The sequence below is a fragment of the Streptomyces sp. V4I2 genome (genome assembly GCF_030817655.1).
Taxonomy (GTDB): domain Bacteria; phylum Actinomycetota; class Actinomycetes; order Streptomycetales; family Streptomycetaceae; genus Streptomyces; species Streptomyces plumbiresistens.
This window is the reverse complement of the sequence record NZ_JAUSZM010000003.1, coordinates 5,143,838-5,198,653: the sequence shown is the minus strand read 5'-3', so window position 1 is coordinate 5,198,653 and position 54,816 is coordinate 5,143,838. Positions and strand designations below refer to the sequence as shown.

Below are 54,816 nucleotides of genomic sequence, written 5' to 3'. Positions count from 1 at the left end.
GTACCAACAGGGGTACGAGGGGCACGAGGGGCACGACCCGTACTGGCAGCAGGCCTACGAGGAGCCGCAGGCCGCCCAGCAGTACACGCAGCAGTGGCAGGGGCAGACCTGGGAGACGCAGGTCCAGCAGCCGGCGCAGGCCGTGCAGCCTGTCCAGTCGTCGGCGCCGGCCGAGACGGCGTACATGCCGCAGCAGGCGCCCGCGCAGCCGGCGTACGCGTCCTACGGAGGACCGCAGCCCCAGGCGCAGGCACCCCAAGCACCCCAAGCCTCCCTGACGCCCGTATCCGGGGAGACGACCTCCGGCTACGGCCCCGCCACCGTCGCCGGCAACGCCCGGATCACCGACGCGCAGCGGGCCCGCCTCGAGGGGCGTTCCCCCATCATCGAGCCCGGCATGCAGCCCGCCGCGCTCACCGCGCTGCTCGGCCTGCTCCTGTCCGGTACGGCGGCCATCGGGTCGTACGCCCTCCTCGTACCGCTCGTCGTCCTCCAGGCCGTCACGGCGGCCGGCTGGTTCCGGCTCAACGGCATGTGGCCCGCCCGGCAGGGCATCGCACTGGCGTTCCTGGGCGCGCTGGCGGCGGACGCCGTACTCCTCGCGGCCGGCCGCGAGCACGGGCCCGCCGCGATCCTCGGCACGCTGGGCGTCTGGGTCCTGCTCTCCCTCGTCCTCCAACTGCGCTCGCACGCCGAACCGGACGAGCGGATGTACGGCCTGATGGCGACGGTCGCCTCGGCGGCCCTGGCGATCATCGCGGCCGGCCACCTCGCGGCCGACCCGGACGCGGTCACGGTCGGCGCGGCCGCGGTGGCGGTCGCCGTCCTGGCCCGCGCGCTGCCCCTGCCGACCCCGGCCTCCGTGGCCGTCTCCCTGCTCGCCGCGGCGGGCGCGGGGATCGCGGTCGGCCAGCTGACGGGGCTCGGCGCGAAGGGCGCGCTGCTCGGCGGTGGCGCGGCGGTGTGCGCGCTGATCGGCCACCGGGTGGCGAGCTACGACTACCCGTCGAAGTTCGTGCACTTGACGGCGGGTGTGGCACTGCCGCTGGCGGCGGCCGCACCGGCGGTCTACGTGCTGGGGCGGGCGCTGGCCTGACGCGGCCGGGCGGTCCGTCGCTCATGTCACAGCTGTCACAGCTGATCGACAATTTCCCGGTCCCCGCCCGGCGCAGGGTTACCCTCACGCTCGACGGCCACCCGTCCGTCAACCGACCGTCGTCTGACCGCCGTCGTGGGGGACACACCGCATGCGCGCACTGCGAATACTTCTGATCCTCGTCGTGATCATCGGCGGCCTCTTCGTCCTCGCCGACCGTCTCGCGGTCAACTTCGCGGAGGACGAGGCGGCGGACAAGCTGAAGACCACCGAGGGCCTGGCCGCCACCCCCGACGTCTCCATCAAGGGCTTCCCCTTCCTCACCCAGGTCGTCGGCGGCGTGCTCGACGACGTCGAGGTCGACATCCAGGACTACGAGGCGGACACCGGCACCACCGGCGGAACCATCCGTATCGACGACCTCAAGGCGAACATGAGGGGCGTCGAGTTCTCCGGCGACTACAGCTCCGCCACCGCCAACAGCGCCATCGGCACCGCGTCCATCACGTACGACGAGCTGCTCAAGACCGCCAAGGCCCAGCCCACCCAGGTCGCCCCCGGCGTCACCGCCGAGATCGTCGGCCTCTCCGACGGCGGCAACGGCAAGATCAAGGTCGAGATCGACGCGACGGTGCTCGGCACGAAGCTGCCCGAGCCGGTCTACGTGCTCAGCTCGGTCACCGCCGAGGGCGACACCGTGAAGGTGCACGCCGACACGCTGCCCTCGTTCGCCGGCGTCGACCTCGCCGAGAACCGGGCCCGTACGGTCACCGACTTCGAGCAGAAGATCGACGGGCTGCCCGGCGGCATCCAGCTGGACAAGGTGCAGGCGGCGCAGAACGGTGTGGAGATCACGGTGAAGGGTTCGAACGTCCGGCTGGCCGGGTAGGACGAGGGGCGGCGCGCGCATGGACGGCGGGTGTCCGAAAGGCGAGACGTTGCCGTCCGTGGAGTAGGTGTGATGACGGATACATCCGCCCGGGAGCCATGTCTCCACGGCCGCGGCGCTCGGTGTGTCCCACATCCCGGACGATCGCGTCTCAAAATACGACACGCCGGTGACACGCGCGCCTGTCCGTCCCTACGATCGAGGCCATGAAGCGACAGGCGGATCTCACGAAGCGGCGGGCAGTAGACCTGTGCCGCGTCTCCGCCATGCTCTGTCGCACTTTCTGAGCGGAAGCGCAGCCTTCCGTATCCCCCGCCCTGCCCAGGGCATTCGTGCGCACGCGCCTTCTGGCGGCCTGCACGCGCACACCTCTGACTTGCACGCCCCGCCGTAACTGCCCCGGAGGAGAAAGAGCATGAGCCGCAGCGACGTCCTGGTCGACGCCGACTGGGTCGAGGCCAACCTCGACAACCCCAGCATCGCCGTCGTCGAGGTGGACGAGGACACGTCCGCCTACGAGAAGAACCACATCCGCAACGCGATCCGCATCGACTGGACCAAGGACCTCCAGGACCCGGTCCGCCGTGACTTCGTCGACCAGGAGGGCTTCGAGAAGCTCCTGTCGGCCAAGGGCATCGCCAACGACACGCTGGTGATCCTCTACGGCGGCAACAACAACTGGTTCGCGTCGTACGCCTACTGGTACTTCAAGCTGTACGGCCACGAGAACGTCAAGCTTCTCGACGGCGGCCGCAAGAAGTGGGAACTGGACGCCCGCGAGCTGGTCGAGGACGTACCCGAGCGCCCCACGACCGAGTACCAGGCCAAGCCGCAGAACACCGCGATCCGCGCCTTCCGTGACGACGTCGTCGCCGCGATCGGTGCGCAGAACCTGGTCGACGTGCGTTCGCCCGACGAGTTCTCCGGCAAGCTGCTGGCCCCCGCCCACCTGCCGCAGGAGCAGTCGCAGCGCCCGGGTCACGTCCCGTCCGCCCGCAACATCCCGTGGTCGAAGAACGCCAACGACGACGGCACCTTCAAGTCGGACGAGGAGCTCAAGGAGCTCTACGCCGACGAGCAGGTCGACCTCGCCAAGGACACCATCGCCTACTGCCGCATCGGTGAGCGCTCCGCGCTGACCTGGTTCGTCCTGCACGAGCTGCTCGGTGTGGAGAACGTCAAGAACTACGACGGCTCCTGGACCGAGTACGGCTCCCTCGTGGGCGTGCCGATCGAGCTCGGCGCCAACAAGTAACCCCGACCTGAACGACCTCTGGAGACAGACATGTGTGGAGCGAAGGCCGGCGGCCCGGACGCCTCGACGATCAAGCCCGGTGAGACCACGATCCAGGGTCAGGTGACCCGCGACGGCGAGCCCGTGACCGGTTACGTCCGTCTCCTGGACTCGACCGGCGAGTTCACCGCGGAGGTCCCGACGTCCGCGACGGGTCAGTTCCGCTTCTACGCGGCCGAGGGCACCTGGACCGTACGCGCCCTCGTGCCCGGCGGCACGGCCGACCGCACGGTCGTCGCGGAGCAGGGCGGTCTCGCCGAGGTCGCGATCGCGGTCTGAGGCAGAACCTGACGACTGAAGGGCCGCACCCCGGGGTTGGACCCCGGGGTGCGGCCCTTCGGCACACCCGGCCACGGACCTACCCTGGAGCCATGTACGCACGGCGCCGGCACGTCTACTTCGCCATGATGGGGACCTGCATCGGGCTCTTCGTCCTGGCCTGGGGAGTCGTACGCCTCTGGTCGGTTCCCGTGGCGGTGGGAATGTGTGTGGTCGCCATGGTGATCCCCCCGGTCGCCGCCATGATCGCCAATCGTCGCGGCCCGGACGACCGCTGGTGGGACGACCCCTCCGGCGACCCGAAGTCCGACGACTGGTGGGACGAGCTGGACGGGAAGAGGCGTCCGCAGTAGGAAGAGGCGCATGTCGCCTGCGAGGCTGTCCACCGTGGTGCTCGACGCGCGTGACGCGCACGAGCCGGCCGGGTTCTACATGCGTCTGCTCGGGTACGAGGTGCGCGCCGAGGAGCCCGACTGGGTGCTCGTCGGCCCGCCGCCCGGCGCCGGGGGCACGGCGCTCTCCTTCCAGACCGAACCCGCGTACGTCCCGCCCGTCTGGCCCTCCCGCGACCCCGGAGACCAGCAGATGATGCTGCACCTGGACATCGAGGTCGACGACCTGGAGGCCGAGACCGCGCGGGCCGTCGCCGAGGGGGCGCGGCTCGCCGCGTACCAGCCCCAGGACGACGTACGAGTGCTGTACGACCCGGCCGGGCACCCCTTCTGCCTCTGGGTCCAGGCGTCTCAGTAGACGAGCGCCTGCGTCTCGTCCGCCAGGGACTCCTGGACGAACACCTGGGCTCCCGCGATGCGTACGCCCTTGATGACGTCCTTCTCCGTGATGTCCCGGCGGGCCGCGCACTGGGTGCACAGGGTGACGCGGCCGGCGGCCAGTACCGAGTCCAGGAGGTCGGGGAGCGGGGCCGCGTGCGGGAGCTCGAACTCGGCTGCCCGGCCCGGGAGGGCGAACCACGCGGACTCGCCGGTCAGCCACAGGGAGACGTCGACGCCGCTGGCCACGGCCACCGCCGCCACCGTGAACGCCTGCGAGCACCGCTCGGGGGAATCCGCCCCCGCCGTCACCTTGATCACGAGCTTCTTCGCCATGGCCGAATCGTAATCAACTCCCTTACAACTCGGTGCTTTGACCACGAGTCTCCTGTGAGCGCGCATAGGGAATGCGCACTTCACGTTCTGTGGGGGGACGTCTTGGAAGTACCCGAAGAAGTAGCCGACGCCCCAGTCGCCCCGGTTGCTCCGGTTGATTCACAGGCCGCACCCCGGCCCAGGCGCCGCGGGCGCACCGCACTGCTGATCGCCGGCGCCGCCGTCCTCGGCCTGGTCGCCGGTACCTGCGCCGGCTACCTCGTCCAGGCCGACCGCGAGCCGACCAGGCTGCCGCCGCTCTCGCAGCCGACGCTGCCGCAGGCGAAGGGCAAGGGGCCCGAGCCGCTGTCCGCCGCCCAGGACCGCCGGGTCAGGACCGACGGCGACCTGCGCAAGCTGCTGCTGAAGAAGCCGCGCGGCACGAAGGAGGCCGACTGGCTGGCCGGCGCCGACGGCTGGATGGACCTGGCCGCCTACGCCGACATGTACGAGTCGCCGGACGAGATCTTCGGCGACCTCGTCGGCGACGAGTTCCGCCGGGCGGCCGTCACCGGCTGGGAGTCCGGCACCACCACCCTGGAGATCCGGCTGATCCAGTTCCGCCAGGAGGAGTCGCCCGCGGCCCCCGAGGTGGTGGAGAGCAACCAGTACTGGGCGGACGCCGAGGACGCCACCGACAGCTGGATCATCCCCGGCACCGGGAGCGGCATGGCGTACGTCCACACCGAGCCGGAGACCGAGGACGGTTATCTGCCGCTCTACAGCGCGGAGGCCCACGCCTGGCGCGGGGACGTCGTCATGGAGATCTGGATCTACGACACCAGGCCGATCAGCAAGAAGAAGATCATGGACGTGGCAAAGCGCCAGATGGAGCGGCTGTGACCGAGAACCAGAACGAGCCGGTTCCGAGCACGCAGACTCCTGGTAAGAAGCCCTTCCTCCGCGGCCGTGTCGCCGCCGTGGCCGGAGCCCTCGTGGTCGTCGGAGCCGTCGTCGCCGGTGTCGGCCACACCGTGGTGACCGTGAACGACGCCGACCGCGACGCCGGCGCCCCCGTCTGGAAGTTCCCGAAGACCACGGTCGAGGACAAGAAGGCGGCCACCGCCAAGGGCCTCGCCGGCGTGCTCGTGCCGTACGGCACCGACGGCTGGACGCGTGGCCCCGACCTCGGCGAGTTCGGCTCCGACGCGCAGCTCAGCGGCGCCCAGGCAACCGCCCTGCGCAAGGAGTCGCTGAGCGACCTGCCCCGCACCCAGCGCAAGCAGCTGGAGAAGGAGATCGACCGGCAGCACATCACAGGCATGGCGATGCGCAGCTACCTCAGCTCGGACCCGAGCGCGCTCAGTGAGAACGAGGGCACTTACGCGGTGAGCATCGTGCTGGCGCAGATGGAGAGCCGGGCGGCCGTGCGGGACATGGCCACGTTCCAGAGCGAGTTCCTCGACGCCCTGGACGTCTTCCGCAAGGGCCCCGAGATCAAGGGCCACAAGAACGCCGAGTGCTTCCTGCCGCCCAAGACCGACGCGGACGACGACCTCGACAGCATGTACTGCTCCGCCTACCAGGGCGACGTCCTGCTCACCGCCACCGCCGAAGGCGTCAAGCCACTCGACACCAAGGGAGTCGCGATGCTCCTCGCCGAGCAGCTCGACCGCATAGCCGAACCGGGGGAGGCGGTATGACCGAGCAGCCCCGGACCACGGAACCGACGGCGACGGAACCGACGGCAGCGGAGCCGACGGCAGCGGAGCCGACAGCACCGGAGCCGCAGCCCGTCCTGCCCCCGCCCCCCATGGCACCGCCCCTCCAGGCACCTCCCGCACCTCCCGCACCCCCCACCCCCAAAGACCGCCGAGTCCTGCGCGCCGTCCTGCGCTGGACCGCCGCCGTCGTGGTGTGCGCGGCGGTCGGGGCGTCGGCGGCGTACGGGATCACGCGGATGGAGCGGACGGACGTACCGGGACTGGCGACGGAGTCGGACGGGCGCTGGGACTACCCGGCGCTGACGAAGCCGCCGCTGCCCTCGGGCAGCCCGGAGCCCTTCGCCGAGGCGAACAAGGCCGGCGCACACTACGCCGACCTGCGGGCCCTCGTCCTGCCCGCCCCCGTGGGCGCCGCGGAGGACAAGGCGCTGCGCGGCTCGGACGGCTGGCTGGCGACGAAGGACTTCCTGGCGGCGTACGAGGCGGAGGAGCGCGAGGAGTTCCGGCAGCAGCTCACCGACGACGGCCTGCGGCACATCGCGGCCCGCGGCTGGACCACCGAGGACGGCACGCACACCCGGATCTACCTCCTGCACTTCGACACCGCGGCAGTCGTGGACGAGGCGTTCTCCACGGACATCGCCCCGTACGGCAGCCCCGGCCTCCTGCTGCGCGGTGCGGGCTCCTCCGTCTCCGACGAGGACTTCCCGGAGCCGGCCCGCGTCGACGACGTCCAGCGCACGGTCTACACCGAGTCGAAGCCGTACGGCGCCGAGCACGTCCGGCAGGCGTACCTGGCCGCCGGTGACGTCCTCGCCGTGATCATCCAGTCCCGGAAGGGCACGGCCGAGGCCGTTCCGTTCCAGCAGACGGTGACCCTGCAGAGCCAGCTGCTGGGGTGACGCCCGCCAGGGCGGACCTCACGGAGAGAGCCGGGCCCCGGCCGCGTAAGCTGGGGCCCGGCTTTTGTGTACCGCCATCCCACTGTGTACTGCCATCCACGATCGTCCGAGGAGCACTCCGTGCTTGAGGTTGTCTTCGAAGCCCTGTTGGTCCTGGTCTGCGTCGGCGTGCTCGCGTTCGCCGGACTGACGGTGAAGAAGCTGTACCAGGGCCAGCGCTGACCCACGTCTAGGAACTGCTGCTCATGATCGAGATCCCGTCCGACCTCCACAAGGACCTGGTCCCCCTCGTCTTCCTGCTCGGCAACTGGGCGGGCGCGGGCGTGCACGACTTCCCCGGTTCCGAGAAGTGCAACTTCGGACAGGAGGTCTCCTTCACGCACGACGGCCGGGACTTCCTGGAGTACCACTCCCACACCTGGGTGCTCGACAAGGACGGCAACAAGGTCCGCCCGCTGGAGTCCGAGTCCGGCTTCTGGCGGGTCGACGCCGACCGCAAGGTCGAGATCACCATGGTCCGCGACGACGGTGTCGTCGAGGTCTGGTACGGCGAGCTGGCCAAGCAGAAGCCGCAGATCGACCTGGTCACGGACGCGGTGGCCCGTACGGCCGCCTCCGGCCCGTATACCGGTGGCAAGCGGCTGTACGGCTACGTCAACAGCGACCTCATGTGGGTCGGCGAGAAGCAGACCCCCGAGGTCGAGCTGCGCCCCTACATGTCGGCCCACCTGAAGAAGGTCGTCACCCCCGAGGACGTCGAGCGCTGGGCCAGGGCCCTGCCCGACGACATGCCGGACGACGGCATCGCGTTCTTCAAGTAGTCCTAGACTCTCTGGTGTGGTGAGCACCGATTGGAAGAGCGACCTCAGGCAGCGCGGCTATCGGCTGACGCCGCAGCGTCAGCTTGTGCTCGAAGCCGTGGACACCCTGGAGCACGCGACCCCCGACGACATCCTCATCGAGGTGAGGAAGACCGCGTCGGGGGTCAACATTTCCACCGTGTACCGGACGCTGGAGCTCCTGGAGGAGCTCGGGCTGGTCAGCCATGCCCATCTGGGGCACGGTGCGCCGACGTACCACCTGGCCGACCGGCACCACCACATCCATCTGGTCTGCCGCGACTGCACGAACGTCATCGAGGCCGACATCTCGGTGGCGGCCGAGTTCACCGCCAAGCTCCGCAAGGAGTTCGGCTTCGAGACCGACATGAAGCACTTCGCGATCTTCGGCCGGTGCAAGGACTGTTCGCTGAAGGGTTCAACTACCGAGTCGTAGGCTTAGTCATATGAAGAGCCCCCTGCTGTCCCTGTCCGGCGCCGTCCCCGCCGAGGGTGTGGACGAAGGCGTCGCCGCCCACTACGGCGACCTGTTCCGTGAGCAGCGCGCCCTCGCCGACGGCACCGGTTTCGTCGATCTCTCGCACCGCGGGGTCGTCGCCGTCACCGGTGACGACCGGCTGAGCTGGCTGCACCTGCTCCTCACCCAGCACGTCAGCGACCTGCCCACGGGACAGGCCACCGAGGCCCTGATCCTGTCCGCGCACGGCCACATCGAGCACGCCCTGTACCTGGTGGACGACGGCGCGACGGTCTGGATGCACGTCGAGCCCGGCACCCAGGACGCGCTGATCGCCTACCTGGAGTCGATGAAGTTCTTCTACCGGGTGGAAGTCGCCGACCGTACCGCCGACATCGCGATCGTCCACCTGCCGGCCGGTTCCATCACCGAGGTGCCCGAGGGCGTCGTCGTCCGCGAGACGGCGTACGGCCGTGATCTCTTCCTGCCGCGCGCGGACCTGGAGTCGTACGCCGAGAAGTCCGGCCCCGCGGCCGGGATCCTGGCGTATGAGGCGCTGCGCGTCGAGCACCACCGCCCCCGCCTCGGCTTCGAGACCGACCACCGCACCATCCCGCACGAGCTGGGCTGGATCGACACGGCCGTGCACCTGCAGAAGGGCTGCTACCGGGGGCAGGAGACGGTCGCCCGGGTGCAGAACCTCGGCAAGCCGCCGCGCCGGCTCGTCTTCCTCCACCTCGACGGCAGCGAGGTCCACCTCCCGACCGCCGGCACGGACATCCGCCTCGCGGACGAGGGCGCCGACGGCCGCAAGATCGGCTTCATCACGACGTCCGTACGCCACCACGAGCTGGGGCCGGTCGCGCTGGCACTGGTGAAGCGGAACGTGCCGTTGGACGCGCGGCTGCTGGCCGACACGACGGCCGCCGCCCAGGAAGTCGTCGTAGAGCCCTAGGTGTTCGGGGTTCAGATCTCGATCAGCACGGTGAACGGGCCGTCGTTCGTCAGCGACACCCGCATCTTCGCGCCGAAGCGGCCCGTTCGAACCGTCGCGCCCAGCGAGCGCAGCTGCGCGACCACCTCGTCGACGAGGGGCTCGGCGACATCGCCGGGGGCGGCCGCGTTCCAGGTGGGGCGGCGGCCCTTGCGGGCGTCGCCGTAGAGCGTGAACTGGCTGATGACGAGGAGCGGGGCGTCGATGTCGCTGCACGACCGCTCGTCGGCCAGCATGCGGATCGACCAGAGTTTGCGGGCGAGCTGGGCCGCCTTCTCCTTGGTGTCCTCGTGGGTCACGCCGACCAGGACGCACAGTCCCTCGCCGCTGATCTCCCCGACTGTTTCCGGACCGTGTTCCCCGTCCACGACGACGCTCGCGCCGTCCACCCTCTGCACCACTGCACGCATACGACCATCATGCCGGGCCGCCGGCAGTGCTCCGCACGTGCCTTTTTTCTCATCCTTAACCGCCCATCTGGGGCCGATCAGGGGCACTCGGTCACATAGCGGCCACTTGGGGTGGCACGATGCTTCCACATCCGGTCGAGGGGACGGTAGAGACACATGAGCACACCGAGTACCGAGGGGCGGTTGGGCATCCAGCGGCCCCCCGTGCAGCGCACGGGCAGCCCGCTGCTGCCCGCCGACCCGACCGGGCCCGACCTGGCCGTCCTGAGCCTGCCCGAACTGCGCACCCTGCGCCGGGACGCCCAGCGGGACGAGGCCGACCTCAGCTACGTACGGCGGCTGCTCCAGGGCCGTATCGACATCCTGCGGGCGGAGCTGGTCCGGCGGTCCCCCGCGGGGGCGGCGGCCGTGGTCGACCGGCTGTCGGAGATCCTCACCGACGCCCCGGCCCGCATCCGCTCCTCCGCCCGCCATGTGACCTTGGGCACCCCGCACCGCGAGGAGTACCGGCTGCTGGCCGCGGAGATGCTCGCCGAGGTCGAGCTGTCGGACCTGGGGGCGCGAACCGACCTGGAGCTGAACACCGCGATGGGCCGGCTGGTGCGGTACGAGCAGCAGGTGTCCCGGCGCCGGCAGCGGCTGCAGCGCACGGCCGACGACTGCAGCGCGGAGATGGCCCGCAGGTACCGTGAAGGGGAAGCGCAGGTCGACGACCTGCTCACCTGAGGCGGCGGCCGTACCGGCGATCCCGGGCCCGCCGCGAGGGCGGGTCACCCGATCTCGTGATCTGCCGATTGTTGATCTGCCGATCTCCGGAAGGCCACCGCCGATGCCCGAGTCACGTTCCGCCGCCCTGCCTGCCATACCGCCCGTCCTCGCCGAGGTCGTGCGCTCCGGGTTCGTCGAGGGGCGGCACCGGGGCAGTCTGGTCCTGCTGGACGCGGACGGGGCGGTGGAGCTCGCGCTCGGCGATGTGACGTCCCCGGTCTTCCCGCGGTCCTCCAACAAGCCGATGCAGGCGGCGGGCGTGCTGCGGGCGGGCCTGGACCTGGCGGGGGAGCGGCTGGCGCTGGCCGCGGCCAGCCACTCCGGGGAGTCCTTCCACCGCGACCTGGTCCAGAAGATGCTGGACGAGCACGGGCTGGACGCCTCCCTGCTCCAGTGCCCGCCGGACCTGCCGCTGGACGCGGAGGAGCGGGAGACGTATCTGGCGTCGGGCGCGGTCCGCTCCCGCGTGACCATGAACTGCTCCGGCAAGCACACGGCGATGCTGGCGGTGAGCGCGCTGCGGGACTGGCCGCTGGAGACGTATCTCGCGGCCGACCATCCCCTGCAGCAGCTCATCCACAGGGGTGTGGAGGAAGCGGCCGGCGAGAAGGTGGCCGCGGTGGGCACGGACGGCTGCGGGGCGCCCCTGATGGCGATCAGCCTGACCGGCCTGGCCCGCGCCTACCGCACCTTCGTCCGCGCCGACCCCGGCACGGCCGAACGCCGGGTCGCGGACGCCATGCGAGCCCACCCCGAGTACGTGGCCGGCACCCGCCGCCCCGACACCTGGCTGATGCGCGAGGTCCCGGGCGCCCTGTCGAAGATGGGCGCGGAGGCGGTCCAGGCGGTCGCCCTGCCGGACGGGCGCGCGCTGGCCTTCAAGGTGGAGGACGGCGGCGGGCGTGCGCTGGGGCCGGTGCTGGGGCGTGCGCTGGAGCTGATGGGGGTGGATGCGCCGGTGGTGGAGCGGATCGGGCGGGCACCGCTGGAGGGCGGGGGACGGGTGGTGGGGGAGATTCGGGCGACGTTCTGAGGGGCGGAGCTGTTCTCGAGGTCCTTCCGGCGGGGGCGGGGAAACCCCCGCGACACCACCCCGCCGCCCGCCTACCGTGATCCCATGACCCACCCGAGCCGCCGCCCCGACATCGACGTCCGCCCCATCACCGAGTCCGAGTTCCCCGACTGGCTCCGCGCGGTGAACACCGGCTTCCTGCGCGAGCCCTTCCCCTCCGAGACGGAACTCGAAGCCCGCCGCGCCCAGTTCGAGACCGGCGAACCCGGCCGCTACCTCGGCGCCTTCCACAACAGCCGATGCGTCGCCACCTTCAAGTCCTTCACCCAGGAACTCACGGCCGTCGGCGGCGCACCCGTCCCCGCCAGCGCGGTCACCGGCGTCACCGTCACGGCCACCCACCGCCGCCGCGGCCTGCTCACCCGCATGATGGCCCAGGACCTGGCGGCCGCGAAGGACCGCGGCGACGTCGTCGCCACGCTGATCGCCGCCGAGTACCGGATCTACGGCCGCTACGGCTTCGGTCCCGCCACCTGGATGACCGAGTGGACGGTCGACGTCCCGCGCACCGGCCTCGACCCCCGCCGCTCCGGCAGTCCCGAGGACGGCGGCCGTATCGACCTCGTGGACGGCGAGGACGTCCGCAAGCTCGGCCCCGAACTCCACGAGCGGGTGCGCCGCGCCCAGCCCGGCGCGGTCAGCCGCGACGAGCAGTGGTGGCGGATCAACACCGGTGCCGTACGGTTCGACCCGTCGTGGACCGAGCCGCACTACGCGGTGTACCGCTCGGCGGACGGCGAGGTCGACGGCCTGGTCTCGTACGCGGCCGACGACAACTGGCACGGCAAGCAGCCGCACGACACGGTGTCCGTGAGGTGGCTGCTCGCGGCGACCCCGACCGCCGAGCGCGCCCTGTGGCACTACCTCTGCTCGATCGACTGGGTCACGAAGGTGAAGAGCGGCTGGCGGGCCCCCGACGACCTGCTCCCGTTCCTCCTGCCGAACCCGAGGGCGGCCACGGCCACCACCCAGGGCGACTGGCTGTGGGTGCGGATCCTGGACGTCGTACGGGCGCTGGAGGCGCGGACGTACGCCGGTGAGGGCTCGCTGGTCCTCGAGGTGACCGACCGGGACGGCCTGGCCGGCGGACGCTACCGGCTGGAGGCGTCGGCGGAGGGCGGATCCTGTACGCCGACGCAGCAGAACGCCGACCTCACGCTGGAGGCCGGCGAGCTGGCGACCCTGTGGCTGGGCGACGAGTCCGCGGTGCGGCTGGCGGCGCTGGGCCGGGTCCGGGAAGAACGAGCGGGCGCCGCCCGGTTGGCCGACGCCCTGCTGCGTACGTCCAGGCGACCGTGGTGCCCGGACATGTTCTGAGACCTCCTTTCTGCCGACGACGGTGCTGCTTGCTGCTTGCCTGTGTGTTGCTTACTGCTCTGTATCCGTAGCGAGCTGTGAAGTTGTGGCTGTGCTGACCATGTTCAGTTGTGGCTGTGCTCGATGCCGACGATCTTCAGTTGTGACTGTGCAGACCGACCAGGCTCCCGGCTCCCCTCCGGAAGGGAGCCCGATCAGCCGGACTGGGCGAGCAGCATCACGAGGATGACCGCTCCGATGCCGCCGATCGCGACGCTCTTGGCCTTGACGCCGACGGTCAGGGCGACGAAGGCGATGATGCCCATCGCCCCCCACTTCCACTGGACAAGCTGTTCGAAGCCGACGGCGAGGGCGGCGACGACGAGGGCGATGAGCGGCATGGCGGTCCCCCTTGTTCGGGCGGTGGCCAACCTTGTGAAAGTTTGACCATGTTGCTCAAGTTGGCGACCAACTTCACTGTACTTCTCTCCACTTGGAAGCGACTCATAACCACCTTCACTTGAACTGCCCAAAGATGGCGGGAAGTTGTAGTGTTTGGTCGTGGACCCGAAACACGCCGCCGTCAATGGGCGGAAGAGGGCACAACGGCCACAGAGGACACATCGCGAGGTGGCCGACGAGCTGCGTGCCCGGATCCGGTCCGGGGCACTGCGGCCGGGCCAGCGCATGCCCACGCAGGCCAGGCTGGCCGACGAGTTCGAGGTCGAGCGGGGGGTCGTACGGCAGGCGCTGTACATCCTGCAGTCGGAGCACCTGCTGACCAACGTTTCCAAGGGAAGCCCCGCGACCGTGGCCCCCGACCTGGGCCTGGGCGGGATGCCGGGCGGCCCCGGGGCCCCGCCGCAACCCACCACGGTGGCCCTCGCTCCCCGTATCGCGGCCGCCTTCGCGGCCCCGCACGTCGAGATCGACGCCCTGTGTCTGACCTCCGTCTCCCTCACGCTCGCCATCGGCGAACCGCTGCGCCAGATCCACGCCGGACGGCTGAAACCGGCCAAGATCGACGTCCGCGTCCTGCTGCCGAGCCGGGACATCGACCTCGCCTTCCCGGTCCCGGTCGAGGGGCACGGCGAGGGCGCCCCGGTCCGCCGGCGCTGGCTGGCCCACCGCAACGCCCAGGGCCAGGTCCTGAAGCACAACCTGCTCGCCCTGCGCGCCACCCACGGCATCGACGTGCACGTCACGTTCCGCGCGCTGCCCTTCACCCCGCCGGTGAAGCTGTACCTGCTCAACGGCACGGAGGCGCTGTTCGCGTACTACCTGCTGATGCGGCGCGCGGAGGAGATCGACCACGAGCAGCTGGAGATGTACGACGCCGAGGGCACCCGGTCGATGCTGTTCGCCTTCGCGCAGGGCACCGACCTGCGGGACACGACCTTCGTCGAGCAGTCCCACCTGTGGTTCAACGCACTGTGGGAGACGATCAGTTCGGAGCTGCTGCTCACGAGCTGACGTCTCCTACAGGGGCTGATCGGGGCGCCGTTCGGTCATAGGGAGGGCCTCGTGACCAGCAACGCGAGCATGACCGCCCCGACGGAGCTGACGGCCGGGCTCTTGGCCTTGATGCCTATGGTGAGCAGGAGCAGTCCGGCGATGCCGGCGAAACCGTACTTCCACTGGACGGTCTGCTCGATGCCGACGACGAACACTGCGGCGATGAGGGCGAGGACAGGCACGGTGGTTCCCCCTTCGGGCTTCCGGGGCGGGACGGAACGGGAGGTAAAACTTCCGCCAACTTGACCAAGTTGGCAACCAACTCTGGTTATGTTGTCCCCACTTGGCAGCTACTCATAAACAACTTCCAAACAACTCCCCATAGATGGATCGAAGTTGTAGCGTTTGGTCGTGACCCAGGAGAACGTGGCGGCAGTGAACGGCAGCAGAAGGCTCTCCCCCCAGGAAATCGCCGACATCCTGCGCGAACGCATCCGGGCGGGTGACCTCAAGGCGGGCCAACGCCTCCCCACCCAGGCGGAACTCGCGGAGGAGTTCAACGTGGAGCGGGGCACTGTCCGGCAGGCCCTGCGGGTGCTCCAGGACGACGGGCTGCTCAGCAACGTGAGCAAGGGAAGCCCGCCGCGGATCGCCGAGGTCACCCCGAACAGCGAGGAGCCGCAGCCGACCATGGTCGGCCTGGCCTCCCGCCTCACGGCGGCCTTCTCCGCCCCCGAGGTGCGCATCGACGCGGCGTGCCTCACCGCAGAGTCGCTGATGCTGGCCCTGGGCGAGCCGATCCGCCACATCCATGAGGGCCGCATCCGCCCCCGCTCCATCGACGCCCGCATCCTCCTGCCCTCCCGTGACATCACCCTGGCCTTCCCGGTCCAGGTCGACGGCAGCGGCGACGACGATCCGGTCCACCAGCGCTGGCTGGACATGCGCAACGCCCAGGGTCACGTCCTGCGCCACAACCTCCGCTCCCTGCGCTCCTCGCACGGCATCGACGTCTCGGTCACGTTCCGCGCCCTCCCCTTCACCCCACCGGTGAAGCTGTACCTGCTCAACGGCACGGAGGCGCTCATGGCGTACTACATGGTCACCCGCCGAGAGGAGCTCTCGGACAGCGGCACTCTCGACATGTACGACGTCCTCGGCACCGAATCCCTCCTCTTCTCCTTCGACAGCGCGGCCGGCCAGCGCGACGCCGCATTTGTGGACGAATCCCAGAAGTGGTTCGACGCCCTCTGGGAAACCATCACGACGGACCTGACACTCTCCTAGTGACTTCTGATACGACGCAGACTGACCCTGTGGCAGCGGAGACCGAGGCACTGCAAGAACTGATCACGCGCGCGCGTGTCGTGCTCTGGGACTTCGACGGTCCGATCTGCCGCCTGTTCGCCGGCCACGCGGCGGCCAAGGTGGCGGACGACCTGGTGGACTGGCTCGAAGGGCAGGGGCTGCGCGGCTTGCTGAGCGAGGCCGAGCGGCGGTCCCTGGATCCGCACATAGTCCTGCGGGCCGTCGACCGCAGACACCCGGGCAGTGACCTGGTGGACGAGTTGGAGGAACGTCTCACCCAGGAAGAACTGCGGGCCACCTCGTCGGCCATGCCCACCCCGTATGCCGACCCGCTGATCCGCACCTGGACGGCGGTCGGGTCCCGGCTGGCGATCACCACCAACAACTCCCCCCGCGTGGTCCGCACCTACCTGGCCGGCCGCGGGCTCACCGCCTGCTTCTCCCCCCACATCTACGGCCGCACCCAGGAACTCAGCCACCTCAAGCCCGACCCGCACTGCCTCAACCGGGCCCTGAACGCGATGGGTTCGGCGCCGTCAGCCGCGCTGATGATCGGCGACACCCCCTCGGACCTGTTCGCCGCCAATGAGGCCGGAGTTCCGTTCCTGGGCTACGCGCGTAATGACCACAAGGAAAAGCTTCTGAGGGACGCGGGCGCGACGGCGGTCGTCGCCTCGCTGGAGCCTGTGCTCAATCTGCTCCGCGCTCAGGCCTGAGTCATCAACAGCGCGAACACCACAGCGGCCCCGACGGCGAGACCGCCACGGCGCGCCCTTATGCCCACGCCGATCAGGAACAGGAGCACCACACCGAGCGCACCGAGCTTCGCCTGCGCCAGCAGGCCCAGGGAGAGCTCGCAGAGTCCCGTGAGTACATGGAACAGGAGCATGTCCATCCACCTCCCTTCCGCTTCCGGTGAAGTGCCCCAACAATCCGTCCAATTGGACTGACTTGCTTGGGACTGGTCTGCCCAGTCCAATTGATCGCTTAACCAACAGGCCAATGTGACCGTCTAGTTGGTTCGCGATTGGTTTGGTGGTGGACCGGAAGCGGTACGGTCCACACGTGGATACACAGCAGACCGGCGAGGGTGGCGGCGGCAGGGAGTTCCAGCGGGTCGCCGACGAGTTGCGCGGGCGGATGACGGACGGGACGTATCCGCTGCGCTCCTTCCTGCCCTCACAGCGCGACCTCGCGGAGGAACTGGGAGTCTCCCGGGACACCGTGCAGCGGGCACTGCGGGAGCTGGCCAACGAGGGCTGGGTCGAGTCACGGCAGGGCAGCGGGTCACGGGTGATCAAGACCCAGCGCATACAGTCCTCGGCGGCCAAGGCAACCAGGTCGCGCCACGGCATGACGCTGGGACCGCTCATCAGTGAGGCCTTCGAACAGCCCGAAGTCACCTTGGACGTCTATACGTTGACGTCGGAATCCCTGGACGCGCACATCCGGCTCCAGGTGGAGCGCATCCGCGGCGGCGCCATCACGCCCCAGCACATCGCCCTGCGCATGCTCCTGCCGGACGTGACGCTGCCCCTGCCCTACCCGCGCGTCAAGGACGACAAGAACGACCCGCGCCTGCGGGAGCGCCTGCGCACCATTACCGAGCGGCACACAAAGTCACTTGAGGGATTGCTGAGAGATCTGCATACCGAAGGGCTGGTGCCGTTCGTCGACGTACAGATCCGTCACGCGCCGTTGACCCCGGCCTTCAAGCTCTACCTGTTCAACGGCATCGAGGCACTGCACGGGCTGTACGAAGTGATCGAGCGCAAAATCGTGCTGGACTCCGGCGAGGAGGTCACCGCGCTCGATGTCCTCGGCTTCGGCGCCACTCTGACCCACCATGTGAAGGACGGGGACACCAACTCGCCGGGCACCGTCTTCGTGGACAGCATGCAGAAATGGTTCGACTCGGTCTGGCACCATCTCTCCGAATAGCCGAACCGGGTCAAGGACGGGTCCCGCAGCTTGCTAGCATGCCCGCACACACTGAGCAAACGCTCGCCTTCGTCCGTATGAAAAGGCCAACAGGCCGACCGCGAACGACGACGAACGGCTTCGCACGGACCTCGCGCAGAAGAGTGGCAGACCACCCATTGTGGCCACGTCGGCGTCGTTCCTCATGCGTGATTCCCGACGCGTGCTTACGGTTTGCCATAGCTTCCCCCTTCTCGTACCCGGAGCAGCCAGTGGGCGCACGTCCCGATCCCCGTCCTGTCGGGGAGCGCGCCACGCTCGACGACACGTACCAAGCGTTCGTGGGATGGGCCGCCGCGGAGGGCCAGTCGGCCAGCGGGTACCACAACCAGAACTACGTGCTCCCCCTGACGGAACCCATGGCGCGTGCGCTCCGGCGTCCGGTCGGCACCTCCGTCACCGTCCGGATCCGGCGCAGCGACGTGCTGCCTGTGGTGATCAGGACCTGGCAGGACGAGGGGGAGATCCTCGCCGCGATCAAGGGGGTCCTGCCGCACGTGCCGGAGTGCCTCGTCCAACGGGAACACTTCGCGATCCACAGCCATGTGGAAGGCGTACCGCTCTCCGCCGTCTGTGCGAACGGCAAACCGGTCGACACTCTGCTCATCAAGGCCCTGGCAGGCCTGCTCGCACAGATGACGCAGGTGCGGCGCGGGGCGCTGCCGGCGCTGCCGTCCGTCTGGCCGCGCAACGACACGGACAGCCAGGGATTCCTACGGACTCTGGCGCACCTCGCGGACCGGCAGATCAGGCGGCCCAACCGGGCGGTCTTCGGCGGGCTGTTCGCGTCGCTCGGCATTCCCGAGGACGCTCTGCTCCGGCTGGCCGAGCGGGTCCCCACCATGGCCCGGCGGCCGTACAGCCTGCTCCACGCCGACCTGCACCGCGACAATCTGATCGTGTCGTACGGCGGCGCTCCGCCGCTCATCTGCGTCGACTGGGAGCTGGCGACCTACGGCGACCCCCTGCACGACCTCGCGACCCATCTTGTGCGCATGCAGTACCCGCCGCACCAGTGGGACGAGGTGGTCGAGGCGTGGGCCGAGGCCATGCAGCGTACTCGTCCCGCTGCCGTGAACGGCCTGACCCGGGACCTGCGCCACTACGTCGCCTTCGAGCGGGCGCAGTCCGTCTACCCGGACGTGATGCGGGCCGCGCGGTTCCTGGAGGAGACCCGCACCCAGAAGAGCCTGAACGAGGCGACGGCGGAGGTGCGCCGCGCCCTCGAAGCGGCTGCGGAGCCGTTGCGCCTTACCAACCTGCCGGGCGAGCTGGAGATCGAGCGGGCTCTGTTCCGGTGGCTGACGTCCCGAAGCGGCGGTTCGTACGACGGTCAGGGGCGGCTCGTCCAGACCTTCCGCTGGGAGCCGGACCGGCGTCTTCCCGAGCATCCGGACTTTCCCGTCTCCGCGGTGCGGGAGGCCCTGGTGGCGGAGGGGGCCGCTCCCGCGGGCCGGGTGTTCAAGGGGACCGCGCACCTCAACACCGTGGTCCGGGTGCCGAGCATCGCCTTTCCCGTGGTCGTGCGGCGCAAGCTGCCCGACGTCTGCCGCCGGGAGCGCAGCTTCCTCAGTGAACACGCCGTACTGAGGGCCATCGAGGAGGCCCACATCGCCGTGGCGGCGCCGCGGGCCCTGGCGCTGGGCGAGAGCTATCCGAACGACCGCTTCGCCATTCACACGTACGTCGGACCGTGGGACATCGACAGGCCCCTCCGCCATCCGGAGCACGGGCTGCTGCCGCACGAGGCGGACGCGCTCGTCGATCAGCTCTGCGCACTGACGCGCGTGAAGTACAAGCAGGTCGACCCGACCTCCGGGGAAGGCAGCTTCCACCGCTGGCTGAGGGGCCAACTCGTTACGCTGGTGCGTGAGTTGCCGAAGGAGTCGCAGCAGCTCGCCCGGCTGCTCGGGCTGCCTGAAGCGGACCGTCTGCAGGAGATCCTTTCCCGGCATGAGGTGAGCCATCGGGAACCGGCGCTGCTGCACGGCGACCTGAACCCGTGGAACCTGGTACGGCGGGACGACGAGCTGGCGCTGACCATCATCGACTGGGAGATGGCCGTGGTCGGCGATCCGCTCTACGACCTGGTGCGGCACATGCACCTCACTCCGACCCGGCCGGAGATCCGGGACCGGATGTTCCGTCGCTGGGAGAAGAAGCTGCCGCCCGAGTACACCCGCGACTGGCGCAAGGACTGGCGTGTGTACCGCTGGATCGAGATCGTCCGGTCCGCGTACATCGACCTCGACCGCATCGTGACGGGCGCGAGCCTGGACGCCCCCAACGTCAAGCGGGCGGTCGACTCGTACGCCGTGACACTGGCGGTCGCCACGGGTTCCCTCGGCCTGCCGGTCCGGCTGACGGCGAACCCCTACCTTGCCCGGGCCCTGGCCTAGGGAGGCCATGCCCCGGCCGAGCGCAGGGTGGTGCGTACCTGCGTACCCTCACCCCATGGCTGAGAACGGCGAGGCGGGCGCGGTCGGGCTGCGTGAGCGCAAGAAGCGGCGGATGTACGAGACCGTGTCGGAGCTCGCGATCCGGCTGTTCCTGGAGAAGGGGTTCGATGCGGTGTCCGTCGCCGAGGTGGCGGCCGCGGCGGAGATCTCGAAGCCGACGCTGTTCCGGTACTTCCCGGCGAAGGAGGACCTGGTCCTGTACCGGTTCGCCGATCACGAGGGGGAGGCCGCGCGGGTGGTGGCGCGGGGAGAGGCGGCGCCGCTCGTGGCGCTGCGGCGGCACTTTCTCGACGGGCTGGAGCGGTGTGATCCCGTGACCGGGCTCAATGACCATCCCCAGGTGCTCGCCTTCCACGCCCTGCTGTACGGGACGCCCGCGCTGGTGGCCCGTCTGTACGGGTTCCAGGAGCGGTCCGAGGCCGCGCTGGCCGAGGCGCTCGGGGGTGGGCTGGAGGCGCGGCTGGCCGCCGGGCAGATCGTGGCCGTACAGCGGGTCCTGGCGCTGGAGAACTGGCGGCGGATCGCGGGCGGGGAGCGGGCGGCGGACGTACGGGGGGATGCGGTGGCGGCTGCGGAGCGGGCGTTCGGGATGTTGGCGGCCGGGTTGCCGCACCTGGCGTGAGCAAGCCAGCATGCGGTACTGAGTAAAAAATTTAACCCGGTTACGTTATTCCGGTACGCTCGTTGGAATGACGTCACCCGATCCCTCCCTCCAGGACGCCCTCCGCCACGAACGCGCCCACCACGACCGCTGCCGAGCCGCCCTCACCGCCATGGTCGACGGGGCCGGGGAACACGTCGTCACCGGCGAGGACGTCTCCGCCTCCGGTGCCGACGCCGAGGTCCTCGGGTACCGGCTGCGCAGCCGGGCCAAGGAGATGCGGGAACTGCCCGAAGGGCCGTTGTTCTTCGGGCGGCTGGACTTCTCGGGTGGGGAGCATGCCGGGCAGCGGTACCACCTCGGGCGGCTGCGGATCAGCGAGGACCCCGCCGCGCCGCCCCTCGTCGTCGACTGGCGCGCCCCCGTCTCCCGCGCCTTCTACCAGGCGAGCGCCGGCGACCCGCAGGGCGTCGCCGTCCGCCGCCGCTTCGGCTGGGCGCCCGGCAGCCGCGGCGACTCCGACGATCTGACGGGGCTGGAGGACGAGCATCTCGGCGAAGGGGAGTCGCGGGTCAGCGACATCGTCGCCCGGGAGATCGAGCGGCCTCGGGTCGGGCCGATGCGGGACATCGCCGCGACCATCCAGCCCGAGCAGGACGATCTCGTACGCGGGGACCTGGCCGTGTCGGTGTGTGTGCAGGGCGCCCCGGGCACCGGCAAGACGGCCGTCGGGCTGCACCGGGCCGCCTACCTGCTCTACACCCACCCGCAGCGCATCCGCCGCGGTGGCCTGCTGATCCTCGGGCCCAACCGGACCTTCCTGTCGTACATCGCGGCGGTCCTGCCGGCCCTGGGCGAGACGGGCGTGCGGCAGTCGACGCTCCTGGAGGAGATCGCCCGGCACCCGGTCACCGGTGCCGACGAGGAGCGGACGGCCGCCGTCAAGCACGACGTCCGGATGGCTCAGGTGCTGCGGCGGGCGCTGTACGCGCGGGTGTCGGGGGAGCAAGCGGCCGTGGATCTCGCGGTGCCCGACGGGTCGTACCGGTGGCGGGTGGCCGCCGGCGAGCTCGCGCGGATCGTGACCGACGTACGGGCCGAGGAGCCGCCGTACGGTGTCGGGCGGGAGCGGGTGCGCAGCCGGGTCGTGCGGTGTGTGCAGCTGCGGGCCGAGCGGCGGGCGGGGCCGCGGAGCGCCGCCTGGGTGCAGCGGGTCTCGCGGTCGCGGGCGGTCGGGGGGTACGTCGATGCCGTGTGGCCGCGGGTCAGGGCGGAGGAGGTCGTCGCCGAACTCCTCACCGGTCCGGCGGTGTTGGGGGCCGCGTCGGAAGGACTACTGGACGCCGACGAGCAGAAGGCGCTGCTGTGGGCGAGGCCGCCGCGGTCGTGGAAGTCGGCGCGCTGGTCGGCCGCGGACCTCGTCCTCCTCGACGAGGTCGCCGGGCTCGTGGAGCATCCGGAGGCGTACGGCCATCTCGTCGTCGACGAGGCGCAGGACCTGTCCCCGATGGAGTGCCGGGCGATCGCCCGCCGGGCGCCCTTCGGCTCGCTCACCGTCCTCGGCGACCTGGCGCAGGGGACCACCCCCTGGGCGGCCCGGTCCTGGGACACGACCCTGCGCCACCTGGGGAAACCGGACGCGGCCGTCGTACCGCTGACGACCGGCTTCCGGGTGCCGAAGGCCGTCGTGGCGTTCGCCAACCGGCTGCTGGCCCGGCTGGACGTGGACGTCCCGGCGGGGCGGTCGCTGCGCGGGGACGGGGAGCTGAAGCTCCGGCCGGTCGCGGACGGTGAGCTGCTGGGGGCGGTCGTGGATGCCGTACGGGATGCGGCGGCGCGCGAAGGGTCCGTCGGGGTCGTCGCGGCCGACGCGGAGGTCGAGCGGGTGCGGCGGGCGCTCGACGAGGCGGGGATCCCGGTGGCGGACCCGTCCGAACCGGCCGCGCGGGTGAGCGTCGTACCCGCGACCCTGGTCAAGGGCCTCGAGTACGACCATGTCGTCGCCGTCGAGCCCGCCGCGATCGCGGAGGCGGAGGAGCGGGGGCTGCACCGGCTGTACGTGGTGCTCACCCGGGCGGTGTCCCGGCTGGAGGTGGTGCACGGGCGGCCACTGCCGTTCTAGGGCGCCCGCGGGTTACGGCCTCACGCGTCGCGGGGCCCGTTGCGGAGCCCGTCGAGGAGCGGCACCAACTGCTCCTCCTCGTACGTCAGATGGGCCTCGAGTTCCGTCGTGAGCCGCTCGACTTCCGCCCGGGCGGCGGCCGGGTCCGCGTCCTCGGCGGTCACGACCCGGCGCAGGTCTTCGACGAGGGCGGCGATCCGCTCGTGCTCCTCGCGCAGTCGCGCCAGCGCGGGGGCGGATTCCGGGTGACGGTCGGCGAGGACCGGGAACATGCCGAGGTCCTCGCCGGTGTGGTGGTTGTGCAGGCCGTGGCAGAAGGTGAGGCAGTTGACGCGGAGTTGGGCGCCGAGAGTCGAGACGCCTGTGCCGCTCATCTCCTTCCGGATCTGTTCGAGCTCGCGCCGGAAGGCGTCGTGGACGACCTTGATCGCCTCGCCCATGGACCCGGCATTGATGTTCGGCGGGCCGCCCTGCGCGACCTCGTACAGGGCGACCACCGGGATCACCCGCTCCGTCTTCTCCTGATACGCCGCCCAGCCCGGCTCCGCCTCGACGGCCCGCGCGAAGGCCTGGTCCCGTTCCTCGGCCTCCAGTACGACGGCCCGCGCCTCGTACGTGAACGCGCCGCTCTCCACGGTGGCCCGGGGTTGCGCGAGGAGGTTGCGATACCAGTGCGGATGCGTGGGCGCACCGCCCGCCGAGGCGATGACGAGGATGCGCTCACCGCCGTCGGGGAGGTAGACGACGGGGGTGGTGTGCGGGGTACCGGTGCGGGCGCCGGTGGTGGTGAGCAGGATCATCCGGGCGCCTTCGAAGTAACCGCTCATACGGCCCTTGTTGGCGCGGAACTCGTCGATGACCTGCTGGTTGAACTCGTTGGGCATTCTTTTGTGTACCTTCTCTGTCGCTGGTTTCCGTCCTGGGAAATTCCTGGGGAAATGCGCAGAGAAGAAGGCGGGCCCCTGGCCCACCCCGGCCTCACTCAGAGGCCGGGCACCCAACTCGCTCACGGCACAAGGCCGACCCGGCAGTCATGAGGGCACGGTAGCGTCCTTGTCGTGGTCGGTACCAGTGGGTTTTTCTCCGTCCTGACGAGGGCGTCGCGAGGGAGGCGAGTGCCCTGACGCTTCTCTTCCTGGGGCCTCCGTCCGCCGAGGCCGTCGCACATCCGCTGCTCGACCGGGTCGACCCCGCGCTCGGCCCGCGGCTGCCCCTGGTGGACTGGCCGGGCGAGGAGGACGACGGGGGCGGGCCTGCCGGTCTGCACTGGAAGACGCGGCCTCTGGTCGACTGGGCGGGAAACCGGCCCTTCGTCTGGCTCGACGACGAGATCACCGACGTCGACCGGGCGTGGGCGGCCGCCCACCACTTGGCCCCGGCCCTGCTGCACCGGGTGGACCACCGTCACGGGCTCACCGACGGGGACTTCGCGGCCGTGGCGGAATGGCTTCGGCTTCGGCTCAGCGGCGCCCCAGCAGCTCCGTGACCCGCGTGAACCCGTCCTCGCCGTGGCCGAGGCCGACCACGCGGCGGGCGAGGCCCTCGGCCGCGCGCATCACGCTCGCGTCGATGCCGTGGGACTCGGAGGCGTGGACGATGTGGGACATGGAGGAGACGCCGGAGGTGATCGGGTTGCCCTCGCCGGAGTAGGTGCCGCTGTCGACGTCGTCCGCCCACTCCGCGAAGAGCGGCGGGAGGATCGCGGCGATGCCCTGCGCGAAGGGGGCCAGTTCGCGGGCGGTGATGCCCTCGGCCCGGGCCATCGCGAGGGCGTGGACGTAGCCCGCCATCGACGTCCAGAAGATGTCGAGCAGGGCGATGTCGTGGGCGGCGGCCCGGCCGATGTCCTCGCCGAGGTGGGTGTGGGTGCCGCCCAGGGCGTCCAGTACGGGGCGGTGCTCCTGGTAGAGGTCCTCGGGGCCGCTGTGCAGGAACACCCCGTGGGGCGTGCCGATCGTGGTGGTCGGCGTCATGATCGCGCCGTCCAGGTAGCGGATGCCGTGGGCGGCCGCCCAGTCCGCGGCCTGCCGGGCGCGGTCGGGGGTGTCGGCGGTCAGATTCGCGACCGTACGGCCCTTGAGGGCGTCGGTGACGGCGGCGTCCCGCAGGATGCCGTCGGCCGCGTCGTAGTTCACCACGCAGACGACGGTCAGCCCGCTCGCGGCGACCGCCTCGGCGGCGGAGGCCGCGCCGGTCGCTCCGCGGGCGAGCAGTTCCTGGTCCTTGCCGGGCGTGCGGTTCCATACGGTGGTCCGCAGGCCGGCGTCCAGGAAGGCGCCGGCGAGGGCACGGCCCATCGGGCCCAGGCCGAGCACGGTGACGGTGGCGGTGAGGGCAGACTGGTCGGTGTCGGAATACGTGGGCATGCTTGAACTCCTGTTAAGGCAAAGGGAATTGCGACGGGAACCGAACGGGAAATCCGCGAACCGGCGCAGGTGATGGATGACGAGACGAGTGGGGACGAAGATGACGCGCGGACGTGCTCAGGACCTGAACGTCTGTGGAGTGACCGCCGCGATCGCCGTGATCGACGGCAAGTGGAAGACCGCGCTGCTGTGGCAGCTGGAGTCCGGCCCGCACCGCCCGGCCGAGCTGCGCCGCCTGCTGGCCGGGCTCAGCGAGAAGGTGCTGACTCAGGCGCTGCGCGAGATGGAGGCGGACGGACTGGTGCACCGGGAGGTGCACGACGTACTCCCGCTGAAAACCCTGTACTCCCTGACCGACTTCGGCCTGGAACTCTCCGAGGCTCTTGCCCCCCTTTCCGACTGGGGCCACCGTCGCCTGGAGAAACTGGCGACTCCTTGATGGCAGACACCAGCCTCGGTCGTGCGGCGGGCGCTGCCAAGTACCCACAAAAAAGTGGGTACGGCGGCCAGGCCGACGTCAGCTGCCGGTGCCGCCGCCCGTCGGGTAGCCGATTCCGGCGATGTCCGGTGCCAGGCTGTCGAGGGACATCTCGGGGGCGTCGGGGCCGCCGGGGGCCAGAGCCGTCACGACCTCGTCGGTGAGCGGCTTCAGCGCCCACACGTGCCGAACGGCCGCGAGGGACACGGGGACTTCGTGGCAGTCCTCGGCGAAGTCCCGGAACGCCTCCGCGGACCGGTCGACCAGCAGCCGGAACAGATACCCGGAGCCGTCCGGATCGCCGCCGCCCCCGTCAGGGAACGCGATCGTCCCCGCCCGCCACGCCGCGTCACCGGCCTCCCGCCACGCACAAGCGGTCACGACCGGCATCCCGTCCTCGTCCGAGAACGCGTCCTCCTCGACGTACGCACGGAAGACCTCCGGAACCTCGTCCAGCACGCCGGGCCACGGCCCGTCACCGACGTAGGGACTCATGGGCGACTCGTGCGCAAAGCCGCGGACGTACGCCCCGGCGGCCGAGAAGACGACGGAGAACTCGTCGCCCGATCCGTTCCGCATCGAGGCCACCTCCTCCCCGTCGGACCAGTGCGCGTCGAACGAGTAGTACCGGTTGTCCCAGTCCGGGCTGAGGATCGCCTCCAGCATCGCCATCGACCGGCAGTGATCGCGAAGCGTACGTATGCCGGGCAGGCGGCGGGCCACGTCATGAATGGTCACGGGGGCATCCAACATCACGCGGGCGTCGCACCTCGCGCCTGGGTCCGGCATCAAGGCTCAGTGCACCGAGAACCCGCCGTCGACGAAGATCGCCTGCCCGGTGACGTAGCCGGAGGCGGGGCCCGCCAGGAACACCGCCGCTCCGGCGAAGTCCTCGGCCAGGCCGTTGCGCCCGACCATCGTGCGTGCGGCCAGCGCCGCCACCTTCTCCGGGTCGGACGACAGCCGCGTGTTGAGCGGGGTCATGACGAAGCCGGGCACCAGCGTGTTGCAGGTGACGCCGTGCGGCGACCACGCCTCGGCCTGCGAGCGGGCCAGCGACTCCAGCGCCCCTTTGGAGACTCCGTAGGCGCCGCTCTGGACGAACGCCCGGTGCGCCTGCTGGGAGGTGATGTGGATGATCCGCCCGAAGCCGCGCTCGGCCATGCCGGGCCCGAACCGCCGGCCCAAGAGGTAGGGCGCCTCCAGGTTCACCGCCATCGTGGTGTCCCACACGTCCTCGTCCAGCTCGCTCATCGGCGGGCGCAGGTTGATCCCGGCGCTGTTGACGAGAATGTCGGGCTCGCCGAACACCCCGGCCGCCTGCTCCGCCGCCGCACGCACCCCGTCGCGGGTGCTCAAGTCGCCGCTCACCCAGGCCGCCCGGCAGCCGTCCGCCACCAACTCGTCGACCGTGGCGGCCAGTTCCGGCTCCTTGCGTGCCACGACCACCACGCTCGCCCCCGCCCGCGCGAGTGCCCCGGCGATGGCCCGGCCGATGCCGGAACTGCCACCCGTCACCACGGCGGTCCGGCCGTCCAGCGAGAACAGTTCGGAGAGGTAGGTCTGCGAGATCATTCCCGCACCCTAGACGGCGGGTCCGCGGTGGCGGTGGCGGTGGGTGTCACATTCGCGCACCCGGCGGGCCCGCGAGCATGTGGCGGCCCGGCGGCCGCGGGTTCAGGTGAGCCGGCCGGAGCAGCAGGCCGTGGCGAAGCTGTTCGCGCGCGAACCAGGTGGTGGCCGCGTTCGAGACGGCGACCATATGCCTCAACGGCGCGCCCGCGGGCCGGATCGAGAAGGCGCGCGAAGCGCGTCAAGCCCGCTACCGCAAGGTAGGAGGGAATCTCCCGGCTTCCGCCGGGAGAGCACTTCAAGTGATGAGAAACCCGCAGAAGCTGACGCGGCTGGACGAACCTGCGGAACTCGCGAGGTAGGCCTGATACGAGGAGGCGGCGCCCGGCCCGCACCCCATGCGGTCTAGTCCGCGGCGGCGGGTTCCGACGGGACGCCGCCCGGACGCGCATCGGGGACGGTCGGCTGTCGTTCCTCGTGGCTGCCCAGCGCCGCGAGGGTCAGAGTCACGGTGACCGATCCGGCGGCCATGAGCGTCATCGCCGTGGCCGGCGAGGTCAGTTGGGCCAGGGCGCCCGCGAGGGCGGTGCCGACGCCCTGCAGGGCGGCCATGCCGGTCGCGTGCAGGCCGAGGGCCTGGCCCGCGAGGTCGTCGGGGGTGAGGGACATCAGGCGTTCCTGGAGGACCAGGCTCGCGGCGAAGCCGACGGAGGCGACGGTGATGGCCACGGCCGACAGCGCCACTCCCGGCCGTAGGAAGAAGAACAGGTAGGGAACCGCCAGCAGCAGGCGCAGCGGGGTCGCGAGGCGGGGCCGCACCGCGGGCGGTACCAGGCGGCCCACCGCCATGTCGCCCACGAACATGCCCAGCGCCCCGAACGCGTACAGCGTGCCGGCGGCTTCGGGGGCGTAGGAGACGTAGAGCGAATCGCCGCCGACGATCAGGCCGTTGGGGACCCACAGGCCCAGGTACGTCAGGCGGCGGGGGCGTGAGGACCACAGGAGGGAGTTGGTGCGCCAGGTCGCCGAGAGGGACGGGCGGCCCGAGGAGCGCGGCGGGCGGGCGGTGAGGCCGAGGCGGGTGACGAGGGCCGACAGCAGGTACAGCGCCGCCGCGAGGAGCAGGCAGGTTCGCGGGGACAGGAGCGCCAGCAGTGCGCCGCCCGTCGCGAAACCGGCCATCTGCGTCAGGCCCCAGAGCATGTTGGACACCGAACGGCCCAGGACATAGCCGTCCTTGGACAGGATTTCGTTCAGCAGTCCCCCGCGCACTCCTCCGCCCAGCGACGCGACCAGGCCCTGCAGGAGTACGACGGCGAAGACCGCCCAGATCGGAAGGCCGGGCAGCGCCAGCACCGCCGTGCCGGCCGCGAAGGCGAGCGCGAGGGCGGTGAGGATCGCGCGCGGGGGCAGGCGGTCGGCGGCCGAGAGCAGGAACGCGCCCCCCAGCAACTGGGCCAGCTGGGGGCCGACCATGCTCACGGCCGACAGGAACGGGGAGCCGGTGGCCCGGAAGACCAGCGTGGCGAGGGCCAGGCCGCCGATCGTCTGACCGGCGGCGAACGTGCCGAAGGAGAGCAGGTACGGGGTGAACTCCGGGGTGCGGAACAGGGAGCGGTAGCTGCGCATGGGTCGAAGTCTCGGAGCGGCCCGGGGGCCGTGTTTACTGTTTCGCCGAGATGCGAAAGGTCATCCGCATGGGCTTGTGGCAGATCGACACGGACACCCTCGCCCGCAGCCGGTTCGTGCTCTCGCCGTTCGCCGAGACCTTCGCGAGCCTGAAGCTGCTGCACGCGGGGACCGGTGCCCATCCGGGCGAGGAGGCCTGGCTGCGCGCGCACCTGCCCGGCTACCGCGCGCGCCTGGCGGCCGACCCGGTGGCCGCGCCGCTCGTGCGGGCGGCACTCGGCGCGTCCTGGATCGCCGACTTCTTCTGCCCCACCTCGTGCGTCGGGGAGAGCTTCGAGGAGACCGTGGCCCGGGTGCGGGCGGCCGGGGCGGGGGAGGCACGGGCCACCTCCGCGTGTCCCTGCGGGGCCCGCTCCCCGCCGCCCTGGAGCGGGACGACCTGCCCGAGCGGGCGACCGCGCTCCTGACGTACGTCTGGGAGGAGACCGTACGGCCGTACTGGGAGCGTCGGCGGCGCGTGCTGGAGGCCGACATGGTCGCGCGGGCCGCGCGTGTGAGCCAGGGCGGCTGGGCGGCCGTGCTGGACTCGCTGCGGCCGGGGACGCGGTGGGTCGGGGAGAGCAGGTTCCAGGTCAACCTGAACGCTTATCCGCCGCGGGAGATCGCCGCCGGGGCCGAGCTGCTGTTCATGCCGGTGACGCCGAAGAACGGGTGGGTTTCCTGGGAGGGAAGGGAGCGGTACGCCGTCGTCTACCCGTGTCTCGGGGTGCTCGCCGAGGACCACGACCGGCGGCCCCTCCCGGCCGGGCTCGGGGCGCTCATCGGGACCGCGCGGGCCGGACTGCTGACGCTGCTCGGGACTCCCCTGAGCACGACCCAGCTGGTCGCCGTCACCGGGCAGGGGCTGGGGTCGGTGGGGCGGCATCTGCGGGTACTGCTGGAGGCGGGGCTGGTGGAGCGGCGGCGGGCCGGGCGGTCGGTGCTGTACGTGCGGACGGCGGCCGGGGAGGTGCTCGTGGAGGCGTCGGGGGCCGCCGGTACCGGTCCTCTCACCGTGGCGTGACACACTTTTGCAAGCGGGTGCTTGCAATAGTTAGCGGGGGTGGGGCAAGGTGGGGGCATGGCATCGCTCAACGTCGGCAATCTTGGTGAGTACCTGCGCGAACAGCGGCGCACCGCGCAGCTGTCGCTCAGGCAGCTCGCTGATGCCGCCGGGGTGTCCAATCCGTATCTGAGCCAGATCGAGCGCGGGCTGCGCAAGCCGAGCGCGGAGGTGTTGCAGCAGGTCGCCAAAGCGCTGCGGATCTCCGCCGAGACGCTGTACGTGCGGGCCGGCATCCTCGACGCCGAGCGGGACCGGGACGAGGTGGAGACCAGTGCGGCCATCCTCGCCGATCCCACGCTGAACGAGCGGCAGAAGCAGGTGCTGCTCCAGATCTACGAGTCCTTCCGCAGGGAGAACGGGTTCGGGATCGACATAGCCGGCGACATAGCCGACGACATAGCCGGCGACGGGGACGCGACGGACGACGTCGTCGTCGACACCGATGCTCGCGGCGACGGTGCCGTGGACGCCCAGGACGGCGAGAGCGCCGTACGAGAGACCCGCACGGCAGGTGGGCGCAAGTCCGCCGCCCGCCGTAACCGCACGACCGGCGGCAATGACGCCGACCCGCAGCAGACGGCCAGTTGAGCCGGACCAGGGCACCGGCCGCCTGACTGCGAACCACAAACCCTCAGCCGAAAGAGAATCCGGGAGGACCATCACCATGGCCATCACCGACGACCTGCGCAAGACCCTCAGCGACCCGACTCCGCTCTACTTCGCCGCCGGCACCGCCGACCTGGCCCTCGAGCAGGCCAAGAAGGTGCCGGGCCTGGTGGAGCAGCTGCGCGCCGAGGCGCCGGCGCGGATCGAGGCCGTTCGCAACACCGACCCGAAGGCCGTCCAGGAGAAGGCCCAGGCGCGCGCCAAGGAGGCGAGTGCCAAGGCCAAGGAGGCTCAGGAGAGCATCCAGGCCAAGGTCGGCGAGTTCATCGGCACCCTCGACGGTGACCTGAAGAAGTTCGGCAGCACGATCGACGCGGACCTGAAGAAGTTCGGCGAGACCGCCCAGGACTTCGCCCTGCGCAGCGTCGGCGTCGCCGCCGAGTACGCCGTCAAGGCCCGCGAGACCTACGAGAAGGTCGCCGAGCGCGGCGAGCAGACCGTGAAGGTCTGGCGCGGCGAGGCCGCCGAGGAGATCGAGGAACTCGCGGTCGCCGTCGAGCCGAAGGCCGAGCCGGTGTCGCAGCCGGTCGAGGTCAAGGAGGAGCCGAAGCCCGCCGAGGCCAAGGCCGAGCCCGCGCCGCCGAAGAAGCCCGTGGCCAAGAAGGCCCCGGCCGCCCGCAAGACCACCGCCAAGAAGACCACGCCGCCCGCGAAGTAACCGCGTCGGCGAAGTCACCGCGTATCCGAACGGGCCGGGCACTCTCTGAGTGCCCGGCCCGTTCATCGGGTAGCGGGCTTGTGGGAGCGGGTACGGTGACCGGGTAGGGACGAGCCGAGTCTGGTGGTGGACGTAGTGCTGATGCAGGGGTTCTCGGACTTCATGTGGCTGTTGAGCATGGCCCTGATCGTGTTCAGCGGCTTCGCGCTGATCGACGCCGCCACGCGCCGTGAGGACGGCTACCGGGCGGCCGACAAGAAGACCAAGCCGTTCTGGCTGATCATCCTGGGCATCGCCTTCGTGGTGAACCTGCTCTTCCCGATCCTGTCGTTCCTGCCGATCATCGGCCTCATCGCGACCATCGTGTACATGGTCGACGTACGGCCCGCGCTCCGCAGCCTCCCGGGTGGCGGCCGCAGCCGCCGGGGCGGCTCCAGCAGCGACGGACCCTACGGGCCGTACAACGGCGGACGCTGACCGGCCACCAGACTCCGGTCGGCCGACCCGTACTGAGGCCCGGTGCTCAGGCGACCCGGTCCAGCAGTACGACCGCCACGTCGTCCGTCAGCTCGCCCCCGTTGAGGTCGCGGACCTCGTTGACCGCCGCCCGCAGCAGCTGCTCGCCGCGCAGGCCCTCGGACAGCTGGCGGCGGACCATCCGCACCATGCCCTCCTGGCCGAGCCGCTCGCCGCTGTCGCCGACGCGGCCCTCGATCAGGCCGTCGGTGTAGAGCATCAGACTCCACTCGGCCCCCAGCTCCACCTGCATACGCGGCCAGCGGGCGCCCGGCAGCAGCCCGAGCGCGGGGCCGTTGTTGTCGTACGGCAGCAGCTGGGCCGGCCGGCCCGGGCGGGCGACCAGCGGCGACGGATGGCCGGCGAGGCACAGGCCCGCACGGCGGCCGTCCGGCGCTATGTCGACCGTGCACAGGGTCGCGAAGATCTCCTCGTCGGCGCGCTCGTGCTCCAGGACCTGCTGGAGCGTGCCGAGCAGCTCGTCGCCGCACAGGCCCGCCAGCGTCAGCGCGCGCCAGGCGATGCGCAGCTCCACGCCGAGCGCCGCCTCGTCCGGGCCGTGGCCGCAGACGTCGCCGATCATGGCGTGGACGGTGCCGTCCGGAGTGCGGACGGTGTCGTAGAAGTCACCGCCGAGCAGCGCGCGCGAGCGGCCGGGGCGGTAGCGGGCGGCGAAGCGGAGCGAGGAGCCGTCGAGGAGGGGCGTGGGCAGCAGCCCGCGCTCCAGGCGGCGGTTCTCCTGCGCGCGCATCCGGCCCTCGGCGAGCCGACGCTCGGCCGTGTCGGAACGCTTCCGCTCCACCGCGTACCGGATCGCCCGGCTCAGCAGCCGGCTGTCCAGCTCGTCCCGGAAGAGATAGTCCTGGGCGCCCACGCGCACCGCCTCGGCGCCGCGCTCGGCGTCTCCGGACGCGGTGAGGGCCAGGACGGCGTGCCGGGGCGCGAGCTCCAGCACGTGTTTGAGTACGGCGAGCTCGTCGTCGTCATCGGAGCGGCCGGGCGCGGTCAGCGCGAGGTCGAGCAGGATGCAGTGGACGTCGTCGGTGAGCAGCCGCTCGGCCTCGGTGAGGTTCCGGGCCGCGCGGACGCGGATGGGCTTGCCTGCGGCGTCCAGCAGCTCGGGCACGACGGTGGAGCCGCCGGGGTCGTCCTCGATCACCAGGAGGGTGAGGGTGGTGCCGGCGGCGCCCGCGGTGCCGAGCGAGTCGGTCGCGGCGCCGGTCACGCTGTTCGTCCGGGTGGCGGCGGTGCGGCCGGTGTCGCCGGCCGTCGGGTTGCCGGCCGTCGGGTTGCCGGCCGTCGTGTTCCCGGTCGGGCTTGTTGGGCGCGGGGCCTCTTTCTTGGAGGGGCCGTCGCCTGGGGACGCGGCCTGCGCCTGACCACTCTCCACGGCCGGGATCGCTCTCTGCCGCGGTATGGGTGCGGGCATCGTCTTGGTTCCTTCCCTCCCCCCGAGGGCACGGCAGGGCGAGGGACCTCGACCTACCGACGGGGACCATAGCGGTTGTCGGCACCGCAACGGAATGGTGTGAGGCACGCCGCGTCGACGCTCGCCGCTGTCATATGCCGCGATCCGTACCGCAGTTGGACAGGCCGGTCCCGGGCCGAGGATGACGAACGTCACGTCCGGAGTGCGTTTGGCGGGCTGTTGAGCGTGGGCCAGGTCACGTGGCGTACGTCACCGCCTGCTGGGACGGCCCACGCACACCCTCACGCATTCGGCCGCACCACCCCGAGTATCGGCATCGACCCCGCCCCCGCGAGCGTCACCGTCCGCCCCGGCCGAGGGGCGTGGATGATCGCGCCGTCGCCCACGTACATCGCGACATGACTGGCGTCGTCGAAGTAGATGATCAGGTCGCCGGGCTGCATGTCCCCGACGTCGACCCGCGTGAGCTGCTGCCACTGCTGCTGCGAGGTGCGCGGAATGGCGCTGCCGGCGCTCGCCCAGGCCTGTGAGGTCAGGCCGGAGCAGTCGTACGTCTTCGGGCCCTCGGCGCCCCATTCGTACGCTTTGCCGATCTGGGCGGTCGCGTACTCCACCGCCTTCTTGCCCTGTGCGGTCGCGCTGCCGCCGGTCTTGTCGAGGACGCCGGAGTCGAGCCAGGCGGTCTGCGCCTTGAGCGCGGCCTGCTTCTCCAGTTCGGCGAGGCGCTTCTTCTCGTCCTCCTCCAGCCGGGACTCGAGCTCCTCGGCCGCCGCGATCCGCTTCTCGATCTTCTTCTTGGCGGCGGCCTTGGCCGTGCGGCCCGTCTCCAGCTTCTCCCACTGGGCGGAGGCGTCCTTCGCGTACTGCTCCAAGTCCTGCTGGGTCTGGGTCATTTCCGCGATCAGGCCCTTGGTGGCGCGCTGGCCCTGGAGGACCCGGCCCGCGCCGTCGAGGAACTCCTGCGGGTTGTCGCTGAGCATCAAATGGGCCTCGTCCGGCAGTCCGCCGCCGCGGTACTGGGCCCGGGCCGCGGCGCCGGCCCGCTCCTTCAGCTCGCCCAGCCTCTCCTGGCCCTGGACGATCTTCTTGGCCAGCTCGACGATCTGCGCGGACTGTGTCTTCGCCTTCTCCTCGGCCGCGTTGTACGCGTCCGTGGCGGCGGCCGCCTCGCGGTAGAGCTTGTCGAGCTGTGCGCGTACGGCCTCAAGGCCCTTGTTGGACAGGACGGTCGAGGACGCGCTCCCACTCGGTGTCGGTGTCGGGTTCGCGAATGCCGTACCCGGTGCCGCCAGTACGGTGACCGCGCAGACCACGGTCACGGCCGACGCCATCAGGCCACGCTTGCCCGTCCCCATACCAGTGCCCCCAAACTGATTGACCGTCAGTAACTTACGACGCCTGGGGGATCGTGCCACGTACCCGCGCAAAACGACAGAGGTCGCCGTACACGACGACAGAGTCAGTCCTTCCCCCCTTTCCTGCCCCTCCAAGACGATCTCCCCGCCTGTGTGACGAACGACTCACGGAGATCGTTCCCCGCAGGCCAGGGCGCGTGGAGTTCTAGGCCCGCGGCGCCAATGCGCCCCACGCCACCGTCACTTCCCCCTGCCGCCACCGCCCCGGCCCGTCCGTCACCGGCCAGTCGGCGCTGAGGTTCCGCACCGCCCGGATCCACCGCTGGCGGGCGCCGTACGACGCGTAGGGCGCGGCCGCCGCCCACGCGCGGTCGAAGTCGCGCAGGAAGGCGTGCACCGGCTCGCCCGGCACATTGCGATGGATCAGCGCCTTCGGCAGCCGCTCGGCGAGGTCCGAGGGCCGCTCCAGAGAGCCCAGCCGGGTCGCGAAGGTGACCGTGCGCGGCCCTTGGGGGCCGAGCGCGATCCACACGTGCCGGCGCCCGATCTCGTCGCAGGTCCCCTCGACGAGCAGTCCGCCACGGGAGTCGCCCGTCGCGGGGGTGAGACGGGAACACAGCCGCTCCCATACGGCGGCCACCTCGGCCTCGTCGTACTGCCGCAGGACGTTCGCGGCGCGCACGAGGTGGAGCCGCCCGGGGACCGGTATCTCGAAGCCGCCGTGCCGGAAGGCCAGCCCGTCGCACTCGTACGGCGTCGCCGCCGCGACCCGCGCCGGGTCGATCTCGACGCCGACCACGCGCGCGCGTGGAGCGACGGTACGCAGGCGGTGCAGCAGTTCCACGGCCGTCCAGGGGGCGGCGCCGTAGCCGAGGTCGACGGCGACGGGGGCGTCCTTCGCCCGACGCAGGTCGCCGCCGTGCGTCGCCGCGATCCAGCGGTCCATGCGCCGCAGCCGGTTGGGATTGGTCGTCCCGCGCGTCACCGTGCCCATGATGGGGGTCCCCCCGCTCGAGCGAAGCCGAGAGTGGGGGAGGGTGGCGGCGCGGGGAGTCATGGGTACGAGGGTATGCGGGCACCCGGAGGCGATGACATGCCAAGGGCATGCCGATGACATCAAGCACCCCAGGTGATGCCCCACGCATCCGACCATCGAACGGTTGAGCGACACCTGGTAATGATTCGGCAAATCTCGGCCCGGCGGAAATGGAGTGACGTCCTCCGGCGTTGCATCACCTTGGAGGGCGCCCCACACCCTCCGTCAGGCATGCCCGCAGCGAGGAGGAACGCCACGTGAGCCAGTACGTGACCAGGCTCGGGCGGCTCTCGTCGGCCGCACCCCCCCGGCTCAGGCTGCACCGCAAGCCACGCCGGGTCGCCATGCTCTCCGTGCACACCTCACCGCTGCACCAGCCGGGCACCGGCGACGCGGGCGGCATGAACGTATACATGGTGGAGCTCGCGCAGCGCCTCGCCGCGATCAACATCGAGGTGGAGATCTTCACGCGGTCCACGACCGCCGCCCTCCCGCCGACCGTGGAGCTCGCGCCGGGCGTCCTGGTCCGGCACGTCGACGCCGGGCCCTACGAGGGCCTCGCCAAGGAGGAGCTCCCCGCCCAGCTGTGCGCCTTCACGCACGGCGTGATGCAGGCCTGGGCCGGCCACCGCCCCGGTTACTACGACCTCGTGCACTCCCACTACTGGCTCTCCGGCCACGTCGGCTGGCTCGCCGCCCAGCGCTGGGGCGCCCCCCTCGTGCACGCCATGCACACCATGGCCAAGGTCAAGAACGCCAACCTGGCCGACGGCGACACCCCCGAACCCGCCGCCCGCGTCATCGGCGAGACCCAGATCGTCGCCGCCGCCGACCGCCTCATCGCCAACACCGCCGAGGAGCGCGAGGAACTCGTACGGCACTACGCGGCCGACCCCGCCAACGTCGCCGTGGTCCACCCGGGCGTCAACCTCGACCGCTTCCGCCCCGCCGACGGCCGCGCCGCCGCCCGCGCCCGCCTGGACCTCCCCCAGGACGCCCTGATCCCCCTCTTCGCAGGCCGCATCCAGCCCCTCAAGGCCCCGGACGTGCTGCTGCGCGCGGTGGCCGTGCTGCTGGACGAGCGCCCAGAGCTGCGCTCCCGCCTCCTCGTCCCCGTGGTCGGCGGCCTCAGCGGCAGTGGCCTCGCCAAGCCGGAGGGGCTGCAGAAGCTGGCCGCGCGCCTGGGCATCGCCGACGTCGTACGGTTCCACCCGCCCGTCGGCCAGGAGCAGCTCGCCGACTGGTTCCGGGCCGCGTCCGTGCTCGTCATGCCGTCCTACAGCGAGTCCTTCGGCCTGGTCGCCATAGAGGCCCAGGCGGCCGGCACACCGGTGCTCGCGGCCGCGGTCGGCGGGCTGCCGGTGGCCGTCGACGACGGACGGACGGGGATCCTCGTACAAGGGCACAATCCCGCCGCCTACGCGCGCGTGCTGGCCGATTTCGCCGACGATCCGTACCTGACCCCCCGGATGGGCGAGGCCGCCGCCCGGCACGCCCGCTCGTTCGGCTGGGACACCGCGGCCGCCGCGACGGCCGACGTCTACACGGCAGCGGCCCAGTCCCACCGGCGTCGCGTACGCTCCCACCATGGCTGACGCAGAGAAGGCGGCACAGGTCATCGAGGGCGTCCTCCGGGACGCCGAACTCGAATGGGAGAGCCCCGCACCCGGCAACTACGTCGTCCAGCTCCCCGGCACCCGCAAGCTGTCGACCACCGTCTCCCTCCTGGTGGGCCGGCACTCCCTCTCGCTGAACGCCTTCGTCATCCGGCACCCCGACGAGAACGAGTCCGGCGTCCACCGCTGGCTCCTCGAACGCAACCTCAAGCTGTACGGCGTGAGTTACGCCGTCGACTCCCTCGGCGACGTCTACGTCACGGGCAAGCTCCCCCTGCCCTCCGTCACCGCCGACGAGATCGACCGCATCCTCGGCCAGGTCCTGGAAGCGGCCGACGGCAGCTTCAACACCCTCCTTGAGCTCGGTTTCGCGAGCGCCATCCGCAAGGAGTACGAGTGGCGGGTCTCCCGGGGCGAGCCGACCCGCAACCTCGACGCGTTCGCGCACCTGACGCGGGCGTCCGCGGACTGACGCCGGCACCTGGGCGCACCTGTTCGATGGTCACGTACGGCCTGCCCGCCCCCCGCTGTCGCGGTAGCGCCCCGGCGTCACCCCCACCAGCTTCTTGAAGTGGCGGGTGAGATGGGCCTGGTCATGGAACCCGGTGACGGCGGCGACGTCGGCAGGCCCCCGCCCCGCGAGCAGCAGGCGGCGGGCCCGGTCGACGCGCCGGGCGTTCAGATACTGGTGCGGCGCGATGCCGTACGCGGCACTGAACGTCCGTACGAGATGGGTGGGATGGGCCTGGACCAGCCCCGAGGCCTCGTCCAGCGACAGCCCCTGGGCGACCCGTTCGTCGAGGAGTTCGCGCAGCCGCCGGGCGAGGACGGGGTCGCGGCGCGGGACCGGGATGCCGGCACTCGGCCGCAGATGCGCCCGCAGCCGCTCAACCACGAGCGTGAGCCTGCTCTCGGCCTCCAGCTCGTCCCCGGGCCGGGCCAGCGCGGCGTGCAGCTGCCCGACCCGCAGCCGCAGTACGGGATCCCGCAGATCGGGCCCGTCGACGGCGGCACCGATGAGGTCGTCGGGGAGGTGCGAGCCGTCCAGATAGATCACGCGCTTGCGGAAGCCGTCCGGGGTGACGGGGGAGCCGTTGTGCGGCACGTGCGGCGGCAGCAGCGACACCGTGTCGTGCGGGGTGCCGTGCTCGTGCCGGTCGAGGTCGTACCGTACGGCCCCGTCGTCCACGATGAGCAGCGTCCACGCCTCGTGCACGTGCATCGGATAGGCGTACTCGGTGAAGTGGGCGTGGAAGACCTCGACGATGCCCGGCACCTGCGGGCGCCAGGCGGAGACGTTCCGCTGGGCGGTCATGCAAAGAACGTACAAGACGGTGGCGTACGGCGATCGGCAGTCTCGCTGCATGAGCACTGAACCCATCCGTTTCGACACCAAGATCGCCGTCCTGCTGCGGGACGACCTGGAGCCCTGGCAGCGACTGAACGTCACCGCGTTCCTGGTCAGCGGCCTGGGCACCCAGGTCCCCGAGGTGATCGGCGACCCGTACGAGGACGCCGACGGCGTGCCCTACCTCCCGATGTTCCGCCAGCCCGTCATGGTCTTCGAGGCCTCGAAGGAGACCCTGACGACAGCCCACGCGCGCGTGCTGTCCCGCGCGCTGCCACGGGCCCTGTTCACATCCGACCTCTTCTCGACGGGGAACGACCGGGACAACCGGGCGGCGGTGCGGGCCGTAGCTACGGCGGAGCTGGATCTTGTGGGGCTGGCGGTGTACGGGCCTCGGAACGCGGTGGACAAGGTGGTGAAGGGAGCGCGGATGCATCCGTGAGGTCAGCGGGTGCGCTTCTTCGGGGACCTCTTGTGCTTGAGGGAGGCGCGGAGGCGTTGGGCGTCGTGGGTCTTGCCCTGGCTTGCCAGGGCGTCGGCCAGATCAAGGGTGACGCTGGGATACAGGCTGTGGTCGGTTCCGAGAGATTCCCGGACGCGAGTTCTTGTGGACCGCAGGAGTTGCTCAGCCCTGGCGTACTGGCTGGTGTCGATGAGTGTCCTGCTGATGTTTGTGGCGCTGGTGAGGGTGTCCTCGTGCCTGTCGCCCAGCAACTGCCGACGCCGCGTCAGAACTTCCGTATGGATATGAAGTGCCTCGACGTGTCTGCCGAGATGAGACAAGACGATGCCCAAGTAGCTTGAAGCGTCGAGGGCAGCGGGGTGGTCCTCGTTCAACGCACGCCGGTATCGGGCCAACACGTCCGTCAGTACCTGGTGGGCTTCGTCGAGACGGCCGATGTGCACCAGGCTGAACCCGCAATTGGCGACGGAGCGAAGGGCGTCGAGGTGGTCCTTGCCCAGGGTTGACTCGCGACGTACCGCCACGTCCCGGAGGATGGTGTACGCCTCGGCGTTCTTGCCCAGTCCACCCAGGGTGATGCCCAGATCGTGGGTCGAGCTCAGCGTGTCGGGATGCTCTTCCCCGAGCACTCTGCGCCGTCTCTCCAGGAGGTCCTCGATGAGGGGCAGCGACTTTTCGTACTCTTCCATGTCGGTTAGGGCCACGGCCACCAGGTGTGCCGCGCGCAGCGTGTCGGGATCGTCCTCGCCCAGAGAAACCTTCCACGTATCATTCACGGTCCCGGCGAGGCTGTGGGCTGCCTGGGGCTGCGCGTTGCGCACGAGGTACCTTGCGGCCTTCAGGAACGTCGACCGCAGCTCAGCCCTGCCGATCATGGCATCCAACGTCGCCGTCAGATGCTGCGTGAGCGATGCCCACTCCGGCCAGGCCTCGGGCAGGTCCGGGTCTCCGGGATCGACGCAGGCCAGCAATGCGGCCACGTCCTGCACCGGGCCCCCGGCCTGGTCGGCTGTGACATGGCGCACCACGGCCTGCGTGAGCCGGTGCACCTGGAACGCGTCGGGCCCGACGACCGCCAGCCCGTACTGGGCGAGCGGCTGCAGCGCGTTCCTCGGCCAGCGGATGTCGTGCGGGTCTCCGGGGATGCTGGTCAGCGCCCCGCGTGCCTCGACGAGCCATGCCGTCGGAATGGGCTCGGGCCCGAGGAACGCCGCCAGGCGCAGCAGGGCCGCCGCCTCGGGACTTCCCTCGTCCAGACGGTCGGCGGCGATCGTGACCGTGGCCGCCACCGAGACCGGATAGTCGTAGACCTCCCCGTCGTTGAGGAGCTCGGCGGTGTTGGTCCTGAGCAGCTGGAGGTAGTGGTCGGGCGGTGTCCCCTCGCCGAGCGCGCCCGCGGCGTGCGCCAGCGCGAGCGGCAGGTCGCCGAGGGCGTCGGCCAGCGCGTCGGCCGTGTGGTCGGTCAGCGTGGGCAGTTGGCCACCCAGGTAGGCGAGTGACTCCGTACGGCTGAAAACTCCGAGGGCGAGACCTCGCGCGATCTTGTTCCATGCCGGGTCGCGCGCCGTGATGAGCACGTGGCCGGAGCCCTCCGGCAGCCAGGTGCGCAGCTGCCGCGGATCCTCGGCGTTGTCGAGGACGATGAGCCACCGGTCGTGGGCGCGCAGGTACTCGAGGGCGTACCGGGCGTTGATCTCGACACCGGCTTCCGGCTTGGCCACGTCGACATGGGCCGCGAGTTCCGCGTACCGGGCCGGGACCTGCTCGACCTGCTCGGCGTCGACCCACCACACCAGGTCGTACTGCCCGGCGAAGCGGTGCGCGTACTCCAGCGCCACCTGGGTCTTCCCGACCCCGCCCGGCCCGTGGAGGACCCGTACGGCGGCCCGGCGCTCGCCGACCAGGCCGCCGCGCACCTTCTCGATGACCTCGTCGCGGCCGGTGAAGTGCGGGTTGCGGCGCTGGCGTACGTCCCACACGGCGGGATCGTTGGTGGCGGACGGGAAGCGCGGCTGGAGACCCTGCGGAGGCGATGAGCGAGTGTGCTTGGTCGGACGGGACGCCTTGCCGGGAAAGGCCGGCGAGGCGGTCGGGATGTCCCGTCCCCGCAGCGCTTCGAGCAGTGCCTTGAGCGCCGCCGCCTCGTCCAGGTCGTGCAGCTCCTGGCGGATCCGTGGCCGGAGGATCGCGGGCAACTGGCCCGGCTCCAGGGGCTCGACGACCAGCGGGACGAAGCGGTCCCGCCCGGCCACGGCGGCGGTCCACTCCTCCTCGGTGTACCGGCCCGGGGCGAAGTACTGGGGGGAGAACAGGGCGACGACCGCGGACGCCCGCTCCAGCGCTTCGGTCATCTTCTTCACGAAGTCCTCGCCGGAACGCCAGTGCCAGAGGTCGAGTTCGACGCCGTACCCGGCCTGCTGGAGGTGCCAGGCCACCCACTCCGCCCACTGGCCGTCGTGTCCGGCATGGCTGAGGAAGATCAGCTCGGATGTGTCGGTCATGCCTGTCTCCCACCCCAGCGGCCCCAACGGCCCCCGTACCGCGCCTTCTTGTATACCCCGGGGAGTGCGGGCTCGGCACGGAGTCGGCGTCAGGCGGTACGGACCTCCGGTTCCGTACCGACGGGGATGACGTCGGCTGCCGCCGCCCCCTCCGCCGGCAGCCGCCGCATCAGCGTCCCGAACCCCACCGCGGCGACCGTCCCGACGACCGCGCACAGCCCCCACAGCCACTCCGCGCCGAAGCGGTCGATGACGACGCCCGACATCAGGGGGGCGACCAGGGCGGCGACGGCCCAGGACAGGGTGTACATGCCCTGGTAGCGTCCCCGTCCGTTGACCGGCGACAACCGGACGACCAGCCCCGTCTGCGTCGGCGCGTTGATCATCTCGCCCAGCGTCCACACGCACACCGTGAGGGCGAAGACGCCGAGCGACCCGGCGAAGGCGGTGAGGCCGAAGCCGTATCCGGCGAGCAGCGACGAGACGACCAGCAGCCGCTTGGCGTCCCGGTGTTCGATGAACCGGGTGACGGGGATCTGCAGAACGACGATCAGCACGCCGTTGACGGCGATCGCCATGCCGTACTCGGCGGGCGTGAACCCGGCCTCGCCCATGGCCACCGGGAGGCCGACCGCGCCCTGCTGGAAGATCAGCGCGACGAGGAAGGACAGCCCGACGACGCTCATGAAGCGCCCGTCGCGCAGGACGGTGCCGAGACCGACGTCGACGGTCGACCCGGCCTCGGCCTCGGTCTTCTGCACGGTGGGCCGCGACTCCGGAAGCTTCAGGAACACCACGACCGCGCAGACGGCCGTCATCCCCGCCTCGATGAGGAAGCCCGCCTGATAACTGACCTCCGCGATGAACCCGGCACCCATGGCGGAGATGGCGAACCCGAGGTTGATGGCCCAGTAGTTGAGCGAGAAGGCCCGCACCCGGTCCTCGGGCCGCACGATGTCCGCCATCATCGCCTGCACGGCCGGCCGCGAGGCGTTGGAGGCCATCCCGACGAGGAAGGCGACACCGGCGATGGCGACCGGGTGGTGCACGAACCCGAGCAGCGCGACGGAGACCGCGGTGGAGGCCTGGGCGACGAGCAGCGTGGGCCGCCGCCCGATCCGGTCCGCCATCACGCCACCGACGAGGGAGGAGACGACCCCGCCCAGGCCGTGCAGCGAGGCGACGAGCCCGGCGTAGGAGGCGGAGTAGCCACGGTCGATCGTGAGATAGAGGGCCATGAACGTGGCCACGAACGCGCCGAGCCGGTTGACGAGCGTGCTGGTCCACAGCCACCAGAACTCGCGGGGGAGTCCGGAGACGGTCTCGCGGGTGGCACGTCTCAGGGCGGCGACGGACATGGCGGATCCCCCACGGATGCAACGTGTGTAAGCGGCTCAGGCGGCAGGCACAACTTACGAGAGCCCTGCTGGGGGAGGCCACTCAATTAACAGATCCCGTCAACCGTCCGCCTGCCGAGCGGGCGTACAAGGGATCGACCCCTTGGATTACGCTCATACGCATGGCCGACGCACCGTACAAGCTGATCCTCCTCCGCCACGGCGAGAGCGAATGGAACGCGAAGAACCTGTTCACCGGCTGGGTGGACGTCAACCTCAACGAGAAGGGCGAGAAGGAGGCAGTCCGCGGCGGTGAGCTGCTCAAGGACGCCGGCCTGCTGCCCGACGTGGTCCACACGTCACTCCAGAAGCGCGCGATCCGCACCGCCCAGCTCGCCCTGGAGTCCGCGGACCGCCTCTGGATCCCCGTCCACCGCTCGTGGCGCCTGAACGAGCGCCACTACGGCGCCCTCCAGGGCAAGGACAAGGCCCAGACCCTCGCCGAGTTCGGCGAGGAGCAGTTCATGCTGTGGCGCCGTTCCTACGACACCCCTCCGCCGCCGCTGGACCGCGACGCCGAGTACTCGCAGTTCGACGACCCGCGCTACGCGACCCTCCCGCCGGAGCTGCGCCCCCAGACGGAATGCCTCAAGGACGTCGTCGTCCGCATGCTCCCGTACTGGTTCGATGGCATCGTCCCCGACCTCCTGACCGGCCGCACGGTCCTGGTCGCGGCCCACGGCAACAGCCTCCGCGCCCTCGTCAAGCACCTCGACGGCATCTCCGACGCCGACATCGCGGGCCTGAACATCCCGACGGGCATCCCGCTGTCGTACGAACTCGACGCGGACTTCAAGCCGCTGAAGCCCGGCGGCACATACCTCGACCCCGACGCGGCCGCGGCGGCGATCGAGGCGGTCAAGAACCAGGGCAAGAAGAAATAGGCCCCACGAGACAAGCCCCCTGCCCGCGGTTTCCCCGCCGGCAGGGGGCTTGTCTGTTCCCTGCTCATAACCCCGCGTTCCCCGGTCGCCGCTCCCAGGCCTCCCATGACCGCCCCGGTCCGACGACCGCCGTCAGCCAGGGCGATGACGGAACGTCAGACCGACAGCGGCACCTGATGGACCTCGTCCGCCCTGTGCCCCGCCCGCTCGTGGACGCGCTGGACCGCGTCCGCCGAGGGTGCCTCGGAGAGGCAGTAGATGGTGCCGGACTCCGGGTCCGCCCAGGCCCGCTCGAAGTGCACGCCCTCGTCCTTCTCGATGGCGAGGTCGGCGTCGTGTGCCTCCCTCAGCTGCTCCGGCGTGATGCCCTCGAAGCCGTGGTGGACGTCCATGAACTGCGTCATGGCCTCGCACCTCCTTGTCCTTCCGGGTTCCCGAGTGCGCGAGTGGTTCGCCTGCTCTCCTATCAGGGTGCGCCCGTACGGCAGCCCGGGCCAGTCAAGGAGAAAGGGCCCCGGCATCCATGCCGAAGCCCTTCACCGTCGTACGGAACTCTCCGCGCCCTACGCCGTCAACCGTTCACCCGCACTGGCACGGATTCCCCGACTGGCACCCGCACCCACACCCCGACCCGCAGCCGCACGCGGCTATCAAGGTCAGGTTCCTGATCTCGGCGGGCTGTTCGGTCGGGCGTTCTTGCGTGGGGTCGGGTGGTGTACCGGGCGTGTTGGGGGAGTCGGCCATGGTCCCTCCTCAAGGCTGGTAACTGTGCCCATTGGACGCCCGTTCGGCCGGGCGCATCAACGGCGCACAGAGGCTCCCAAGCGCCCCGAACAAGTGCCCGCACGCCCGGAGGGCTCAGGCCCCTTCCACGCCCGCCACCGGCTGGATCTCCTGCTGAAGATCGTCCGCGTGCTCACCCGTCACCAGGTACACCACGCGCTTGGCGACCGCGACCGCGTGGTCGGCGTACCGCTCGTAGTAGCGGCCGAGCAGGGTGACGTCCACGGCCGTCTCGATGCCGTGCTTCCAGCGGTCGTCCATCAGGTGCTGGAAGAGGGTGCGGTGGAGGAGGTCCATCGCGTCGTCGTCCTGCTCCAGCTGGAGCGCGAGGTCGACGTCCTTGGTGACGATCACCTCGGCGGCCTTCGCCATCAGCCGCTGCGCGAGCTGGCCCATCTCCAGGATGGTCGCGTGCAGGTCGTGCGGGATGGCCCGGTTCGGGAAGCGCAGCCGGGCGAGCTTCGCCACGTGCTGGGCCAGGTCGCCCGAGCGCTCGAGGTCGGCCGACATCCTGAGCGAGGTGACGACGATCCGCAGGTCCGTCGCCACCGGCTGCTGGCGGGCCAGCAGCGCTATCGCCCGGGCCTCCAGCTCGTGCTGGAGGTCGTCGACCTTCTGGTCGCCCTCGATGACGCTCTCGGCCAGCTTCAGGTCGGAGTCGAGGATCGCCGTCGTGGCGCGCCCGATCGCCGACCCGACCAGCCGGGCCATCTCCACCAGACCGTCGCCGATCGAATCAAGTTCCTCGTGGTACGCGTCCCGCATCAGGGATTCCCTCTCGTACGTGATCTTCAGGGGTCACCGGGGGCCGGGGCCCGGCGCGCCTGTCGCGTGCAGAACCGGTGCTTCGTACCCCACGCTCCCACGTTCCGCCCTGTACGCGTCGGTTTCCGTCACCCCAAATGAACCATCACTGGCTCCAAGGTGAACTCTGGGCGACGAGTGTTCGAGCTCGCACTCGGACGGCTGTGGCCGGAGCCCTTGACATGCCTAACCTGGGTGCATGGACGTGAACGCGGCGGTCGCCGCAGCAGCAGCGATCGCCGGTGTACTCACCGGCGTCATCGCCATGCTGGCGTTCCGCTGGAGCGAGCGGGAACAGAAACGCCCCACTCGCACCTCGCTGCACACGGACCCGGTGCTTCCGCCGGGTGTGGACACCGTCCTGTCCGTGCTCCGGTCCTCGGCCGTCGTACTGGACGAGGCGGACGGAGTGGTCAAGGCCAGCTCCGCCGCGTACGCCCTCGGGCTGGTCCGCGGCGGCAAGCTCTCCGTGGATCCGATGCTCCGGATGGCCCGTGACACCCGACGCGACGGGGAGATACGCCAGGTGGAGCTGGACCTCCCCAGACGCGGCACCGGCCGCGGCGAGGCCCTCGCGGTCTCCGCACGCGTCGCACCCCTCGGCTCCCGCCTGGTGCTCCTCCTCGTGGAGGACCTCACCGAGGCCAGGCGCATAGAGGCGGTGCGGCGTGACTTCGTCGCGAACGTCAGCCATGAGCTGAAGACCCCGGTCGGCGCCCTCTCCCTCCTGTCCGAGGCCGTCATGGACGCCTCGGACGACCCGGAGGCGGTGGAACGCTTCGCCGGCCGCATGCAGATCGAGGCGACCCGACTGACCAACCTGGTCCAGGAACTCATCGACCTGTCGCGCGTGCAGAACGACGATCCCCTCGAGGACGCCGAACCGGTCCGCGTCGACGAACTCGTCGCCGAGGCCGTCGACCGCTGCCGGCACCAGGCCGGTACCAAGCAGATCACGATGGCCGCCGGAGGCACGGCCGACCTGCACGTCTACGGCAACCGAGGCCAGCTCGCCGCCGCCCTCGGCAACCTCGTCGAGAACGCCGTCAACTACTCGCCCGCCCGCACCCGCGTCGGGATAGCCGCCCGCCAGGTGAACGCGCCCGGCGGTGACATGATCGAGGTCGCCGTCACCGACCAGGGGATCGGGATCTCCGACAAGGACAAGGAGCGCATCTTCGAGCGCTTCTACCGCGTCGACCCGGCCCGCTCCCGTGCCACCGGCGGCACGGGCCTCGGCCTCGCCATCGTCAAGCACGTGGCCGCCTCGCACGGCGGGGAGGTCACCGTCTGGAGCTCCGAGGGTCAGGGCTCCACCTTCACCCTGCGACTGCCGGAGGCGGGGGCCGCCCGCGACCGCGCGCACCAGCACCCCGACCTCGACGGTCTCGATGACGAGCCCGACGACTCCACCCCCCAGCCATCCTCTTACGATCCGCTCCCCTCCCCGGAGGTCCTTCCGTGACCCGAGTGCTCGTCGTCGAGGACGAGGAGTCCTTCTCCGACGCCCTGTCGTACATGCTCCGCAAAGAGGGCTTCGAGGTCGCCGTCGCGACCACCGGGCCCGACGGACTCGACGAGTTCGAGCGCAACGGCGCCGACCTCGTCCTCCTCGACCTGATGCTGCCCGGCCTGCCGGGCACCGAGGTCTGCCGTCAGCTGCGCGGCCGCTCCAACGTTCCCGTCATCATGGTGACCGCCAAGGACAGCGAGATCGACAAGGTCGTCGGGCTGGAAATAGGAGCCGACGACTATGTGACCAAGCCGTTCTCCTCCAGAGAGCTGGTCGCCCGTATCCGCGCGGTCCTGCGCCGCCGAGGCGAGCCGGAGGAGGTCACCCCGGCCGCCCTGGAGGCGGGCCCGGTCCGCATGGACGTGGACCGCCACGTCGTGACGGTCTCCGGCTCCAAGGTCGACCTGCCCCTCAAGGAGTTCGACCTCCTGGAGATGCTCCTGCGCAACGCGGGCCGCGTCCTGACCCGTATGCAGCTCATCGACCGGGTCTGGGGCGCCGACTACGTCGGCGACACCAAGACCCTGGACGTCCACGTCAAGCGCCTGCGCGCCAAGATCGAGCCCGACCCGGGCGCGCCGCGCTACCTGGTGACGGTCCGGGGGCTCGGCTACAAGTTTGAGCCGTAAACCGAGCCACACAGCTGATGCGGAAGGGCGGGACCTCTGGTGAGGTCCCGCCCTTTCCGTCGTACGGCGATCTTGTACGGCGATCTCGTACGGCTGCTCAGTGCCCGGCGGCCGCGGTGTCCGTCGACTCGGGCGAGGACTCCGTGCCGCCGGCCGGGGTGCCCGTCGCGGTCTCGGTGGGGGAGCCCGTGGTGCCGGCGCCCGGCTCCTCGCTGGTCGTCGCGGTGGGGCTCGCCGTGCCGCCCGGCGTCGCCGGGATCTCGGTCGGGCCCCACGTGGAGAAGTAGCTCTCGGACGGGACGACGAAGGCGCGCAGGTTCACGTCACCGGTCTTGCTGAAGGTGAAGGTGACCTTCTGCGCGTTGCCGTCCTGGACGGACTCGCCGACCTCGTTCAGTACGGCGGAGGCGTTGCCCTTGCCGCCGAGGATGATGGAGCCACCGGCCGGGACGGTCACCTTGCCCCTGCCCTTGGCGGGCGCGAGCTCGGCGGTACCGGCACCGGCGACGGTGACCGAGTCCAGCGTCTGGGCGGTGCCGCCCTGGTTGAAGAGGGTGGCGGAGACGACGGCCGGGCCCTCGGACTCGGCGTCCGGCTGGGTGATGATCACGACGTTCTGGAGCTTGATGTCACCGACGGTCGTGGCCGCGTTGTCCGGCTTGACCTGGAGGGTCTGAGCGTTGTTGCCGGCGCTGCACGCGGCGAGCGAGGCGATCGAGAACGCGATGGCGGCGGCGGCGAGGGCACCGCGTCGAAGGCTGCTGCTCACGGCGGCGGTAACTCCTTGACTCGAGCGAGGCGGCCGGTGAAGCCGCGCTAAGTGTCTGTCAGCGGCCTCAGGTTACCGAGCCGTTCCCGCGCCGCCGCACCCGACCCTCCCCTCGCGGCGTCCTCTTCATAGTCGCAGCGGCCACAAGTGACCCTTGAGTCACATTGGCCTGGCGCTCGTCCGTCATTCACATAAGTACCGCGGACCGCGCCCAGGGGATTTTCCGTGAAGGAATCCTTGAACCGCTGAATTGATCACCATCCGGCTGGTCGGGCACCCCTGTGATCAATTCCGGATTCGTCTCGCACCCGCCTCCACGCACCGAACGGAGTAGCGGAAGTCGCACGCTTGGAAGCGGACATATCGGGATGTTCGGCCATCTGGAGGGGCCTCCGGACGTGTGTAACGTACGGGTTTCACCTCCCCCGGACAGCCGCTCCGACCTGCGAATACATTCTTCCGCTCGACCCGCGCAGCACGTTCCTGTTGCTGTTGTCAAGCCCCGAGATATGCCCTGACCTGCGAAAACGCCATTCAGAACCCGCCGTTTCCGTGTTACTCTGGATAGCCACGGAAGGGGTACCTGTCACATGACGTTCAAGGTTGGCGACACCGTGGTCTATCCCCATCACGGGGCCGCGCTGATCGAGGCCATCGAAACTCGCCAGATCAAAGGCGTGGACAAGACCTACTTGGTGCTGAAGGTCGCCCAGGGTGATCTGACGGTACGTGTGCCAGCGGACAATGCGGAGTTCGTCGGCGTACGTGATGTGGTCGGTCAGGACGGACTGGACCGGGTCTTCGAGGTGCTGCGCGCGCCGTACGCCGAGGAGCCCACGAACTGGTCGCGTCGCTACAAGGCAAACCTGGAGAAGCTCGCCTCCGGCGATGTCATCAAGGTCGCGGAAGTCGTGCGTGACCTGTGGCGTCGTGAGCGCGAGCGTGGACTCTCCGCCGGTGAGAAGCGCATGCTCGCCAAGGCCCGCCAGATCCTGGTGAGCGAGCTCGCGCTCGCGGAGAACACGAACGAGGACAAGGCCGAGGCTCTGCTCGACGAGGTCCTCGCGTCCTGACGCCGGCGCAAGCCAGCCTCAGCACATTTGAAATGCCGCGGTGCCCGATGACGTATTTCTCGTCGCCGGGCGCTGCGGCATGTTCGCATTCTGGCGCCATACGCGTGGTTCATCTCGGGGAAGCCCCGATACTTGGTGTGCCGGGTCCGGTAACGGGCTCGACCAGGGTCACGGAAGGGTTCCGGTCAAGCTGTCGTACCAGGCACGCTGAGGCCATACCCACGTAGGCCGAGCACACAAACCTGACAGGAACCGATGTCTGACGTTTCGCCTCCTTCGCCCACGCCTGCGCGCACGGCTGCGGTGATCCCGGCCGCCGGACGGGGCGTACGCCTCGGTCCGGGCGCCCCCAAGGCGCTCCGCGCGCTGAACGGCACTCCCATGCTGATTCACGCGCTCCGCGCACTGGCCGCGTCCCGAGCCGTCTCCCTCGTGGTCGTCGTCGCCCCGCCCGACGGCGCCGCCGAGGTCAAGTCGCTGCTCGACGCGCACGCGCTGCCCGAGCGCACCGACTTCCTCGTCGTGCCCGGCGGGGAGAGCCGCCAGGAGTCCGTGAAGCTCGGTCTGGACGCCCTGCCGCCGGAGTACGACATCGTGCTGGTGCACGACGCCGCCCGCCCTCTCGTCCCGGTCGACACGGTGGACGCCGTCATCGAGGCCGTACGAGAAGGAGCCGTGGCCGTCGTCCCGGCGCTGCCCCTCGCGGACACCGTCAAGGAGGTGGAGCCGGCCGCGATCCCGGGCGACCCGGAGCCGGTCGTGGCCACCCCACAGCGGGCCCGCCTCCGCGCCGTCCAGACCCCCCAGGGCTTCGACCGCGCCACCCTGGTCCGCGCCCACGAGACGGTCACCGAGAACGTCACCGACGACGCGAGCATGGTCGAGCAGCTCGGCGAGACGGTCGTGACCGTCCCCGGCCACGAGGAGGCCTTCAAGGTCACCCGCCCGCTGGACCTCGTCCTCGCGGAGGCGGTCCTGGCCCGCAGGAGGCTCAACGATGGCTTCTGAGGCACCGCTGCTTCCCCAGGTCGGCATCGGCACCGACATCCACGCCTTCGAAGAGGGCCGCGAACTGTGGTGCGCCGGCCTCAAGTGGGAGGGCGAGGGTCCGGGCCTCGCCGGTCACTCCGACGCCGACGTCGTCGCCCACGCCGCCTGCAACGCGCTCTTCTCGGCGGCCGGGCTGGGAGATCTCGGGCAGCACTTCGGCACCGGGCGGCCCGAGTGGTCCGGCGCCTCCGGGGTGACCCTGCTGACCGAGGCCGCCCGCATCGTCCGCGAGGCCGGCTTCACCATCGGCAACATCGCCGTACAGGTCGTCGGCCCCCGCCCGAAGATCGGCAAGCGCCGCGACGAGGCCCAGAAACTCCTGTCGGAGGCGGCCGGCGCCCCGGTGTCGGTGTCCGGTGCGACCACCGACGGCCTCGGCTTCCCCGGCCGGGAGGAGGGGCTGATGGCGGTGGCGACGGCCTTGGTGGTGCGAACCGGCTGACGAGGCCGGCCGATGTCACGAATGTGTGGCCTTGGGGGGAACGGGCGCAAGGCACTGCCGTGCGCCTACTACCCTGGACGCGTGACCATTCGCCTGTACGACACCAGCGCCCGGCAGATCCGTGACTTCGCCCCGCTCCAGCCGGGTTGTGTCTCGATCTACCTGTGTGGCGCCACCGTGCAGGCCGCACCGCACATCGGGCACATCCGCTCGGGCCTGAACTTCGACATCATGCGCCGCTGGTTCGTGTACCGCGGCTATGAGGTCACGTTCATCCGCAACGTCACCGACATCGACGACAAGATCATCGCCAAGTCGGCCGACCAGGGCCGTCCCTGGTGGTCGATCGGCTACGAGAACGAGCGCGCCTTCGACGACGGCTACACCGCGCTCGGCTGCCTGCCCCCGACCTACGAACCGCGCGCCACCGGCCATGTCACCGAGATGGTCGAGATGATGCGCGGCCTCATCGAGCGCGGACACGCCTACGAGGCCGACGGCAGCGTCTACTTCGACGTGCGCTCCTGGCCCGCCTACCTGGAGCTGTCCCGGCAGGACCTGGACGAGATGCGCCAGCCCGCCGAGGAGGGCATCACCGGCAAGCGGGACCCGCGGGACTTCGCCATGTGGAAGGCCACCAAGCCCGGCGAGCCCGACTGGGAGACCCCGTGGGGCCGCGGCCGCCCCGGCTGGCACCTGGAGTGCTCGGCGATGGCCCACAAGTACCTCGGCTCCGCCTTCGACATCCACGGCGGCGGCCTGGACCTGATCTTCCCGCACCACGAGAACGAGATCGCCCAGGCCAAGGCCTACGGCGACGAGTTCGCCCGGTACTGGCTGCACAACGCCTGGGTCACCATGAGCGGCGAGAAGATGTCCAAGTCGCTCGGCAACTCCGTCCTCGTCTCCGAGATGGTCCAGCGCTGGCGCCCGATCGTCCTGCGCTACTACCTCGGCACCCCGCACTACCGCTCGATGATCGAGTACAGCGAGGAGGCCCTGCGCGAGGCGGAGTCCGCGTTCGCGCGGATCGAGGGCTTCGTGCAGCGCGTGGTGGAGAAGGCAGGGGGAGTCGTCGAGCCCTCCGCCGAGGTCCCGCCCGCCTTCGCCGAGGCGATGGACGACGACCTGGGCGTCCCGCAGGCCCTCGCCGTCGTGCACACCACCGTCCGGCAGGGCAACAGCGCGCTGGCCGCCGACGACAAGGAAGCCGCCGTGGCCCGCCTCGCCGAGGTCCGCGCCATGCTCGGCGTCCTCGGCCTCGACCCGCTCGACCCGCACTGGGCCGGCGACGACGACCGCGGCGACGACCTCCACGGGGTGGTCGACAGCCTCGTACGCCTGGTCCTCGACCAGCGCGAGGCGGCCCGCTCCCGCAAGGACTGGGCCACCGCGGACGCCATCCGCGACCAGCTCAACCAGTCCGGACTCGTCATCGAGGACGGCCCGCAGGGGCCGCGCTGGAGCCTCGGCCCGCGCTGACCCTTTCTTGATCGATTGTGCCGCCCGGCCATCCGGGCGGCACACTGCATATACGTACACACGCACGCACCCGCACGCTTCGGCGTCGCAGAGAACAGACAGGTAGGTCATGGCAGCCAACAACCGCCGCATGTCCGGCAAGAAGGGCGCGCAGGTCGGCAGTGGCGGCCAGCGGCGCAAGGGCCTGGAGGGCAAGGGCCCGACCCCGCCTGCCGAGGCGCGCAAGGGACACAAGAAGAACCGCATCTCCAATGCCAAGGCGAAGCAGGCGGTACGCCGCCCCACAGCGCGCGGCCGAGGCGGCAAGGGCACCTCGGAGATGGTCGTCGGCCGCAACCCCGTCGTCGAGGCGCTGCGCGAGGGCGTGCCCGCGGTGACGCTCTACGTCCAGCAGTTCATCGACAACGACGAGCGGGTGCGCGAGGCGCTGCAGCTCGTCGCCGAGCGCGGCGGCATCCACCTCATGGAGGCCCCCCGCCCCGAGCTCGACCGCATGACCAACGGCCTCAACCACCAGGGCCTCGTCCTCCAGGTCCCGCCGTACGAGTACGCGCACCCCGAGGACCTCGCGAACGCCGCCTACGACAAGGGCGAGGACCCGCTCATCGTCGTCCTCGACGGCGTCACCGACCCGCGCAACCTCGGCGCCGTCGTCCGGTCCGCCTCCGCCTTCGGCGGCCACGGCGTCGTCGTCCCCGAGCGGCGCGCGGCCGGCATGACCGCCGGCGCCTGGAAGTCGTCCGCCGGTACGGCCGCCCGTACGCCCGTCGCCCGCGCCACCAACCTGACGCGTGCCCTGGAGGCGTACAAGAAGGCCGGCATCACCGTCGTCGGCCTCGCCGCCGAAGGCGAGTCGGAACTCGGTGATCTGGAAGCCCTGTCGGGGCCCGTCGTCATCGTCGTCGGCAGCGAGGGCAAGGGACTGTCCCGACTGGTCGGCGAGACCTGCGACCACCGGGTGCGGATCCCGATGCCGGGCGGCGCCGAGTCGCTCAACGCGGGTGTCGCGGCGGGCATCGTGCTCTACGAGACGGCACGCCGCCGCGCCTGAGCGATTGTTCGACCAAGTCACCCACATGGGGTGTTCCTGGCGTCGAGGACAACCTTGACGGGGTCCGGACAGATTCGCCCAGTCAAAGCAGTGTCCTAAGCACACGTCACTCGGTTAGATGAGTGTGGACACCAGAACACCCCGCACACCCACGGGGGACGGCCCGTCGGGCTTCGACGACGCTCCCGCGCTGAGCATGGTGAAGGTGCCGAGCGATCCGGCGCAGGTCATCGTCAATCATGTGAGCTTTCGCGTGCAGTTGGGCGCGTCGACGCGGCGCACCCAATCCTCGCGGATCGCACGGCACTTGAGCGCCGCCGAGGACACCGCCCGGAAGCCCGTCGTCGGCGCCGCGGCCGGCAGACCCGGCGCGAACGCGGGCGCCCGCCGCCGGCCCGTCGTCTGGAGCGGCAAGTCCGACCCCGACGACACCGGCGCCCACCGCCTCCTCCAGGCCGTACGGGGCGGCAGCGTCCGCTACGGCGACGAACCGGCCCCCTCCGCCGACGCCGGAGCCACCCAGGTCATCCCCCGCGTGGACGTCAACGGCGGCTACAGCGACGGCCATTACGCCGACGATGGCTACGACGACCTCACCCAGACCGTCGAAACCCCGGTCGTCGGCGCCCAACGCACCCACGACGGCGACGGCACCCGACTCCTGCCGAACATGCGCACCGTGGGCAGCGTCGACGACGAACCCGCCTACACCGGCGAGCAGTTCGACGACTACGACGACAGCGGCAGTGGCAGCGGCACCGACCACACCCGCTCCGCCAAGCGCCACGGCGACGACCCCGCCCGGCACGCCTACTACCCGGGCCGCCGCATGAACTTCGGCGTCGTCATGCTCCCCCTCCGCATCTTCCTCGGCTTCATCTCCATCTACGCCGGCATGGGCAAGCTCTGCGACCCCGTCTACTTCGACGGCGGCGAACGCGGCTCCATGGTCAAGTGGCTCAACACCCTGCACCCCTGGGAAGTCGCCGAGCCGCTGCGGCAGTTCGCCCTCCAGCACCCCGTAGGCGCCGGCCTCGTCATCGCCTTCCTCCAGGTCATCGTGGGCGTCCTCACGATCCTGGGCTGCTGGCAGCGCGTCGGCGCGATCGTCGGCGCCGGCCTGTCCGCCGCGCTCCTCGTCACCGTCAGCTGGAAGAGCGTCCCCGCCTAC

58 protein-coding genes and 2 pseudogenes (2 of these 60 only partly in view) are annotated in these 54,816 nt (G+C 70.6%); 41 read left to right on the top strand and 19 right to left on the bottom strand.

The annotated features are described in order from the left end of the window. From QFZ76_RS24500 to QFZ76_RS24475, 7 genes are all read left to right on the top strand, one after another. Positions 1-1,096, top strand: partial view of a hypothetical protein gene (locus tag QFZ76_RS24500; RefSeq protein WP_307675762.1) — the 3' portion only. The gene continues 41 nt to the left of window position 1, outside the view; only the last 1,096 of its 1,137 coding nucleotides appear in the window; its start codon lies off the left edge, out of view; its stop codon occupies positions 1,094-1,096. A 151-nt stretch (positions 1,097-1,247) separates the two neighbouring features. Further along, entirely contained in the window at positions 1,248-1,985 is a 738-nt protein-coding gene (locus tag QFZ76_RS24495; protein WP_307675761.1) for a DUF2993 domain-containing protein, read from the top strand. Positions 1,986-2,191: 206 nt separating this feature from the next. Further along, positions 2,192-2,272: a putative leader peptide gene (locus QFZ76_RS51840; protein ID WP_373464534.1), complete on the top strand. Its 81-nt coding sequence runs from the start codon at positions 2,192-2,194 to the stop codon at positions 2,270-2,272. Between the two features lie 128 nt (positions 2,273-2,400). Beyond that, positions 2,401-3,240, top strand: a complete 840-nt coding sequence (locus QFZ76_RS24490) for a sulfurtransferase (protein WP_307675760.1) — start codon at positions 2,401-2,403, stop codon at positions 3,238-3,240. A 30-nt stretch (positions 3,241-3,270) separates the two neighbouring features. After that, the gene (locus tag QFZ76_RS24485) at positions 3,271-3,558 is read left to right on the top strand and encodes a DUF1416 domain-containing protein (RefSeq protein WP_037688344.1); all 288 of its coding nucleotides are present in this window, start codon (positions 3,271-3,273) and stop codon (positions 3,556-3,558) included. Positions 3,559-3,650: 92 nt separating this feature from the next. Further along, positions 3,651-3,911: a DUF3099 domain-containing protein gene (locus QFZ76_RS24480; RefSeq protein WP_266437369.1), complete on the top strand. Its 261-nt coding sequence runs from the start codon at positions 3,651-3,653 to the stop codon at positions 3,909-3,911. A 10-nt stretch (positions 3,912-3,921) separates the two neighbouring features. Further along, the gene (locus QFZ76_RS24475; protein ID WP_307675759.1) at positions 3,922-4,308 is read left to right on the top strand and encodes a VOC family protein; all 387 of its coding nucleotides are present in this window, start codon (positions 3,922-3,924) and stop codon (positions 4,306-4,308) included. On the opposite strand, the gene QFZ76_RS24470 is transcribed toward QFZ76_RS24475, so the two are convergent. Further along, the gene (locus QFZ76_RS24470) at positions 4,302-4,664 is read right to left on the bottom strand and encodes a DsrE family protein (RefSeq protein ID WP_307675758.1); all 363 of its coding nucleotides are present in this window, start codon (positions 4,662-4,664) and stop codon (positions 4,302-4,304) included. The genes QFZ76_RS24475 and QFZ76_RS24470 overlap by 7 nt on opposite strands. Positions 4,665-4,766: 102 nt before the next feature. Here QFZ76_RS24470 and QFZ76_RS24465 point away from each other — a divergent pair, with 102 nt between their 5' ends. From QFZ76_RS24465 to QFZ76_RS24440, 6 genes are all read left to right on the top strand, one after another. Beyond that, entirely contained in the window at positions 4,767-5,546 is a 780-nt protein-coding gene (locus QFZ76_RS24465) for a hypothetical protein (protein ID WP_307675757.1), read from the top strand. Further along, positions 5,543-6,346 (top strand): hypothetical protein, encoded by an 804-nt coding sequence (locus tag QFZ76_RS24460; protein ID WP_307675756.1) that lies wholly within the window; start codon positions 5,543-5,545, stop codon positions 6,344-6,346. Before QFZ76_RS24465 ends, QFZ76_RS24460 begins: the two co-directional genes overlap by 4 nt. Then, positions 6,343-7,269 (top strand): hypothetical protein, encoded by a 927-nt coding sequence (locus QFZ76_RS24455; protein WP_373464347.1) that lies wholly within the window; start codon positions 6,343-6,345, stop codon positions 7,267-7,269. Before QFZ76_RS24460 ends, QFZ76_RS24455 begins: the two co-directional genes overlap by 4 nt. Positions 7,270-7,514: 245 nt before the next feature. Then, positions 7,515-8,090, top strand: a complete 576-nt coding sequence (locus tag QFZ76_RS24450; protein WP_307675755.1) for an FABP family protein — start codon at positions 7,515-7,517, stop codon at positions 8,088-8,090. 16 nt (positions 8,091-8,106) lie between these two features. After that, positions 8,107-8,544, top strand: coding sequence for a Fur family transcriptional regulator (locus QFZ76_RS24445; RefSeq protein ID WP_266437384.1), 438 nt, complete (start codon positions 8,107-8,109; stop codon positions 8,542-8,544). Between the two features lie 10 nt (positions 8,545-8,554). Next, positions 8,555-9,520, top strand: coding sequence for a folate-binding protein YgfZ (locus QFZ76_RS24440; RefSeq protein WP_307675754.1), 966 nt, complete (start codon positions 8,555-8,557; stop codon positions 9,518-9,520). Positions 9,521-9,531: 11 nt separating this feature from the next. Here QFZ76_RS24440 and dtd read toward each other — a convergent pair whose 3' ends face one another. Continuing rightward, positions 9,532-9,969: a D-aminoacyl-tRNA deacylase gene (gene dtd / locus QFZ76_RS24435; RefSeq protein WP_307675753.1), complete on the bottom strand. Its 438-nt coding sequence runs from the start codon at positions 9,967-9,969 to the stop codon at positions 9,532-9,534. Between the two features lie 156 nt (positions 9,970-10,125). On the opposite strand from dtd, the gene QFZ76_RS24430 reads away from it, so the two are divergent. The 3 genes from QFZ76_RS24430 (at position 10,126) to QFZ76_RS24420 (ending at position 13,126) form a co-directional block, all read left to right on the top strand. After that, positions 10,126-10,695 (top strand): aerial mycelium formation protein, encoded by a 570-nt coding sequence (locus tag QFZ76_RS24430; protein ID WP_307675752.1) that lies wholly within the window; start codon positions 10,126-10,128, stop codon positions 10,693-10,695. A 103-nt stretch (positions 10,696-10,798) separates the two neighbouring features. Continuing rightward, positions 10,799-11,770, top strand: a complete 972-nt coding sequence (locus tag QFZ76_RS24425; protein WP_307675751.1) for an asparaginase — start codon at positions 10,799-10,801, stop codon at positions 11,768-11,770. 84 nt (positions 11,771-11,854) lie between these two features. Next, the gene (locus QFZ76_RS24420; RefSeq protein ID WP_307675750.1) at positions 11,855-13,126 is read left to right on the top strand and encodes a GNAT family N-acetyltransferase; all 1,272 of its coding nucleotides are present in this window, start codon (positions 11,855-11,857) and stop codon (positions 13,124-13,126) included. Between the two features lie 194 nt (positions 13,127-13,320). Here the strand turns inward: QFZ76_RS24420 and QFZ76_RS24415 are convergent, their stop codons facing one another. Beyond that, entirely contained in the window at positions 13,321-13,506 is a 186-nt protein-coding gene (locus QFZ76_RS24415; protein WP_307675749.1) for a hypothetical protein, read from the bottom strand. Positions 13,507-13,660: 154 nt separating this feature from the next. Between QFZ76_RS24415 and QFZ76_RS24410 the strand changes: the two genes are divergently transcribed. Further along, entirely contained in the window at positions 13,661-14,578 is a 918-nt protein-coding gene (locus QFZ76_RS24410; RefSeq protein WP_307675748.1) for a GntR family transcriptional regulator, read from the top strand. Between the two features lie 35 nt (positions 14,579-14,613). Here the strand turns inward: QFZ76_RS24410 and QFZ76_RS24405 are convergent, their stop codons facing one another. Further along, complete coding sequence (locus QFZ76_RS24405) at positions 14,614-14,802, bottom strand: hypothetical protein (protein ID WP_266437402.1); 189 nt, start codon at positions 14,800-14,802, stop codon at positions 14,614-14,616. A 163-nt stretch (positions 14,803-14,965) separates the two neighbouring features. Here QFZ76_RS24405 and QFZ76_RS24400 point away from each other — a divergent pair, with 163 nt between their 5' ends. Continuing rightward, positions 14,966-15,847 carry a GntR family transcriptional regulator gene (locus tag QFZ76_RS24400; RefSeq protein ID WP_307675747.1) on the top strand — a complete coding sequence of 294 codons (882 nt, stop codon included), beginning with the start codon at positions 14,966-14,968 and terminating at the stop codon, positions 15,845-15,847. Between the two features lie 29 nt (positions 15,848-15,876). Beyond that, on the top strand, positions 15,877-16,584 hold the full coding sequence (locus QFZ76_RS24395) for an HAD family hydrolase (RefSeq protein WP_307675746.1): 708 nt from the start codon (positions 15,877-15,879) through the stop codon (positions 16,582-16,584). Here QFZ76_RS24395 and QFZ76_RS24390 read toward each other — a convergent pair. Further along, positions 16,575-16,763: a hypothetical protein gene (locus tag QFZ76_RS24390; protein ID WP_307675745.1), complete on the bottom strand. Its 189-nt coding sequence runs from the start codon at positions 16,761-16,763 to the stop codon at positions 16,575-16,577. The two genes, QFZ76_RS24395 and QFZ76_RS24390, sit on opposite strands and share 10 nt — an antisense overlap. A 170-nt stretch (positions 16,764-16,933) precedes the next feature. On the opposite strand from QFZ76_RS24390, the gene QFZ76_RS24385 reads away from it, so the two are divergent. The 4 genes from QFZ76_RS24385 to QFZ76_RS24370 all read left to right on the top strand — a co-directional run bounded on the left by QFZ76_RS24385 (position 16,934) and on the right by QFZ76_RS24370 (position 23,030). After that, positions 16,934-17,809, top strand: a complete 876-nt coding sequence (locus QFZ76_RS24385) for a winged helix-turn-helix domain-containing protein (protein ID WP_307675744.1) — start codon at positions 16,934-16,936, stop codon at positions 17,807-17,809. Positions 17,810-18,060: 251 nt separating this feature from the next. Beyond that, on the top strand, positions 18,061-20,247 hold the full coding sequence (locus QFZ76_RS24380; protein ID WP_307675743.1) for an aminoglycoside phosphotransferase family protein: 2,187 nt from the start codon (positions 18,061-18,063) through the stop codon (positions 20,245-20,247). A gap of 55 nt (positions 20,248-20,302) precedes the next feature. Continuing rightward, positions 20,303-20,929: a TetR family transcriptional regulator gene (locus QFZ76_RS24375; protein ID WP_307675742.1), complete on the top strand. Its 627-nt coding sequence runs from the start codon at positions 20,303-20,305 to the stop codon at positions 20,927-20,929. Positions 20,930-20,996: 67 nt separating this feature from the next. Then, positions 20,997-23,030, top strand: coding sequence for an AAA family ATPase (locus QFZ76_RS24370; RefSeq protein ID WP_307675741.1), 2,034 nt, complete (start codon positions 20,997-20,999; stop codon positions 23,028-23,030). A 20-nt stretch (positions 23,031-23,050) separates the two neighbouring features. On the opposite strand, the gene QFZ76_RS24365 is transcribed toward QFZ76_RS24370, so the two are convergent. Further along, positions 23,051-23,914 carry a nitroreductase/quinone reductase family protein gene (locus tag QFZ76_RS24365; protein WP_307675740.1) on the bottom strand — a complete coding sequence of 288 codons (864 nt, stop codon included), beginning with the start codon at positions 23,912-23,914 and terminating at the stop codon, positions 23,051-23,053. A gap of 266 nt (positions 23,915-24,180) precedes the next feature. Between QFZ76_RS24365 and QFZ76_RS24360 the strand changes: the two are divergent. After that, a pseudogene (locus QFZ76_RS24360) lies at positions 24,181-24,516 on the top strand (hypothetical protein); the annotation flags it as partial. Here QFZ76_RS24360 and QFZ76_RS24355 read toward each other — a convergent pair. Continuing rightward, complete coding sequence (locus QFZ76_RS24355) at positions 24,491-25,396, bottom strand: NAD(P)-dependent oxidoreductase (protein ID WP_307675739.1); 906 nt, start codon at positions 25,394-25,396, stop codon at positions 24,491-24,493. The pseudogene QFZ76_RS24360 and the gene QFZ76_RS24355 sit on opposite strands and share 26 nt — an antisense overlap. Positions 25,397-25,496: 100 nt before the next feature. Between QFZ76_RS24355 and QFZ76_RS24350 the strand changes: the two genes are divergently transcribed. Then, a complete protein-coding gene (locus QFZ76_RS24350; RefSeq protein WP_307680114.1) occupies positions 25,497-25,835 on the top strand; it encodes a helix-turn-helix domain-containing protein in 339 nt (112 codons plus the stop codon). Positions 25,836-25,913: 78 nt separating this feature from the next. Here the strand turns inward: QFZ76_RS24350 and QFZ76_RS24345 are convergent, their stop codons facing one another. The 3 genes from QFZ76_RS24345 to QFZ76_RS24335 all read right to left on the bottom strand — a co-directional run bounded on the left by QFZ76_RS24345 (position 25,914) and on the right by QFZ76_RS24335 (position 29,075). Next, on the bottom strand, positions 25,914-26,612 hold the full coding sequence (locus QFZ76_RS24345; RefSeq protein WP_307675738.1) for a hypothetical protein: 699 nt from the start codon (positions 26,610-26,612) through the stop codon (positions 25,914-25,916). A gap of 57 nt (positions 26,613-26,669) precedes the next feature. Further along, positions 26,670-27,449 carry an SDR family NAD(P)-dependent oxidoreductase gene (locus QFZ76_RS24340; protein ID WP_307675737.1) on the bottom strand — a complete coding sequence of 260 codons (780 nt, stop codon included), beginning with the start codon at positions 27,447-27,449 and terminating at the stop codon, positions 26,670-26,672. Between the two features lie 402 nt (positions 27,450-27,851). After that, positions 27,852-29,075, bottom strand: a complete 1,224-nt coding sequence (locus QFZ76_RS24335) for an MFS transporter (RefSeq protein WP_307675736.1) — start codon at positions 29,073-29,075, stop codon at positions 27,852-27,854. 68 nt (positions 29,076-29,143) lie between these two features. Between QFZ76_RS24335 and QFZ76_RS24330 the strand changes: the two are divergent. From QFZ76_RS24330 to QFZ76_RS24315, 4 genes and pseudogenes are all read left to right on the top strand, one after another. Next, a pseudogene (locus QFZ76_RS24330) lies at positions 29,144-30,138 on the top strand (ArsR/SmtB family transcription factor). A 57-nt stretch (positions 30,139-30,195) separates the two neighbouring features. Continuing rightward, positions 30,196-30,768, top strand: coding sequence for a helix-turn-helix domain-containing protein (locus tag QFZ76_RS24325; protein WP_307675735.1), 573 nt, complete (start codon positions 30,196-30,198; stop codon positions 30,766-30,768). Between the two features lie 76 nt (positions 30,769-30,844). Next, the gene (locus QFZ76_RS24320) at positions 30,845-31,504 is read left to right on the top strand and encodes a hypothetical protein (RefSeq protein ID WP_307675734.1); all 660 of its coding nucleotides are present in this window, start codon (positions 30,845-30,847) and stop codon (positions 31,502-31,504) included. 141 nt (positions 31,505-31,645) lie between these two features. Beyond that, positions 31,646-31,981: a DUF2516 family protein gene (locus QFZ76_RS24315; protein WP_266448352.1), complete on the top strand. Its 336-nt coding sequence runs from the start codon at positions 31,646-31,648 to the stop codon at positions 31,979-31,981. A gap of 46 nt (positions 31,982-32,027) precedes the next feature. Here QFZ76_RS24315 and QFZ76_RS24310 read toward each other — a convergent pair whose 3' ends face one another. From QFZ76_RS24310 to QFZ76_RS24300, 3 genes are all read right to left on the bottom strand, one after another. After that, complete coding sequence (locus QFZ76_RS24310) at positions 32,028-33,449, bottom strand: PP2C family protein-serine/threonine phosphatase (protein ID WP_307675733.1); 1,422 nt, start codon at positions 33,447-33,449, stop codon at positions 32,028-32,030. A gap of 281 nt (positions 33,450-33,730) precedes the next feature. Further along, the gene (locus tag QFZ76_RS24305) at positions 33,731-34,804 is read right to left on the bottom strand and encodes an NlpC/P60 family protein (protein ID WP_307675732.1); all 1,074 of its coding nucleotides are present in this window, start codon (positions 34,802-34,804) and stop codon (positions 33,731-33,733) included. A gap of 205 nt (positions 34,805-35,009) precedes the next feature. Beyond that, positions 35,010-35,798: a class I SAM-dependent methyltransferase gene (locus tag QFZ76_RS24300; protein ID WP_307675731.1), complete on the bottom strand. Its 789-nt coding sequence runs from the start codon at positions 35,796-35,798 to the stop codon at positions 35,010-35,012. Between the two features lie 299 nt (positions 35,799-36,097). Here QFZ76_RS24300 and mshA point away from each other — a divergent pair, with 299 nt between their 5' ends. Together mshA and QFZ76_RS24290 are read left to right on the top strand one after the other, a co-directional pair. After that, the gene (gene mshA, locus QFZ76_RS24295; protein ID WP_307675730.1) at positions 36,098-37,435 is read left to right on the top strand and encodes a D-inositol-3-phosphate glycosyltransferase; all 1,338 of its coding nucleotides are present in this window, start codon (positions 36,098-36,100) and stop codon (positions 37,433-37,435) included. Next, the gene (locus QFZ76_RS24290) at positions 37,428-37,928 is read left to right on the top strand and encodes a YbjN domain-containing protein (protein ID WP_307675729.1); all 501 of its coding nucleotides are present in this window, start codon (positions 37,428-37,430) and stop codon (positions 37,926-37,928) included. The genes mshA and QFZ76_RS24290 overlap by 8 nt, the downstream gene beginning before the upstream one ends. A gap of 30 nt (positions 37,929-37,958) precedes the next feature. On the opposite strand, the gene QFZ76_RS24285 is transcribed toward QFZ76_RS24290, so the two are convergent. Next, on the bottom strand, positions 37,959-38,771 hold the full coding sequence (locus QFZ76_RS24285) for an AraC family transcriptional regulator (RefSeq protein WP_307675728.1): 813 nt from the start codon (positions 38,769-38,771) through the stop codon (positions 37,959-37,961). On the opposite strand from QFZ76_RS24285, the gene QFZ76_RS24280 reads away from it, so the two are divergent. Then, a complete protein-coding gene (locus tag QFZ76_RS24280; RefSeq protein ID WP_307675727.1) occupies positions 38,770-39,246 on the top strand; it encodes a DUF2000 domain-containing protein in 477 nt (158 codons plus the stop codon). The two genes, QFZ76_RS24285 and QFZ76_RS24280, sit on opposite strands and share 2 nt — an antisense overlap. A 2-nt stretch (positions 39,247-39,248) precedes the next feature. On the opposite strand, the gene fxsT is transcribed toward QFZ76_RS24280, so the two are convergent. After that, on the bottom strand, positions 39,249-41,768 hold the full coding sequence (gene fxsT, locus QFZ76_RS24275) for an FxSxx-COOH system tetratricopeptide repeat protein (RefSeq protein WP_307675726.1): 2,520 nt from the start codon (positions 41,766-41,768) through the stop codon (positions 39,249-39,251). Positions 41,769-41,857: 89 nt separating this feature from the next. Beyond that, on the bottom strand, positions 41,858-43,126 hold the full coding sequence (locus QFZ76_RS24270) for an MFS transporter (protein ID WP_307675725.1): 1,269 nt from the start codon (positions 43,124-43,126) through the stop codon (positions 41,858-41,860). A gap of 161 nt (positions 43,127-43,287) precedes the next feature. Here QFZ76_RS24270 and QFZ76_RS24265 point away from each other — a divergent pair, with 161 nt between their 5' ends. Then, a complete protein-coding gene (locus QFZ76_RS24265; RefSeq protein ID WP_081218054.1) occupies positions 43,288-44,049 on the top strand; it encodes a phosphoglyceromutase in 762 nt (253 codons plus the stop codon). A 155-nt stretch (positions 44,050-44,204) separates the two neighbouring features. Here QFZ76_RS24265 and QFZ76_RS24260 read toward each other — a convergent pair whose 3' ends face one another. Together QFZ76_RS24260 and phoU are read right to left on the bottom strand one after the other, a co-directional pair. Then, the gene (locus QFZ76_RS24260) at positions 44,205-44,453 is read right to left on the bottom strand and encodes an SCO4226 family nickel-binding protein (RefSeq protein ID WP_307675724.1); all 249 of its coding nucleotides are present in this window, start codon (positions 44,451-44,453) and stop codon (positions 44,205-44,207) included. A gap of 454 nt (positions 44,454-44,907) precedes the next feature. After that, positions 44,908-45,597: a phosphate signaling complex protein PhoU gene (phoU, locus tag QFZ76_RS24255; RefSeq protein ID WP_307675723.1), complete on the bottom strand. Its 690-nt coding sequence runs from the start codon at positions 45,595-45,597 to the stop codon at positions 44,908-44,910. Between the two features lie 238 nt (positions 45,598-45,835). Between phoU and QFZ76_RS24250 the strand changes: the two genes are divergently transcribed. Together QFZ76_RS24250 and QFZ76_RS24245 are read left to right on the top strand one after the other, a co-directional pair. Next, positions 45,836-47,101: a cell wall metabolism sensor histidine kinase WalK gene (locus tag QFZ76_RS24250; protein WP_307675722.1), complete on the top strand. Its 1,266-nt coding sequence runs from the start codon at positions 45,836-45,838 to the stop codon at positions 47,099-47,101. Then, positions 47,098-47,778: a response regulator transcription factor gene (locus QFZ76_RS24245; protein WP_015659563.1), complete on the top strand. Its 681-nt coding sequence runs from the start codon at positions 47,098-47,100 to the stop codon at positions 47,776-47,778. Before QFZ76_RS24250 ends, QFZ76_RS24245 begins: the two co-directional genes overlap by 4 nt. 97 nt (positions 47,779-47,875) lie before the next feature. Here the strand turns inward: QFZ76_RS24245 and QFZ76_RS24240 are convergent, their stop codons facing one another. Further along, on the bottom strand, positions 47,876-48,547 hold the full coding sequence (locus tag QFZ76_RS24240; protein WP_307675721.1) for a copper chaperone PCu(A)C: 672 nt from the start codon (positions 48,545-48,547) through the stop codon (positions 47,876-47,878). A gap of 590 nt (positions 48,548-49,137) precedes the next feature. Between QFZ76_RS24240 and QFZ76_RS24235 the strand changes: the two genes are divergently transcribed. The 6 genes from QFZ76_RS24235 to QFZ76_RS24210 form a co-directional block, all read left to right on the top strand. Further along, positions 49,138-49,620, top strand: a complete 483-nt coding sequence (locus QFZ76_RS24235) for a CarD family transcriptional regulator (protein ID WP_003953493.1) — start codon at positions 49,138-49,140, stop codon at positions 49,618-49,620. Positions 49,621-49,875: 255 nt separating this feature from the next. After that, positions 49,876-50,628, top strand: coding sequence for a 2-C-methyl-D-erythritol 4-phosphate cytidylyltransferase (ispD, locus tag QFZ76_RS24230; protein WP_307675720.1), 753 nt, complete (start codon positions 49,876-49,878; stop codon positions 50,626-50,628). After that, positions 50,618-51,112, top strand: a complete 495-nt coding sequence (gene ispF, locus QFZ76_RS24225; protein ID WP_307675719.1) for a 2-C-methyl-D-erythritol 2,4-cyclodiphosphate synthase — start codon at positions 50,618-50,620, stop codon at positions 51,110-51,112. The genes ispD and ispF overlap by 11 nt, the downstream gene beginning before the upstream one ends. A gap of 81 nt (positions 51,113-51,193) precedes the next feature. Next, positions 51,194-52,594, top strand: a complete 1,401-nt coding sequence (gene cysS, locus QFZ76_RS24220; RefSeq protein ID WP_307675718.1) for a cysteine--tRNA ligase — start codon at positions 51,194-51,196, stop codon at positions 52,592-52,594. Between the two features lie 109 nt (positions 52,595-52,703). Beyond that, entirely contained in the window at positions 52,704-53,645 is a 942-nt protein-coding gene (gene rlmB, locus QFZ76_RS24215) for a 23S rRNA (guanosine(2251)-2'-O)-methyltransferase RlmB (RefSeq protein ID WP_307675717.1), read from the top strand. A gap of 118 nt (positions 53,646-53,763) precedes the next feature. Beyond that, on the top strand, positions 53,764-54,816 hold the 5' portion of the coding sequence (locus tag QFZ76_RS24210; RefSeq protein ID WP_307675716.1) for a DoxX family protein. Its footprint extends 624 nt past the window's final position; only the first 1,053 of its 1,677 coding nucleotides appear in the window; its start codon is at positions 53,764-53,766; the stop codon falls past the right edge of the window.

Coding starts and splice junctions, on each gene's coding strand:
- QFZ76_RS24285 (WP_307675728.1), bottom strand. CDS start 38,771: ATGACCGCCCAGCGGAACGTCTCCGCCTGGCGCCCGCAGGTGCCGGGC.
- QFZ76_RS24370 (WP_307675741.1), top strand. CDS start 20,997: ATGACGTCACCCGATCCCTCCCTCCAGGACGCCCTCCGCCACGAACGC.
- QFZ76_RS24415 (WP_307675749.1), bottom strand. CDS start 13,506: ATGCCGCTCATCGCCCTCGTCGTCGCCGCCCTCGCCGTCGGCTTCGAA.
- QFZ76_RS24340 (WP_307675737.1), bottom strand. CDS start 27,449: ATGATCTCGCAGACCTACCTCTCCGAACTGTTCTCGCTGGACGGCCGG.
- QFZ76_RS24265 (WP_081218054.1), top strand. CDS start 43,288: ATGGCCGACGCACCGTACAAGCTGATCCTCCTCCGCCACGGCGAGAGC.
- QFZ76_RS24280 (WP_307675727.1), top strand. CDS start 38,770: ATGCAAAGAACGTACAAGACGGTGGCGTACGGCGATCGGCAGTCTCGC.
- QFZ76_RS24355 (WP_307675739.1), bottom strand. CDS start 25,396: ATGCCCACGTATTCCGACACCGACCAGTCTGCCCTCACCGCCACCGTC.
- QFZ76_RS24300 (WP_307675731.1), bottom strand. CDS start 35,798: ATGGGCACGGTGACGCGCGGGACGACCAATCCCAACCGGCTGCGGCGC.
- QFZ76_RS24450 (WP_307675755.1), top strand. CDS start 7,515: ATGATCGAGATCCCGTCCGACCTCCACAAGGACCTGGTCCCCCTCGTC.
- QFZ76_RS24305 (WP_307675732.1), bottom strand. CDS start 34,804: ATGGGGACGGGCAAGCGTGGCCTGATGGCGTCGGCCGTGACCGTGGTC.
- QFZ76_RS24430 (WP_307675752.1), top strand. CDS start 10,126: ATGAGCACACCGAGTACCGAGGGGCGGTTGGGCATCCAGCGGCCCCCC.
- QFZ76_RS24490 (WP_307675760.1), top strand. CDS start 2,401: ATGAGCCGCAGCGACGTCCTGGTCGACGCCGACTGGGTCGAGGCCAAC.
- QFZ76_RS51840 (WP_373464534.1), top strand. CDS start 2,192: ATGAAGCGACAGGCGGATCTCACGAAGCGGCGGGCAGTAGACCTGTGC.
- QFZ76_RS24495 (WP_307675761.1), top strand. CDS start 1,248: ATGCGCGCACTGCGAATACTTCTGATCCTCGTCGTGATCATCGGCGGC.
- fxsT (WP_307675726.1), bottom strand. CDS start 41,768: ATGACCGACACATCCGAGCTGATCTTCCTCAGCCATGCCGGACACGAC.
- QFZ76_RS24470 (WP_307675758.1), bottom strand. CDS start 4,664: ATGGCGAAGAAGCTCGTGATCAAGGTGACGGCGGGGGCGGATTCCCCC.
- QFZ76_RS24440 (WP_307675754.1), top strand. CDS start 8,555: ATGAAGAGCCCCCTGCTGTCCCTGTCCGGCGCCGTCCCCGCCGAGGGT.
- QFZ76_RS24350 (WP_307680114.1), top strand. CDS start 25,497: ATGACGCGCGGACGTGCTCAGGACCTGAACGTCTGTGGAGTGACCGCC.
- ispD (WP_307675720.1), top strand. CDS start 49,876: ATGTCTGACGTTTCGCCTCCTTCGCCCACGCCTGCGCGCACGGCTGCG.
- QFZ76_RS24290 (WP_307675729.1), top strand. CDS start 37,428: ATGGCTGACGCAGAGAAGGCGGCACAGGTCATCGAGGGCGTCCTCCGG.
- QFZ76_RS24480 (WP_266437369.1), top strand. CDS start 3,651: ATGTACGCACGGCGCCGGCACGTCTACTTCGCCATGATGGGGACCTGC.
- rlmB (WP_307675717.1), top strand. CDS start 52,704: ATGGCAGCCAACAACCGCCGCATGTCCGGCAAGAAGGGCGCGCAGGTC.
- QFZ76_RS24420 (WP_307675750.1), top strand. CDS start 11,855: ATGACCCACCCGAGCCGCCGCCCCGACATCGACGTCCGCCCCATCACC.
- QFZ76_RS24455 (WP_373464347.1), top strand. CDS start 6,343: ATGACCGAGCAGCCCCGGACCACGGAACCGACGGCGACGGAACCGACG.
- QFZ76_RS24335 (WP_307675736.1), bottom strand. CDS start 29,075: ATGCGCAGCTACCGCTCCCTGTTCCGCACCCCGGAGTTCACCCCGTAC.
- QFZ76_RS24310 (WP_307675733.1), bottom strand. CDS start 33,449: ATGCCCGCACCCATACCGCGGCAGAGAGCGATCCCGGCCGTGGAGAGT.
- QFZ76_RS24315 (WP_266448352.1), top strand. CDS start 31,646: ATGCAGGGGTTCTCGGACTTCATGTGGCTGTTGAGCATGGCCCTGATC.
- QFZ76_RS24390 (WP_307675745.1), bottom strand. CDS start 16,763: ATGGACATGCTCCTGTTCCATGTACTCACGGGACTCTGCGAGCTCTCC.
- QFZ76_RS24375 (WP_307675742.1), top strand. CDS start 20,303: ATGGCTGAGAACGGCGAGGCGGGCGCGGTCGGGCTGCGTGAGCGCAAG.
- QFZ76_RS24250 (WP_307675722.1), top strand. CDS start 45,836: ATGGACGTGAACGCGGCGGTCGCCGCAGCAGCAGCGATCGCCGGTGTA.
- QFZ76_RS24485 (WP_037688344.1), top strand. CDS start 3,271: ATGTGTGGAGCGAAGGCCGGCGGCCCGGACGCCTCGACGATCAAGCCC.
- QFZ76_RS24365 (WP_307675740.1), bottom strand. CDS start 23,914: ATGCCCAACGAGTTCAACCAGCAGGTCATCGACGAGTTCCGCGCCAAC.
- QFZ76_RS24270 (WP_307675725.1), bottom strand. CDS start 43,126: ATGTCCGTCGCCGCCCTGAGACGTGCCACCCGCGAGACCGTCTCCGGA.
- QFZ76_RS24320 (WP_307675734.1), top strand. CDS start 30,845: ATGGCCATCACCGACGACCTGCGCAAGACCCTCAGCGACCCGACTCCG.
- QFZ76_RS24325 (WP_307675735.1), top strand. CDS start 30,196: ATGGCATCGCTCAACGTCGGCAATCTTGGTGAGTACCTGCGCGAACAG.
- dtd (WP_307675753.1), bottom strand. CDS start 9,969: ATGCGTGCAGTGGTGCAGAGGGTGGACGGCGCGAGCGTCGTCGTGGAC.
- phoU (WP_307675723.1), bottom strand. CDS start 45,597: ATGCGGGACGCGTACCACGAGGAACTTGATTCGATCGGCGACGGTCTG.
- QFZ76_RS24235 (WP_003953493.1), top strand. CDS start 49,138: ATGACGTTCAAGGTTGGCGACACCGTGGTCTATCCCCATCACGGGGCC.
- QFZ76_RS24475 (WP_307675759.1), top strand. CDS start 3,922: ATGTCGCCTGCGAGGCTGTCCACCGTGGTGCTCGACGCGCGTGACGCG.
- ispF (WP_307675719.1), top strand. CDS start 50,618: ATGGCTTCTGAGGCACCGCTGCTTCCCCAGGTCGGCATCGGCACCGAC.
- QFZ76_RS24425 (WP_307675751.1), top strand. CDS start 10,799: ATGCCCGAGTCACGTTCCGCCGCCCTGCCTGCCATACCGCCCGTCCTC.
- QFZ76_RS24260 (WP_307675724.1), bottom strand. CDS start 44,453: ATGACGCAGTTCATGGACGTCCACCACGGCTTCGAGGGCATCACGCCG.